This is a genomic window from Paenisporosarcina sp. P4_D4, from assembly GCF_056401835.1.
Genome location: NZ_JBFUIO010000018.1, coordinates 1 through 41,964, shown reverse-complemented (window position 1 = coordinate 41,964; position 41,964 = coordinate 1). Strand labels below are relative to the sequence as shown.

The window sequence follows — 41,964 nt, the reverse complement described above, 5'->3', positions numbered from 1 at the left end:
GTCTTAGAGAAAATGGATTTAAGGGGTGTACAGTATTCGATTGCTTAGGAGCTGGACAAAAGGTTTCTCAAGATACTTTCAATGGAATAGACTGGCGAGAAAATCCTGAAGTTGGCGAGAAAATGTTTCGTGTATTTCCAATTATGGAGCAACTGTACGAAATGATTGCGTATATTGCAGAATCATTATCCTACAAGGTTTCACATCCGTTAACAGTTAAATTGAATTTACAATTAGTTCAATTAGAGAGTTTAACGCGGCTTGATGCTGATGCATTATTATTATTAGATATAAATACTTATCGACTGCCTGTAAATGAATTACTTTTAGAATCTAGTAAGTATATTAGAAATGAATTAATATTAAAGTTTTTCGGTGCTAAGAATACGCGAAAACATGACTTTAGAGGAATCGATTGGATTGGGAAAAAGTTAAAAGGAAAAGATTTAAGAGCGACTGATTTGAGGGGAGCATATTTAATTGCAGCAGATATGCAAAATACGGATTTAAGAGGTGTCGATTTCATTGGTGCTGATTTACGGGATGCAGATTTAAGTGGTGCGAATCTTTCAACAAGTATGTTTCTAACGCAAATGCAAATTAACTCTGCTAAAGGTGACAAAGAAACAATTTTACCTTCATACTTGAAACGCCCATCTCATTGGACTGACTAGGCGTAGCAAACCAATAGACATGTTCTCAAATCCAAAAGAAGAACGGACAAGACAATTCCTGAACTTGCTTCAATAGATTGATCCCAACGAAAAAAGACATCCAATTAGACAATTAAATTGGATGTCTTTTTAATTGCATCATGAATGAGAGTTAGTATTGCATCTGCTAATTTTGCTCCATTAGATTATTTAATAAAGATAAGATGGGTTGTGGTTCCAACACACATCATCTCCTGAACTTAATGTTCATTTCGTGTGACAAACTATTATTCATGTTAAGAAAAGCGTATGTATTGTAGAGAATATGCGAATGCTTTAAGTTGAAATATTTGAATTTTTAAATCCTTTTTCTTTAAACTTACTCAAAGGAGGAGTATTCAACATGACCAAATTTCGAATAGAGCATGATTCCATTGGGGAAATTCAAGTACCCGTTGATAAAATGTGGGGTGCACAGACGCAACGCAGCAAAGAGAATTTTGCGATTGGCACCGAATTGATGCCCATTGAATTAATTCATGCATTTGCCGTATTGAAGAAAGCAGCTGCAAAAGTGAATTTTGATTTAGGCACCTTGAGTGAAGGGAAGATGCAAGCGATTTCTCGTGCAGCTTCAGAGATACGGGAAGGTAAGTGGGATGAACATTTTCCATTAGTCGTTTGGCAGACTGGGAGCGGTACACAATCGAATATGAATGTGAATGAAGTGATTGCCCATCGAGGGAATCAGTTGTTGAAAGAAACCGGGAGTGAAGAAATACTCCATCCAAATGATGATGTGAACAAATCGCAAAGCTCGAATGACACCTTCCCGACAGCTATGCATATTGCGGCAGTGGAAGTACTGCAGACCATGTTATTACCAGAACTAGCTCGTTTAAAACAAACCTTCGAAAAACAAGAAAATGAATTTAAAGATATTATTAAAATCGGCAGAACGCATTTGCAAGATGCCACACCATTAACCTTAGGTCAGGAAATCAGTGGGTGGAAACACATGGTCGTTAAAAGCGAAGAGATGATTCGTGAAAGCATTGTTCATGTGGGTGAGCTTGCCATAGGAGGGACAGCCGTCGGAACTGGCATCAATGCACATGCGGAATTCGGTGAACGTGTGGCGACTGAAGTGAGCGGGGAGACTGGTTTGAATTTTGTGTCGTCAGCGAATAAATTCCACGCCTTGACCAGTCATGATCAACTTGTGTATGCGCATGGCGCACTTAAGGCACTGGCTGCAGATTTAATGAAGATTGCGAATGACGTTCGCTGGTTAGCAAGTGGACCTCGTAGCGGAATCGGTGAAATTACCATTCCTGCTAACGAACCGGGAAGTTCGATTATGCCTGGTAAAGTGAACCCGACACAAAGTGAAGCGCTAACGATGGTTACTACACAAGTAATGGGTAATGATGCGACAATTGGTTTCGCAGCAAGCCAAGGTAACTTTGAGTTGAATGTTTTTAAACCCGTCATTTTCTATAACTTTATGCAATCCGTGAGATTGCTTAGTGACAGTGTGAGAAGCTTCCATGACCATTGCGTAGTTGGCATTCATCCAAATGTGGAACAGCTTTCCCATCATGTTAGCAATTCGTTGATGTTGGTCACTGCTCTTAATCCGCATATTGGCTATGAAAATGCAGCGAAAATTGCCAAGCAGGCACATGAATCTGGCAGTACGCTGAAAGAAGCCGCGCTTCAAAGTGGACTACTGACGGAAGAAGAGTTCGATCGAATTGTAGACCCTTCGAAAATGATTCGATAAGTAAGATAGAATCCCGTACATCAGCGAATTAGGAGTAGTTCTTGGTCTAGGATTCGCTTCAATGTTTGAGTCATTTAATCGATAAGAAACACAAAAAAGACTGAGCCCGAAGGGGGACAGTCTTTTCAGACTGTAGACAAACAAAAAAATGAGTGGATGTAACTGTATACTATTGAAAAAGAGCCTATGCGTGAAAATGTTGATTTCCATTGCGGCGGACGCGTTTCGCGGGCACGGCTTCAGCCTCCTCGTCACTACGTTCCTGCGGGGTCTTCAGCTCGTGCTGTTCCCGCTGAAAAGATTGGGACCAAAGGCAATTTGGTCCTAATCTTTGCGACGAGTAACCGCAGGAGCAGTTGTTTTCCGCCGCCTCCACTCCAATCAAAAGAAATTGCTTCTGTAAGCGTGTCTCTGCAAAATATTTAAGTTGGAAGGTGGTTGGCTATTTCTGAAGACTCCTGCGGAAAARCGAAACAAGCTAGACCCCACAGGCTCAGCTGTCATAGACAGCTGAGTCGAGGAGGCTAGCGTTTCGTCCGCGGAAAGCGAAAGAAATAGCCGACCACAATCTTTTTCGATAGAGTGCAAAAAATAAGATTTTTTTTTCGTCGTGGAAATATGTCGAGATAAGGTTTAGTTTGAAAATAAAGAGCTTTAGTTGGAAAAAGAGGGAGGTTAGTTGGACTAGTGAAATATCAGGTGATTTCTTGCATCTCTTTCACTTTTTAAGCTTATTAGCCTCTTCAGACACCATAAATGCGAGATCATCGTTCCCGAACATTTGAAGAATCTCAATAAGTGTGCCTGAATCAATGTCTAAATCTATTGGCTCGTTGTTTTCGATGATTGATTTCAAAGTTTCATTGGCACCTTGGGTAGGGTATGCTTTTTGATATAAAGATAAAGGGTCAATATCATAGTTTTGACACCATTGCACAAATAGTTGAATCATCACATGTTCGTCTTCTTGATATTTTTGGATGATGTAGTCGGTCATTGTTTTTTGGTCCATCATTTCAAATCTCCTTTAAGAAAGATAATACTAATCTTATTAATTGTGTCTACATCGTACCATGCGGTATTGGGGCAAGCACGTAAACAATGAATATAGCTAATTCAGGCATGAATTTTAAAGAGTTCAACTCAAAAGAAAGCGGTGATCAACTAATGGAACCAATCATAATAGATTCAATGGTATTCTCACCTAAAGTCTTGGAGCATCATGACTTGCCAAACATGTTGGAGCTACAGCAACTTGCAAAAAAACATATGGCTTCTACAGATACGCTACAACCATTATCTCGATCTGAATTTGAATTTATTTTGAACGGTAACGGGTTAATAGTTGGGTTGTTTGAAGGACAAAAACTGGTTGCATTCCGCGCGTTGCTGATGCCATTCATTGATGGAGATCACTTAGGGTTAGATGCGGGTCTATCATTGGGGGCATTAAGTCGAGTCATTTATTTGGAACTATCCATCGTTCACCCAGACTATCGCGGAAAAGGTCTTCAGCTTCAAATGGGGAAGATTGTAATGGGCACCATCGATCGCTTTCGGTACGATTATGTTTGTTCAACAGTTGCGCCGTTTAACATTCCTAGCCTAAAGGATAAATTTGTACTGGGTCTTCACATTGTGGCCTTGAGCCAAAAATATGGTGGCAAACTTCGATATGTGTTTATGAAAACGTTCAAAGATGAGCAAAACGATGTTAAGTCCTCTGAAGAGAGGCTGATTCCGATGTCAGACACCGCCACTCAGCAACGACTTTTAAACGAAGGGTTCATTGGTGTAAGTATAAGCACGGTGACTGAGGAATGGCACGTTCAGTACCTGAAGATTGCAGGAGATAAAGACCGAAATAATGTACACTGATTAAATCAATCTAACATACCTAGACGAATGGTCCTCGTTAATGAAACTGGAAATTCTTGATATACACCATTTACATAATTCTAGTATAATTAAGGAGATACAGTAGAGAAGGAATGATTACATGAAAAGTAAAATGAATCAGTTGTTTGAGGACCAAAGGAATGTGCATGTACTGTATTCATACAATGGAATGGATAATTACCATAAACAGATTATGAATTTTATACTAGATGGTATTGCGGCAGGAGATTACATAATTATTATTGAAAATGCCCGTCTTTACCCTATTATTCACAAAGAGCTGAGCAGACAGTTAACGAAAGAACAAATGGAGTTCATACACTTTGTAAACAGCTTCGATTTTTATTTTTCTAGTGGCAGTTATCATCCTCCTGCAATCACGGATTACTTTAATAAAACAGTACAGCCCTACGTGGACAATAATATCTCATTCCGTTCGTGGGCGCATGTGGAGTGGGCAACTATGGAAGAGCCCCTACATCTCATAGAAGATTTTGAGAAAATAGTAGACGAAGCTGTAAATCAGCTGTCGTTTCCATTAATCTGTGCGTACGAAGGAAAGAGAATGCCAGACTATATAAAAAAGATTTTGATGGAAACACATCCTTATGTTCTAATGGAAGATGATTTCATCATCTCGGAACAATACCAGGCATCGAATAAGAAATAAAACACGCTTAGGAATTGCCACTAAGCGTGTTTTTAATTTGTAGAGTTTTTACTTAAACCAGCCTTTTTCTTTAAAACGTGAAATGGCCTCAATTCGATTGGTTACGTCCAGTTTGTCTAAGATTACGGAAATATAGTTTCTGACCGTACCGGTTGTAATGTATAGCTGACTCGCAATCTCTTTTGTGTTTTTACCGTCAGCTATCAATTCGAGTACTTGATGTTCCCGATCCGTTAAAGGGTTTTCGTCGCCACTATACGCAAGGTCGATGAGCTCCGGTGCGTATACGCGGCGTCCTTCCATGATACTGCGAATAGAGTTGGCCAAATCTTCACTCGGGCTGTCTTTCAAGAGATATCCCATGACATTTGCTTTTCGAGCTCTTTCAAAATAACCTGATCGGGCAAATGTTGTAAGAATGATTACTTTACAATCGTGATCTTTCAGTTCTTCAGCAGCGTCCAAACCAGTTTTCGAAGGCATTTCAATATCCATAATGCATACGTCGGGATTCAATTGGTGGACTAAAGACAATACTTCTTCCCCATTATGCGCTTTACCGACAACCTCCATATCATCCTCCAAATCGAGTAATGAACCAAGAGCTCCTAGTAACATGCGTTGATCTTCAGCAATGACAATACGAATCATGAATTTTCCTCCTCAATTGATTGTAAGATGACGTGTGGGATCCGGATATTAAGGGTCGTCCCTTCGATGCTTAATATCTCAATGATTCCGTTGACAAATTCTAGACGTTCTTTCATTCCACGCAAGCCATTGCCATCTGTAAATTGTTTATCTCCTTCAAGCCCAATGCCATTATCTTGTACTTGAAGAAACAATTCAGTCTGTGATTGTTTAATTAACACGTGACAAAACGTGGCCTGACTGTGTTTGACAACATTGGTTACCGCTTCTTTTAAACACATACTTAAAACATTTTCAACGAGTAATGGAGTATCTTTTAGCACTGAATTCCCTTTAACTCGAAAGTCGATTTCTGCAGCTTTCAAGATTTGCTGGACACGTAAAAGTTCATCCACCAGCTTGCCTGATCGCATATTTGAAACTAGTTCTCGTACTTCTTTTAACGCTATACGAGCAGTGTGATTGATATCATGAAGCTCGTTTTTAGCCCGAACGGGGTCTTTTTCGATTACTTTACTGGCTAAATCGCTTTTCAGTCCGATTAAAGAAAGCTTTTGACCCAATGTATCGTGTAAATCACGTGCAATTCGTTGGCGTTCCTGCATGACAAGCAATTGCGAAATGCGTTTGTTGGCATCCTCCAGTTGGCCTTCGAGTTTTTCTTGTTTATTGCGATTGTACGAATTGAAAGGCAATAAAATCACACCGATGACGCCGATTAGAATGAACGGAAATTGAGATACAAGTAGGTCGTACTGTGTGAAGAACCCAATGCTGACAGACACCATCGTGGTTACAAGGTGAACGACGTACATCGTGATGAATCCAGCTTTGTTGCGAATGTTACCTATAAAAAATGCCAGGAACAATGAAAAATAAAGATAACCAAATAATATAATCAACGTTATGCTGATGGCAATTTGAAAAGCAATCCACACATACATACGCCATCCTTTTGACATGAACGATCGGCGATATGTTAAAAAGAACCCTAAAACTAACAGCAGTCCAAGGAAACTTTCTGATGGTGAGTACGATTTGAATATATAAAATAACGGCAAAATACAAAAAATAATCCATATGTAAATACTGACATAAGGGTTTTTAGGGAAAATCTGATACCAACTTTGCATAAGTGCCTCCATAAATTAGGTGCTTTTGTCTTGAGTTAATTATAACAGACAGAAAAACCATTCCCTATGCGGAATGGTTTTTCATCTTACTATTTCTCTTGAATGCTTGAACGTTTTGTTTGCATTTGCAAAGAAGTTTTCGTGTCGTTCAGTAAATGTTTAATTTCATTGAAGCTTACAAACGTTTTTTTCGTTTCGTCATATAGGCGGAAGTGAATCGATTGTAAACTTGTTTTCAATGTAATGGTCGTTGCTTTATGAAGAGGTGGTGTCGATTCATGTGCTTGCTCCAACAAATAGTTAGGTACTCGTGGGCTTAAATGATGCACATGGTGGTAACCGATGTTTCCTGTTAACCATTGAAGCACTTTAGGTAATTTGTAGAACGAACTGCCATCAACTGCAGCTTTTACATAATCCCATTGTTCTTCATCTTCGAAATAAGAATCTTCAAATTGATGCTGTACGTAGAACAACCAGATTCCAAAAGAACCGGCAACAATCAAGATCGTTCCTTGAATAATTGCGAACGCTTGGATGCCTACTAACCAAATCATAAAAGCATACAAGGCAACGATTGCAACGTTGATGAAGTATGTGTTGTTGCGCTCTTTCTTGCGTGCATCTTTACGATTGAAACGATTTGATACCAAGTATAAGAAGAACGGTCCTAAACCGAACATTACTATTGGATTGCGATATAGACGATAAGCAAAACGACGACCAGGTGTTGCTTCGATATATTCATCAACCGTCATAACCCAAACATCGCCAGTTCCGCGTTTATCCAAGTTACTGCTTGTTGCATGGTGAATCGAGTGATCGCGTTTCCATTTTTCATAAGCAAACAAAGTCAAAATACCTGTAATGGTTCCCAAGATAGAATTGGCTTTCTTGCTCTTGAAGAATGAACCATGTGTACAGTCATGAAAAATGATAAAGATTCGAACGATAAAGCCTGATGCAATCACTGCCAAAGCGATTGTTAAAAAAATTGAAACATCTAAGCTCAAATATGCTAAGTACCATAAAATGAAAAACGGGGGAATCGTATTAATAATTTGCATGATACTCGCTGACGTATCAGACTTTTCAAATGGCGCCACTTGCTTACGCAACTGCATTGTTTTTTCCTTACTCATAGCGTCCTCCTGGAAAAAATGTATTTTAATTTTTCGTTAAAAACTTGTTACCTTAAGAATAGGGATTAGGAGCAGATAATAAAAGACATAAACGTCAAGTGGAAGGCATGACATCTATCATATAGGTCAGGATGATTAGAAGAGTTGTTTTTATTACTTACTATTTTTCTCAGACTAGAAGAAAAAATTGATTAAATTATAACCCTTGTATGAAAATCTAGCCTTTAAAGATACTTATTTTTGGCAGCCTAGCACTCTTCATAAAAGCAGCGAAAGTATTTTGTGCAAACTGGAATGATCTAAAAGCGTCAGGAAACATAGAGAGCATTTTGGAATTACACTTCCGTGAGCTCAATGTGCCTTGCGTATTTTGGATTTTCTCGTTAGGTGGAGTTTCAATTTAATGGTTTAAACTGCTGTTCAATAGAAAAATAATTGAAAACGGTGTTATTATGTGACATAAGAAGCAGGTTTTCTGGAATTATTGTCGAAATCTATAACCTATGTAATTCAAAAGTTGTGTAAACTATAAAGTTAGAACCTTTAATGTCTCAAATCATACAAATGGGAGATTTATCTTTATGAAAAATCAGCTCACACTTATTGTTGCTGCGAAATGGCAGCAATATTGGAATGAACGTAATATTGATGGATTGCTAAAGTTAACTGATGAACACGTTGAAGTTGTGGATGATAAAGAGTCGAATTTTGGGTTGCAATCTTTGGTGAAAAGCATTATTCGAACGGGAATGACATTAAAAACCTTAAATAGTTATGTAAAAGAAGAAAAATTGGTTTTAAAACATCGAGGTATTTGGAAAAGTGATGATGGGTTGGTTATAAAAGAAGCGATGATTTATTCGTATATCATTATGAAAAACGGTAAGGTTGCTTACCTGAAGCAATTTGAGTGTCCTGAAGATGCAGAAGCTGAAAGTGGAATTTCTATTCCAATTGAAACCAAGTCTACCTTAAGCTCGTATAACACATAAAGCAAATGACTATATTAGAAATACACTACTAATAAAATTGAGGTGAATTCATGGAGAATTTAATAGGATTGATTGCAGTCGTCATGGTATTTTCAATTCCGCTCACAGCTATTATTTTGGGACATCTACGAGGAAATCAGAAGTTGAGAGCTAAAATGCTAAAAGATGAGTTGGAACTTGAAAAGTTGAAGGGTGAAAATTTTATCGCGGAAACGGAAAAAATGCGCCTTGAATTAGAAAAGCTGAAATTGGATTTTACGAAAACAGAAGATCCGGTGCTATTAGAGCTTCAAAAAGAAAAAGTTACTATTATTTAATTAAATCAAAAAGTCGCATGGTGAGAAGACTCTACCCGCGACTTTTTGGTTTTTAATATAGTTTCCCTTGTTTGTATAAGACAGTCGATAATCGCGTTACCGAGTGAATATAACAGTTTTGACGAAGCGGGAAGGGATCGCCAAAATATTGCGGAAGAATAATATCCAACGTGTTCTTCATTTTTTCGAGTAACTGGGAGTGGACTTGCTCTTCTGTATAGAACTGGGTTTCGCGACCTTGAAGCCATTCCAGGTAAGAAACAATTACACCACCTGCATTTGCTAAAATGTCAGGAATGATAACGACTCCTTTTGCGCTTAAATAATCATCTGCTTCTTTAGTGGTGGGAGCGTTTGCGCCTTCGACAATAATACGGGCTTTAATTTCTGTCATATTTTGATCTGTCAACTGATTTTCCAAAGCTGCCAGGAACAACACATCAACGTTCATGGTTAAAATATCTTCGCGTGATTGAATTTCAGCACTTACATTTATTTCTTTCAACTGTTCTGGAGTTGTTGGTAAATCCCCGTGATTGTTTGCGGAAAAGTTCACGAGTGCAGGTATATCCAACCCATCTGCATTGAATAGAGTTACATTCCGATCGCTTACCGCAACGACTTTGTTCTGGATATGCTCACATCGGAAGGCTTCCAAGGCGGATACCGATCCTACGTTACCGAATCCTTGAACAGCTACACTCAAAGGTCGATCCACATACTCCACTGCTGTCTTGGCAAAGGGATTGGAAGATGCAGTTAATGTTTCTTCGTTTGTTTTTACATAGTCGTTCAGTAAATAACGGAAAGTGAAGTAGACGCCTTTACCGGTTGCTTCACGGCGACCTAAAGAGCCTCCGTTGATTACACTTTTTCCTGTGAAACTACCGAGGTAGGGTTGGCCAGGATTGATTTTTTTGTATTCAGCCATCATCCAGTCCATTTCACGTTCGCCTGAGCCTACATCCGGTGCTGGAATGTCTTTGTCTGGACCTAAGACGTTATTGAAATAGCGTACATACTTAATGCAAATGCGTTGCAATTCCTGTTCAGAAAATGCTTTGGGATCAATAATGATTCCGCCTTTTCCTCCTCCAAAAGGAACATTATGTAGGGAGTTTTTTAATGTCATTAAAAACGCTAGATTCACGACTTCTTCTTCATTGACGGACTCATGAAAACGAATCCCACCCTTATAAGGTCCCAGTGCATCATTATGATGGACGCGATAGGAAGGAATGCGGATTACTTCCCCTGCTTCCAAGGGAATACGTAAAAATGATTTATGTATCTGGTTCGGTGTTGAAAGGATTGCGCTGAGAGAAGTGAACGCCGTTTTGCGCATGTCTCCTTTTAATTCAGGCAGAAATGATTCATTTTCCAATAATGCATTCAATGATTGCTGAACAATCGTTCTTGTTTGTTCTTCCATTTGTGAAGCACCTCCGAATTTATTCGTCTACTTCTATTGATACCCTTATGAAGTTTGTATAAAACGGTGAAGACCCATCAGCGAACTGATGGGTCTCTTTAATTGATTAAAGCATGAGCATCCAGTTTGCGGGCATACTTAAATTAAAAATTTGGTTTGTTGTTTATCTTATATTTACGCTAACCGCAAAGACACTCTGACAGCATTCATAAATAGATAAAAATAAAGAATTTCTCTTTCGTCTAGTGAAGTCGATTCAATTTTTCTTTTTGTACGCTTAACTGATCCTGAAGTAAACTAACCGGATCTGTTTGCCCTTGGTTTTTCAGCGCATTTTCGACCGCTCRATCAGCACGCTCAATCATTTCGTGGGCTTGGTGGATAAATTGCTCAGACGGGTTCGTTAAAGCTTGTCCTACCGCCATCGCAGCATTGTCTACGGAATTGTGTAATTGCCCAATGATTGTATCTTCTTTCCAGCTCATTTGTGTATGGTCTTCCATAGAAAGTCCTCCTTATTTTTAACCAATAAATATATCCATCCGTCTTACTATGGCAATAATTGCCCAAATTATTCATTAATAAGGAAGCATATAAAAGAACGAAAAAAACGATGTAGGATGAAAGTTCATCCTGCATCGTTTCAATTCACCACAATGTTGGCTTTATAACCATTAAAGCAAGCATAAGTACCAATAATATAATATAAATCCATGTTGCTTTCCGAAGTTTGGAAATTAAAGAAAAACGATCAGCTTCAACGTCATCAAATTTCTTGAGAGTGCTTGAAAATGCACGGGCAAGAAAGAAAATGGAAACCACCATAAGTGCAATTGTCATTACAATCCATGACGTATACCATGGCCAAGGTCCAATGATAATGAGTAAAACTCCGGAGCCGACGAGGACATGCCCGGCATGCTTTATGAGTCGAACAACTGAACGAAAAATGGAGATGAGTGATTGATCAAGCTGGCGATCACTTTCTTGCATTTTCCGTAGAACAACAAACAACACAAACAAGGGACCTACTGACAAAACTGCACTTAAAACATGGATGAAGACGATGTAAATGGAAAAATCATTCATAGGTTAAGCTTTTACCGGGGAAAATTCATGAACCCATACAGTCATTGTAGGTAACCAAGGCATGCCAGGGTGGTATGACAAAATCGATTGTTTGTAGTCTTCGACCGATTGAAAACCTTCTTGACGTGCGTGTTCTTCGTTTAAGTCACCAAGTGCTTGGATGTACACATTGTTGATGATGAAGGACTGTCCGTTTAATTCCATAATCTCACCAATATCGGCATAACGACCGTTACGACGTGTTGCTGTTTTTACACCTTGCAGTACTTTTTCAATATCAGATTCCATCGTAATTAGACGTTCGATTGAACATGTTTTTGGTGGTAAATTCGTTTGCTCAGGATTTGTCATTTTAGATTCCGCCTTTTTTCATAATTTGGTTTAAATTCTTTATTGGGTATCTTGTCCAGTAAGTAACCCTTTTCTCAGTGTACACGTTAAAAGGAGTTTGGACTACGAGTTACAGTAATTAAGGAGGTTTCGATATGATTGAAAACACAAATGAAACAGTGTTGGCCATACGCGCGGTGAATCAATTGCCTGAAGTAGACATTCATAGTTTAGTGGGTGTTGAACGGTCTAGAATTGATGCAGGAGTATTGTGCGTCCATTCAAAAGCGAAAGAAGGCTATGATTCCTTAATTTTTGATCCGACTGTTTTACCCACAGGCATCGAATGTTCTGGGGATGAAATCCTGCCATTCCGCAAAGATACCTATTCAGTTTCCTATGAAAAACGTAAAAAAGGCGAGCGAGGGAAAGTTATGCACGGATAAAAGGGTAGCTGTCCACACTTTGTGTATAGATTAGGATAATGAGGGGTTATCCACAAGTGGATAAAGAAGAACTTATCTGTTTCTGTTTCGGCATCGCTGCGCTAGCTTCGAAACTTGAAAGAGCTTTGCAACGCTGAGCTGCTTCGTCGGAATGACTTCTTTTTGTAAAGGCTATGTCAAAACAGCGGAGACTCCAGCGGAAAGGCAGCTGTTTTGCAAATATAACCAGCAAGATTTAATATAGCTTTTGTGAAAAATCAACGTAACAGTTAACAGAGCTTGTTTCGTTATTTTTACAAGGATTGTGGCATACACTATTAATTGCCTTCATAATTTAATCAACATAAAGGAGAATAGACCGTTATGAGCATTGCTGTGATATACGGGAGTACCCGACAGAATGGAAATACAGAGCATTTAACCAAATTTGCAATCGACGGAATTGAAGTTGAACAAATTTATTTGCGAGATTATAAAATTGAACCAATTGACGACCGCCGCCATTCGGAAAGTGGCTTTTCAGATGTGAATGATGATTACAACGGGTTAGTGGAGCGGATGATGAAACATGATACCTTCATATTTGCGACACCGATTTATTGGTACAGTATGACTGGGACCATGAAAAACTTTATTGATAGATGGTCTCATACTATGCGGGATGAGAAGTTCCCGGGTTTTAAAAATCAGCTTGGTACGAAAAAAGCTTATGTCATTGCTGTAGGTGGCGACACCCCTCACGTAAAAGGCCTTCCTCTAATTCAACAATTCAATTATATATTTCAGTTTATGGGAATGTCTTTCGAAGGGTATGTTCTCGGAAAAGCAAGTCGTCCCGGTGATATTTCAGAAGATTTTCGTGCAATCTCCGCGGCCACAGAGCTCAATCGGAAATTAAAAAAATAATACGGAATGTATACAAAGAGAGAGTGCTGTGTATCAATGGATTACTGGGATTTTAAATGTCCTATTAAGCCAAAAGATATATGGCACTTTTTAGGTTGGCTATCGGTCTTTATTACTAGTTTCTTGAATTTTCTATCTTCGTTGCGTACGAAACCTAATTTTTATTGTATGATAAGAGGATTAAAACCTTTTGAAATGGTCATAACATAGAAATACATAAGGATCGGAACGGGAGGAATCGAGTATGAGTGAGGCAGTCTTACTGCAACGGGAAGCGATGGATGTGTTAAAACAAACAAGTCGTACATTTTTCATTCCCATTAACTTTTTGGAACCTACGTTAAGAAAAACGGTGGCGTCTGCGTATTTATGTATGCGAGCGATTGATGAAATCGAAGATCATCCATCCATGAAGGCCGAAACCAAACGTCAATTACTAACGTCGATCAGCGAAATTATGAAAACAACATTTGACCCTGAAAAATACCGAGCACTTATACGTCCTTATCAAAACTTGCTTCCTATTGTGACGCAACGCCTCGGTGACTGGATTTTATTGTGTCCGCCAGATGTGGTGGAAAAGGTAAAAGAGTCGACTGCTGTTATGGCGGAAGGTATGGCCAAATGGGTGGACAAGGACTGGCGTATCAAAACCAAAGAAGATCTTGATGATTACACGTATTATGTAGCAGGACTTGTGGGATGCATGCTGTCCGATTTGTGGAAATGGCATGATAATACAGAAACCGACCGGGAAAAAGCAATTGCTTTTGGACGAGGGTTGCAAGCTGTAAACATTCTGCGTAATCAAGATGAAGACTGGGAACGTGGAGTACGTTTCTTACCTGATGGGTGGGAGCGTGAGGATTTATTTTTATATGCAAAGCAAAACTTGGCAATGGGAAGCGATTATGTGAAAGATATTAACAATCGTGGCATTACGATGTTTTGTAAAGTGCCGCTGGCTTTGGCGAACAGTACGTTAAAAGCGATGAAAATCGGCCGAGAAAAAATTTCTCGAAAAGAAGTCGAATCGATTGTTACTGAACTAGAAAGCCAACATTACATCAAGTGAAAAGTGCCAGAAACCAATGGTGGGAAGATTTTAATGTCCCTTGTACCTATTGGAATCTGGCACTTTGTTTAGTTATCTCGCTTGTGCTGATATACCGAGCTGAGTAAGACAAAGTTGTTTAGAATAGAAAAACGAGCGGTGCCTGGCCAAGGAGTTGGCTAGATACCGCTCGTATTTATTGTTGTGCTTTTAAATAGATGGCAGCGAATAGCTTGGCAGTCATCAACATGGCTTTTTCGTCAAAATCAAACTGTTCATGGTGGTGGGGAAATACGCACGATTCGACTTGTAATTTTGCACCCACAAAGAAATAGGCTCCCGGCACAACTTGTGTGTAGTAACTGAAATCTTCTACAGGCATGACTGGCATTGTTTCAATGACTGCATCTGCTCCGTAAAGTTCATAACCTGCCTGTCGGACTGTATCCATCGCTTCGGCATGGTTCCATAATGCGTCGTAGCCATTTTCAATGGTGACAATTGCTTTTGCGCCAAGGCCCATTGCCACATTTTCAGCGATTTCGCGCACTCGACGGCTGGCCAATTTGCGCAGCTCCGGATCGAATACCCGAATGGTCCCTTCGAGGACCGCTTCACTTGGAATGACATTGTCGGCATCGCCGGCATGAAATTTCCCTATCGAAACGACTAGTTCCTTTAAAGGATCTGTATTTCGACTGACGATGGTTTGCAAGGCCACCATGATATGGCTCGCTGCCAATATGGGATCGACGCCGTTATGCGGTTCAGCTCCATGTGTTCCGAATCCGCGTACCACTATTTTAATCGTATCTTCAGAGGCTTGAAGAAAACCATTCCGTACATATACATAACCGCTTTCCATTTTGCTTTGCAAGTGGGCACCGTAAACGAGGTCAACCCCTTCAAGACAACCGTCTTCAATCATGGCTCGCGCTCCGCCCGGGGATAATTCTTCTCCGAATTGATGGATGAGCACGATATTGCCTGGCAATTCCTCTTTCACTTCCATCATTGCTTTCGCAAATCCAAGCAAAGCTGAAGTGTGCCCATCATGTCCGCATGCATGCATCACTCCGGGTACGGTCGATTTATAAGGAACTTCTTTCATATCTTGAATGGGCAATGCATCAAAGTCCGCTCGGAAGGCAATGGTCTTTCCTGGCTTACCGCCTCTGATTGTACCGACGACACCTCGTCCTCCTACTCCGCGTTTCACTTCCACTCCCATTGATTCTAACTGAGCAGCGATGAATGCTGGAGTCTCTACTTCCTGGTGGGACAGTTCGGGATGCATATGTAAATGTCGACGAACAGCGACCATTTCATCAAAGGATTGTTCCAATTTATGTAGCAATAGTTTTTCCATTGTCATTCCTCCAAGCGTGTAATCTAGATTATAAATTATTGTAACAAATCGCCAGTTAATTTTGAATGTTTATGCAATCAAGTGAAAAGGTGATCTACGGACGAGACAGTTTGCTTTTAACTCACCAATCGATTGGTTAAAATAGTTTAGTGCGTTGAAAGTCAGGACAGTAGCTTTCGCGATTTCACCACACGTACATTGCTTGTCTAGAAGACAAATTACTTCTCATATGGGAAGTGGATTTTTATACACACGATGAATAGGAGGAAATCATATTGGCTACATCTCTACAAGGTAAGAACGCCATTATTACAGGTGCAGGCCGCGGCATTGGCCGTGCCATTGCCGTTGCTTTAGCTAAAGAGGGAGTGAATGTTGGACTCCTTGCTCGATCTGAAGAACATTTACTACAAGTAGTAAAAGAAGTGGAAGGAACAGGTGTGAAAGCAGTTCTCGCAACCGCTGACGTTTCTTCAAATGACGAAGTGACACGTGCAATTGAGTCATTGACGAATCAACTGGGTACAGTCGATATATTGATTAATAATGCAGGCATTGCGAAATTCGGTAAATTTATGGAGCTTGAAATTGCTGAATGGGAAAAGATCATTCAAGTAAATTTGATGGGTGTTTATTATGTGACTCGTGCTGTTTTGCCGGGAATGATTGAGCAACAAGCGGGAGACATTATCAATATTTCCTCTTCTGCAGGGCAAAAAGGCGCACCGATTACAAGTGCATATAGCGCTTCGAAGTTTGGGGTTCTTGGGATCACTGAATCACTCGCAATGGAAGTACGTAAGCACAATATCCGTGTCACCGCGTTGACGCCAAGTACAGTAGCTACAGATTTAGCAATCGACAATGAATTGACTGATGGCAATCCGGATAAAGTGATGCAACCAGAAGATATTGCAGAATTTATCGTTGCCCAATTAAAATTAAACAAGCGAATCTTTATAAAAGAGGCGGGACTGTGGTCAACCAATCCATAGAATCTCTAAAATGATGTCAGGGGATGGGCGAATTTCGCCATCCGTCTGGCATTTTTTATTGCAATTAACGTTTATAACTGAGACCACAATTTGATGATGATAGTTGGAAAAGTGAAATATGGGTATCCTTTTATTACAGAATCTGAGAAATCATTTTTGATTCAGATTTAATCTATGAAATCACTTTAGCCCAAAGTTGCCCGCCCATTAAATTTTTTCAAAACGTGTAGAATCTCCTGTTGATTGGGTATGGATAAAGGAATATCATATAATTTAGAATTTCTTTTATTGGAGAGTGAATGTATGAATCGGATTTTTACTATTCTTGTACTGGTCGGGGTACCATTAACATTTGTGGCATCATTATTACATTGGTCGAGTATTGCCATGTTTATTATTTGTTCGGTGACTGTTATCGCGATATCTAGCTTTATGGGACGAGCGACTGAAAGTTTGGCAGTGGTCAGTGGGCCTCGAATTGGTGGGTTACTGAATGCCACGTTTGGGAATGCGGTAGAGTTGATTATTTCTATCTTTGCCCTACAAGCTGGTTTAATTGGCGTCGTATTGGCGTCTTTGACTGGTTCGGTACTCGGGAACTTATTGTTAGTTGGAGGACTTTCCTTCTTCATGGGTGGACTGAAATTTAAACGCCAGAAATTTAGCATCCATGATGCCCGTCATAATTCTGGATTACTCGTTTTCGCAGTTATTGTGGCGTTCGTTATTCCGGAAATTTTTTCTATGTCCATGAATGAATCGAAAACGTTGCAGTTAAGCGTCGGGATTTCAATTATCATGATCGTTCTGTATTTAGCTGGACTGGTTTTCAAATTGGTCACACATCGAGGTGTATATGCACACACTGAGGGTGATGGAACAACTGAAGAACATGAAGAACCTGAATGGTCGAAGAAAAAAGCTTTGACCATCTTGCTGCTATCGACACTGGCTGTTGCTTATGTGTCTGAAAATCTAGTTCATACTTTTGAAGCGGTAGGAGAGCAATTTGGATGGTCCGAACTATTCATTGGGGTAATCATCGTTGCGATTGTTGGGAATGCAGCTGAGCACTCATCTGCTATCTTAATGGCCCTGAAAAACAAAATGGACGTTGCCGTGGAAATTGCCATTGGTTCTACGTTGCAAATTGCTATGTTCGTAGCTCCTGTGCTCGTCATTATTTCTTTATTTATGCCTACAGCAATGCCGCTAGTTTTTACCATGCCGGAGCTCGTTGCCATGGCTACGGCAGTTCTCTTAACGATCAGCGTTTCCAACGACGGGGAGTCTAATTGGTTTGAAGGACTCACATTGCTTGCCGCTTATCTTATTATGGGCATTGGTTTTTATTTATTATAATATCCAAATAACCGAACGAAAAAAGCTTTTGACTTTAATCAGTCAAAAGCTTTTTTTGTACCATCATTTCCACATGGGTATTAATTTCACAAATCGATTTGAATTGCTGACCCGTATTGCGGTTAATGGATTGAAGAATATCCACTTCCAGATAGGATGTTCGTTTTGCATTTTTCCCCATCCTCATTGTAGAATCAAAAAAACTAGCTGCAATAATCCTTTGATACCTATTTAAACTATTCGCATGAGATAAAGGAAGTGGAAAATCAGTTTTATGTCCAGGTTCAGATTGGTATATATCTGTTTTCATTCCATGGCTCCTCTATGCTAATTGATGGTACATTATTTTATATACCCATTTTTCAAGGTGATAAGTCATATGCATCAAAATCTGCAACATAAAAGGAGAATATTTAAAATGAAACATAAATTATTTTACCAAGATGCTTACTGCCAAAAAGGAAAATCAATTGTAGTGAGTCAGATGAAAGACGAATCCGATAGATGGTACGTCACGTTAGAAGAAACACTCTTTTATCCAACTGGTGGAGGACAGCCCCACGACACAGGTGCCATAAATGAAGTTGAAGTCATTGATGTGGAGGAAGTTGACGGTGAAATCCGACATTACATATCAGAACCATTGCTCGAAGTGGGGGACGCGGTTGAATTTGAAATTGATTGGAACCGTCGATTTGATTTCATGCAACAGCATACGGGACAACATATATTGACAGCTGCCTTTGTTGAATTGTTTGGCATACAAACGACCAGTTTTCATTTAGGGAAAGAACTGGTTACGATTGATTTGGATGTGAAGAATGTATCAGACGAGCAATTGCTGGAAGTGGAGAAACGTGCAAATCAAATCATATTAGATAACCGGCCAATCGAAACGAAGTGGGTCACAAAAGACGAATTGTCAGATTACCCACTTCGAAAGCAAGTAACAGTTGAAGAGGACATTCGTTTGGTGATTATTGCAGATTTCGATTACAACGGTTGCGGAGGAACGCATCCATCATCCACTGCTCAAATCGGTTCGCTAAAGATTCTTGATAAGGAAATGCAAAAAGGAAATGTACGAGTGCATTTTGTTTGTGGAGGAAGAGTGCTGAATCAACTTCACCGTAAACAAAAGACTTTGCAAGAAGTGACACACCTGTTGAGCGCATCTCAAGAAGGGTTGTCACAGACAGTAAAAGTACTACTCGAGAATGGGAAGAGGAATGAGAAACTGATCGATGAATCTCGTGAGCAATTACTGAGCTATGAAGTGAAGGAGTTACTTGCGGATAATGTCAGCAACGATTCCATTGAACGTATTTTTAAACAACGCCCAATTCAGGATTTGCAAAAACTGGCTCGTCTTCTTGTAGTTGAAGTACCTGCCTTTCGGGTCATCTTTATTGCGGAAAATGAAGGTTTGCTACAGGTCGTTCTTGCCCGCGGACTTGAGAACGATACAAATATGAAGCAATTGTCTGCACAGATTTTGCCGATTATCAACGGTAAGGGTGGCGGCTCAGAAAGCTTTGCTCAAGGTGGAGGGACGACCGAGCTTACTGGACAAGAATACTTGTCGCAAATTCATCAATACCTCATATAAGTGTTGCTCAAAAACCGGATCTAATAGGAGTGACACCACTTGAAACAGCTATTGCTCACTTAAAAGGTGAAGAAGTTGAAGAATCCATTCCAGTTGAATTGGAACTGGTAAAATTAAGCTTGCTGGTTAGTGCCAGGTGCCGACATGTGGAGAGGGGCAGTGAATTTCCCGTGACATATAAGGTACCTGGCTTCTTTTGTATGTGTTTCTCCAAGTTGACTTGCTGATGAGACGTGTTTGATTGATAAATGTGTTAGTTTGAGCGATAAAACTAGATTTTGAGTGATAAATCTCCAGTTTGATCGATAAATGGTCCAATCTGAGCGATAAATCTTTACAACTATGTAACTACCATCTCTGTGTCGAGTTAACTTGTTTAATGAGACGATTAATGCAAGGCAAACAATGAGACTAGTCATTGAAAAGTAGAATGTGCGTTCGGTAGATGCTATACTTTTTTTACATAAGGCTAAAAAGAAAGGTGGGGGTTTTGTGAAACCGGTTATTGTTGCAGAAAAGCCGAGTCAGGCGAAGGCATATGCAGATGCTTTCAAAGTGAATAAGCAGGAAGGCTTTTTTGATGTACAACCATGCGAGGCTTTCCCGCAAGGCGCCTATATTACATGGGGAATCGGGCATCTGGTCGAACTGCGCGATCCAAAGTCCCATAATCCTAAATGGACGAAGTGGTCTCTTCAGACATTACCTATTTTGCCTGATGAATTTCAATTTCAAATTGCTAAAGGCAAGGCAAAACAGTTTGGAATCATTAAGAAATTGATTTATGAGACTGATACGGTAATCAATGCATGTGATGTTGATCGTGAGGGGTCCAATATTTTTTATAGTATCTTTGATTACACGCGTGCCCGCAACAAGATAATTAAACGCTTATGGATTAATTCTCTTGAAGTGGATGAAGTACGTAAAGGATTTATGCAGTTGCAGGACAACCGCAAGGATTTGCTTATGTATGAAGAAGCGAAGGCGCGTCAAATGAGTGATTGGCTTGTTGGGATGAATGGTTCTCGTCTTTACACGTTGCTCATTCAACAAAAAGGAATTCGTGAAGTGTTTTCTATAGGGCGAGTCCAATCACCTACAGTTTACCTGATTTACCAACGCGCCCTTGAAATTGAACGATTTGTTTCTGAATCCTTTTTTGAATTGGAAGGAACGTTCAAAGCTGAACATGGTTCTTATAAAGGAAAAGCGAAAGGCAAAATGAAGCGCATTGAAGAAGCTCAACATTTATTAAACAAACATCGAATAGACGGCTTGCTTCCAGGCACTGTGAAGCAACTGAAAACGGAAGATAAAAAGATTCTTCCCCCTAAACTTCATGCATTGTCCACCATTCAGGCAACAGCCAATCGCAAATGGAAATATAGTCCTGCAAGAGTGCTATCGACGATGCAGAGTCTGTACGAAAAGAAACTTGTCAGCTATCCGAGAACAGATACTCAGCACATTACACCAAATGAATTTTCGTATCTTGTTAATCAAGTTGAAGCTTACCAACAGCTTATTCAGCATCCTTTCCAAGTTGCTTCAAGGAATCCAAGTAAACGGTATGTCGACAGTTCAAAAGTGCAGGAACACTATGCAATCGTTCCAACGAAAAAAATTCCGAGCGACAAACAATTGGCTGGTTTGTCTCGTGAGGAACGAAATTTGTATGAAGAAGTGTTAAGTACCACACTCGCGATGTTCCATTCAGATTACTTATACAAAGAAACAACGGTGACAACGGATGTAAATGGCCTGGACTTTTTCTCGAGCGGCAAAACGGAAATCGATAAAGGTTGGAAAGCATTGTTTTCGAATGAAAAAGAACCGTCTTCAGCAAAAGAGCCCAATTTACCGAGGCTGTCACTGCACGAACAAGTGAAAAGTAAAGTGGCAATTAAAGAAGGTCAAACTACACCACCAAAGCCATACACGGAAGGCCAGCTCATTGCTATGATGAAAACCTGTGGGAAGTTTGTGGAAGATGCTGTGGATACTGAAATTCTTAAAGAAGTGGAAGGGCTCGGAACGGAAGCAACGCGGAGCGGAATAATTGAAACGATTAAACGACATGGGTATATTGAAGTTAAGCGAAATATCGTTTCCATTACTGAAAAAGGACGTGTCCTTTGCGAAGCGATTGAAGGAAATTTACTTGCAAGTCCCGTCATGACCGCAAAATGGGAAGCCTATTTAAAGAAAATCGGAACGGGTAATGGCTCATCCGAATTGTTTTTAGGCAGTATAGCTAAATATTTGAATCAATTGATTCATGATGTGCCGACGCAGCTGAGCGATAAGACTTTTCACATGACGACGGAAACGTTTGTCAGTAGAAAAGAAGTTGCGACTTGCCCGACCTGTAAAAAAGGAACCATTATTTCAAGGAAGAATTTTTATGGTTGCTCTGGCTATAAAGAGGGCTGTAAACAAACGTTTCCGGCCATGTTCCTAAAGAAACGGTTGTCCGTCAAACACATTGAAGATTTATGTGTGAAAGGGAAAACAGACCTAATTAAAGGGTTTGTTTCAAAAACGGGCAAAAACTTCAATGCCAAGCTGACATTCACTAATGRTCAATTAAAACTGGATTTTAACTAGGAGGATGACACAATGAACGAAAAAAATTATCAATCGTTAATCGACGATCGTATATTTATTGGTGGGGTTAACGACGTACCACACGCGATTGAAGACGAAAAAATCGACGTGGTATACGATTTGCGTGCGGAAGTTGCGGCTTCATCAAGTGAAATCAGCAAACATCAGCCAATTGTGGATGATGGGGAATTCCAAGATGAATCGATTCGGACTGGTGTCAAACAAATTGTTCAGGATTACCAGGATGGCAAGAAAATCTTCTTCCATTGCAATACCGGTCCCGGTAGAGCAGGAACTATGGCTGTGGCTACGTTGATGGAACTCCGTTTAGCTGATTCAATTGAAGAAGCTGAAGCGAAAGTGAAAATGATTCGTTCTGAAGTGAACGTAAAACCTCAATTCAAAGAGGCTTTAACTCGTATTTATGGAAAATAAATAAAATTGTCATTCCAAAGCAACCTTGAGGAGGATCAAGGTTGCTTTTTTTTATCTATATGAAGAAAGCTGTGGATACTGAAGAACGAACGAAAGGGTACAAGGAAATTGGTTTTCGTCCGTTCAACTATACTTTTTGTCCACTCACCTACCGTATTTGTTCATTCGCCTGGAGAAAGACATCAGTTCCGATGAAAGAAAGCTGTTGATATTGAAAAAAACGAAAGGTTACATTTGCTCCTAGCATATCGCAGGAAAGAATAGGGTCAAAGGTAGTTTGACCCTATTCTTTGTGACGAGTAACCGCAGGAGCAACACTTTCGAAGCTTGAGACCAACAAGTATGTGGTTTTCATACTTGTTGGCTCATTCGGATAACACAGATGACACGATAAGCTACAACTTTGTTTTTTTGATGTAAATGAAGAAAATTAATTGGAATAGTATGAGCCACTTTTAAGCAAACTAAGCAGGAGAAATCAAATAATCTCATTTGATAACAGTTAAAACTAAAATTATTATTATTTGTTCAAGTAGCGGAGTAATATCATGAACAGCAACGATTAATGGGTGAGAAATGTTGTCGTGACATGCATTCTATAGTGGTTTAAAGCCAGGAAGAGGTGAAATTTCATCCATAAAGGTGTATACTTATTATAAGAGAACTTTTAGAAGAGGTGAAGAATGGATAATAATCAAATTCCAAGTGCTGTTAACAAGGACTTTTTGACAAATGAATTAGGGTTAGTACAACATTTAAATACAACCATTTTTAAGAAACGTGACTTTTTTGTATTGTCACCGTCTGTTCAAAATAAGTCTAATGGATTTGATTTAAGAGAAGTTAGTCTAAACAAATACAACCGTGTTGCCCATAATGGGTATTTGTTAATTCGCTACAAAGAACGTTTCTTGATTGCAAAGCTTGCCAATTTCAGAAAGAAAATGATGCGTGAAGAACTGAAAGCTACGAGTACTTCAAAAACGGCTCATTGGAAATTTATTGTAAAGGAAACACCGACATTGCATGTGGTCTGCCAGACTGACAGTGATGAGACATTTCCTTTACAAGAACCGTCAAGCAACCAATTGATTAAATTCTTCCAATAAATAAATGAAAGCATGCGTACACTTAGTGCGCATGCTTTTTTGTGTTTTAAATGATCTTCTATCTTATTTTTGTAATTGAACCGATTCCCGCGCTTAAAAGTTTGAATTATGGGTATAAGTGTATGACAAACATGAAAACGGGAGTTGTTAAGATGGGGCATCATCAAATTGAATTATCAAATCTGACATTGGCATACCAAGACAGTGGTGAGGGTGAAGCAATTGTCCTCCTGCATGGTTTTTGTGGAAGTCATGAATACTGGGACAAGGTGATTCCGGCATTATCCGAAATGAATCGAGTGATTGTGCCCGATTTACCGGGTCACGGAGACTCCACTTTTCCTAAAGGGAACTACGGAATGGAATACATGGCGGATACGTTAGTAGAACTACTGGATCAATTGGAGTTGGAGAAAGTAACATTGTTTGGTCATTCTTTGGGTGGTTACATAACATTGGCATTCGCAGAAAAATATGAAGAACGACTGAATGGTTTTTCGTTGATTCATTCTACTGCGCATCCAGATTCTGAGGAAGCGAAGAAAGGTCGCGATGCATCCATTGAGAAAGTGAAATCGGAAGGAATCCCTGCTTTGATTGAGGGGTTAATTCCTAAATTATTTGCGCCTGAAAACTTGGAGACGCATGCAGAAGATGTAGAAAAAGCAAAAGAAATTGGGAAGGAAACAACTGAAGAAGGCGCAATAGGAATGTTAACAGCAATGAAAAATCGACCAGACCGAAATCATGTCATCAAAAACAGCAAGTTGCCTGTGCTACTGATTGCTGGGGAGAGGGATCAAGTCATCCCTCCCGAAAAAACCTTCTCTGTTCATAAAGAAATCATTTCTCAAGCTTTGATTAAAGGTGCCGGACACATGAGCATGATGGAAAAACCGGATTTAGTACTATCCGAAATTCAAGATTTCTTAAAATCTTAAGTACCAAAAATGCAATTGACCATTGGTTTGGTCTTTTGCGTTTTTTGTTTTTATTTTCTAAAAATTATTATATTGACCACTTCTGTATTATCCGTTAAATTCAGTACTGTATGTAAATTTTATACAAGAGGGGACAGCAAAATGAGAACACCAAATGTAACATCAGAGAGAGAAACGATATACTTCGTATTGAGTATTATATTCAGTATATTTATTTATATCATTGCGGCCATTTCAATTATCGGAATCGGCATAGCGCTGGGCTTATTAGCCATCGTAATTTATGCAAATATGATTATGCTTGGATCAATCCGAGGGAATGGAATTCGTATTAACCAAAACCAATTCCCGGATGTTTACGAACGGGTAGTGGTTTTATCGCAAGAAATGGGCCTGAAACGTGTACCCGATGTATTTATTGTTCAGTCTGAAGGGGCATTAAACGCATTTGCAACACGCTTTTTAGGTCGTGATATGGTAGTTGTTTATTCAGAAGTTTTCGAACTTGCAAGACAGGGTGGAGCAGCTGAACTTGATTTCATCATTGCCCATGAACTTGCTCATATTAAACGACGCCATGTTTGGAAGAACCTGCTACTGCTTCCTGCAACTTTCATTCCTTTCTTATCACAAGCTTACAGTCGTTCATGTGAATATACATGTGACCGCGAAGCGGCTTTCTATACTCAAAATGGAATTGCTGCAAAACGGGCATTAACGATTCTTGGAGCTGGCAAGGATTTGTATCAAGAAGTAAACGAATCAGCCTATTTAGAGCAAATCAAGAGTGAGTCCAATGTTGCTGTGTGGTTAAGTGAAGTCTTATCTAGTCATCCTCGCTTACCAAAACGCATCCAATCTGTCGGACAGTTTATGCGTGTAGAGGGAACACCCTCATATGAACCGAAACAAGGGAAAATAGTGTTGGGTGCCAGTTTATTATTTGGTGGGATGTTTGGAGTCTATCTGCTGATTGTGTTCTTTTTCTCAGCAGGGGGATTGGTCTATTCAAGCTTCATTCCATCTCTTCTTTCAGAGGATACATTCGATTTGTCAGAGGAAGACTATTATCCTACCGAAGGAGAAACTCCTCTTATGACTGCGGCATACGATGGGGATATTGAAGAAGTAAATGCCTTAATTGATGAAGGTGCCGACCTGGAAGAAACAGATGCTGAGGGATATACTGCTCTCGCATACGCAGGTTTTTTACAGAATAACGATGTCGCACAAGTTCTCTTGGAGTCTGGAGCAGATCCGAATGCTCTAAATGACTATTCGACTGTTTTGATGGATGCTTTATACAACGAGAATTATGAACTTGCATTAATGCTCTATGAGTACGGAGCAGATCCCGAACTTGAAGATCCTTCAGGGGAATCAGCCTTTTCATATCTTGAAGTCGATAATGAAGAAGATTTTTATAGAGTAATTACACAATAGCTTTTAAATTAAAGGCTTTGGTAAACTATCCTGTTGTTTTTCGTCACTAGCCGCATTTACGCATGAGCCAACATTCTTTAATATAGCTAAATAAAAAAAGAGGACGCGACAAAGTCAAGGTTAATGACTTTATCGCGTCCTCTTCATTTTTGTACAGAAAAAAGTTCTAGAAACACTGGAAAGATGAGATTCTGTCTAAATCTGTTCCGTAATAAGTCCATCTACGGCCATTCCAACGCCAACCTGCAACGGATTGTCTGCCAACGAATGTTGGGAAAAACCAGAAAGAACGACCATTTCGTAGCCATATAAACGTAAACCGGAACAAACAGCCCCTAATCGCACCGGGATCTACTGCAAAAGCCGAAACTCCACCTCGAGCACCGGCAGCTTGCTGAGGAACGAAAGATGGTGGTGGACCAGACGGCGGGCCGCCTGAAGGTTGTTGGCCACCTCCTTGACCAGGGAATCCAGGACCTTGCCCGGGGAAACCACCTTGACCTGGAAATCCTCCTTGTCCAGGGAATCCTGGTGGAAATCCAGGACCACGTCCAGGGAAGTTTGGCGAGCCATCACCAGGTGGAAATGGGGGAAATTGATTAACCAAAATGAGTACCTCCTTTAAACTGTATTCGAGTTAGTATATGGCTTTGTCGAAGAAGGGTTTGGGTTCCATTCATACGCCAGTTGCAACAATACAAAAGTGCCAGGCAAAGGTTCTGAGAAAACCGGTGCCTGGCACTTCGTTACTTTTCTATAATACGTACATATATACACACAAAAAGTGACAAAGAGTTCCAAGTAAAATGAAGATGTGGAAAATTTCATGAAAACCGAGGTATTTGGATTTCATGAAACTGGGCTTGGCACCGTAAATGACACCTCCTATTGTGTACATGATTCCACCAACAACGAGCAACCAAAGTCCCTTCGCACTTAAAGTTGCCGTAAGTGGTGAGGCAAGAAAAACAATAATCCAACCCATTCCAATATAAAGAGCAGTGGAAAGCCATCGCGGACAGTTGAACCACACCATTTTAAACAGAATACCTGCGATCGCTAAACCAGTAACGACAGAAAATAAAACAAATCCATTCTTGCCGTTTAGAGCAATTAAGCAGAAAGGAGCGTACGATCCTGCAATCAACAAAAAAATCATGGAGTGATCAAGTCTTCTGAAAAAAGCAATGACATTGTCCTTCGCAATTACCATATGATAAGTGGCGGATGCTGTATACAATAAAACCATGCTGATGCCAAATATGATAACAGCGACAATATGAAGAACAGGCACATCACTTATAGATGCTTTGACAGTCATAGCAATTAACGCAATGACAGATAATACCGCACCTACTAAATGAGATAAACTATTAAAAGGTTCTCGAATATAAGCGTGCATTTAAATACCCCCAATTCAATATGTAGTTATTAATACTATGTTTAAAGATATAACTATATCACCATCTAGTCAATATTTACGCTTGGTCTTTTTTAAGTTACACTGAAACTACTAAATGCAAATGAAAACCGAGGGATACAAGATGGAAAACATACAAGAATTGTTGAGGAAACTTTCTTTAGATAAGAACATTTCACTTCAGGAAATGCCAGATATCGATTTATATATGGATCAAGTCATTCAATTATTTGATCACACTTTTAAAAGTACAAAGCGCAATGAAGAAGAAAAAGTTCTGACAAAAACTATGATCAACAACTATGCGAAAGCGAAGCTGTTCATTCCTATAAAAAATAAAAAATATTCGAAGAAGCACCTCATCTTGATCAGTTTGGTCTATCAATTAAAAGGTGCTCTATCAATCAATGACATTAAGTCAACGCTGGACGGTCTTAATTTCAAACTGACAAATGAAGACTTTGAGCTAGAAAAATTCTATAATAGCTATCTTGCTATTCAGAGTGGGAATGCCTCGGATTTCGAGTCCGAATTCCAAAAAAGAGCAATAGATGTTCACGAAGAAGTGGCCCAAATGAAAGACAGCGAAGCGGAAAAATTGGAGAAAATTCTTCTGATCACCTCACTGGTTAACATCAGCAACTCGTACCGTAGAGCAGCGGAGCTGTTAATTGATGAATTAAAAGAGGAATCACAAAAGGTCACGGGCGATTTAATACCAAAAAAATAAAGAACTTGAATATCATTAACATTCAATCTGTAACAGATAAGGAGTGACACATGTGTTAGAACAAGCAACAAAATACTTACAAACCTTTTTTGGATATGAGTCATTCCGAACCGGACAAGAACAAGTAATCACACAAGTACTGAATGGTGACAATTCAATATGCGTGATGCCGACTGGTGGCGGGAAATCTATCTGCTATCAAATACCAGCACTAGTTTTAGAAGGTACTACAATTGTTGTTTCTCCATTGATTTCATTAATGAAAGACCAGGTGGATACCTTACTGGAAGCGGGCATTCATGCGGCATATATCAATAGTTCATTGAGTCATGAAGAAGTGCGTGAAGTACTGAATGATGTGCAACGAGGAGCCGTAAAACTTTTATATATTGCCCCAGAAAGATTGGACTCCCAGTCCTTTTTGAATGAACTTCGGGACATTCCAGTACCATTGATAGCTGTTGACGAAGCACATTGTATTTCACAATGGGGACATGRTTTCCGTCCAAGTTACCGATTAATCAGCCGAATGACTGAGCTTTTCCCGAATAAACCTACAGTCCTTGCATTAACTGCCACTGCCACACCACAAGTGCGCGAAGACATTTGCCGAATTCTGAATATCACGGAAGAAAACACTGTAATGACCGGTTTTGAACGATCGAATTTAACATTCTCTGTTATTCGTGGGCAAGACCGTGAAAAATTTGTCAAAGATTATTTAATGAAAAATGAAAACGAATCAGGGATTATTTATGCAGCTACTCGAAAAACAGTCAATCATATTCACGACATGCTGCAAAAACGAGGAATTAGCGTGGCAAAATATCACGGCGGTATGTACGATGAGGACCGCACCTATGAGCAGGAACGTTTCCTTAAAGATGAAGTTCAGGTGATGGTGGCGACAAATGCCTTTGGAATGGGTATTGACAAATCAAATATACGCTATGTTATCCATTACCAACTGCCGAAAAATATGGAGAGTTATTACCAGGAGGCAGGACGTGCAGGTCGTGATGGATTGCCGAGTGCGTGTGTTGTACTCTATGCCTCACAAGATGTTCAGACCCAACGATTCCTGATTGATCAAGCACAAGACCCAAGTCGTATACCCGGCGAACTCATCAAGTTGCAGGGAATGGTTGACTACTGTCATACAGAAAATTGTCTGCAGCAATTCATCATTCACTATTTTGGTGACACCGATGCAGGCGTTTGCGGACATTGTAGCAATTGCACCGACCAACGGGAAAGTCAGGATGTTACACAAGATGTCCAAATGGTCCTTTCATGCGTCATTCGAATGGGACAGAAATTCGGAAAAATGCTGACAGCCCAAGTACTGACGGGATCCAGAAACAAAAAGGTAATTGAATTTGGATTTGAGAGACTGACAACGTACGGTATATTAAAGCATTACAGTGCGAAAGATGTAGCGAACTTGATGGAGTTCATGATTTCACAGGACTTACTCGCAGTCGAACATGGATCATTTCCAACAATATATGTTACCGAGAAAAGTAAAGAAGTACTGAAAGGGAATCAAAAAGTTCTTCGCAAAGGGGCGATTGTTACCCAACAAGTTACTGACAATGATCCGTTATTTGAAGAACTACGCATCGTGAGAAAGCGATTGGCTGACGAATCAAATGTTCCGCCATTTGTCATCTTCTCGGATAAAACATTGAAAGACATGTGTGCCAAACGTCCGAAAAACGAGGAAGAGTTTCTTGAAGTCAGTGGTGTAGGTGCCAATAAACTTGAGAAATATGGAGTAGCATTTTTAAATGCCATCAATCAATGAGAACTAGGATTTCAGATCATTTCAGATTTTTCGTCCACTTCTTTTTCATAACTGCACTAGCTTTTATGGGAATCCTCTTTGTTGATATGGACAATCTTCAGCGATATGTTCATTTCGATGACATGAAGATGGCAAGCGCCATTATTCGTAGCATCATTAGTTGGATTCATTTGTGGATGGCTTTCCGGTTATTTAAAAGGTTCAAGGACACTCCGACGTGGTTGAAAATAGTACTGGCAGTGCCGTCTTTTTTACTTGCAACATTTTGTGCTGGATTTCTCGTCAGTCTATTTGTCGAGGTTGAGGGATAATACACAAAAAAGGGCTTTTTCCTTCGTCATCATTCATGACGGAGGAAAAGCCCTTTAATTATTGTCGACTTCAGTTACTCTTCTTTTGAAACTTCAAGCTTCTCATTTCCCATGAAATAAACAGCAACGATTGCAATGGCAATCGGGATGAGTGACCAAAGGAAAGTAGCCGAGATGGAATTCGACATGGCATTGATAATGACATCCAAAATGTTTGATGGAATCATCTGTCGTTGTTCGGGTTGGAATACGGTCTGCAAATTGTCAATTGTCTGCGATGCATCTTGACCAGAACCCCCAAGCTTGTCTTGTATTTCATTAGTCATCAATTTTGTTTGCAATGACCCGAATATGGTAATACCCAGCGCCAAACCCAATGACCGGAAAAATGAATTGGTCGAGTTGGCAGAACCGCGATGGCGATAATCCATCTTATGCATACTCGCCGAAGGCAGTAATGAAAATGAAAACCCTACGCCCATCCCAACCAATACCATATACAAAGTAAGTAAAATACGGCTTGTTTCAGGAGAAATTGTCGACATGAATGCCATTCCAATTGCGTAGAAAACTACGGATATAGCCATTATTTTCTGATAGGAAATTTTGGTTTGTGCAATCCCTGCGAATGCACTTCCAGCAACAGATCCAAGTAACATCGGCATCAGAATAATACCGGCATTCGTCGCGGAACCCCCATACACGGCTTGAACAAAAATAGGTATGAAAATCGTCAATCCGACAAATGTAGCACCAAAAATAAATGCGAGTACTTGTGAAGAAGCGAACAGACGGTTTTTGAACATCCAAAACGAAATGATTGGTTCGGATGCTTTCGTTTCTGCCCATAAGAAGACAATCAAAAACACAATGAAAATCCCGAATAATGTGTAGCTTTGCCATGAACTCCAGGCAAATTCTTTGCCGGCGAGCTCTAGTCCAAACATTAGGCTGACAACAGCTGTTATCAAGGTGATGGCGCCAAGCCAATCAATCTTAAGTTTCGTATTTTGCTTCGTTTCTTTGTAGAATTTCAGAATCAGAAATAGAGATACAATTCCGATTGGCACATTCACATAAAACACCCAGTGCCAGCTGATTGTGTCGGTAATAAAGGCTCCAAGTAACGGACCGAGTACACTGGAAGCACCGAATACACCTCCCAATAATCCTGTCATTTTTCCACGTTTTTCAGGAGGGAAGATATCAAAGACAATTGTAAAAGCAATCGGCATCAATGCGCCTCCGCCGATCCCTTGAATAGCTCTGTATACAGCCAACTGAGGGACAGATTGTGCGATTCCACATAAAGCAGAACCAATCAGGAAAATTGCCAGTCCAAAGACGAAGAACCGTTTGCGTCCATACATATCGGATAATTTCCCGAAAATCGGCATCCCTGCCAAGACGGCTACAGCATATGCTGATGTAATCCATACGTAGCTCTCGACTCCACCTAAGTCTGCCAATATCGACCCAAGTGCAGTGGCAACAATCGTATTGTCCATCGCAGCCATCAAAATCGCTAAAAGCAAGCCTGATACGACCAGGCGTAAATTTCTTTGTTCTATCATGTTAATTGCTCCTCTTATGTAAAAAATATGAAAAATCTGTGATGGAAAAAGTATAACAATAGTGTCACTAAAAAAGAAACTTTCACTAATAAAAGATTATTAATGGAATAAATGGGTGAAACCGATTAAATTACGTTTTATGCCGATTAAATATTAGATGAAGCCGATTATATCGTGATTCATGCCGAACAAAAAATAATCAATGCCGATTAACCCGTTCGCTCAATAAAATTAATATTGCATTTTATTTCCAATTTCACTATAATCATTTCAATCATATATGAAACGGCGATGACGAGGAAAAGTAGTGGGACGATGTTATATAGAGAGCTTCTGTTGGTGGAAATGAAGCAAACTAGTCTTACGAAAATGATCTCTGAGCTTTGCACTGAAAATCTGATGATGAGTAGGCTGCAACAAGAATTGACACTTGTTACAAATGTCTGAGTATACCGGCATGATTTTTTGCTGCGTACTTATGAAGGCAAATGGCGTGAGCTCTTTGTAAACTAAGGTGGTACCACGGGGGATTTTTCAACCTCGTCCTTATCGATAAGATAAGGGCGGGGTTTTTTGTATGCAATCAAAGGGGGAGTCACAATGAATGTTTTTATTGGGGGAGCATGGCCATATGCCAACGGGTCGTTGCATCTAGGTCATGTTGCGGCTTTATTGCCAGGAGATATTTTGGCAAGGTATTACCGTCAAAAAGGGGAACATGTCTTATATGTATCAGGCAGTGATTGTAACGGTACACCGATTTCCATTCGGGCTAAACAGGAAGGGCTATCCATTGAGGAGATCGCCAATCGTTTTCATCAGGAATTTGAAGAAAGCTTTTTAAAACTGGGCTTTAGTTATGATAGGTATTCAAGAACGGATCATCCACAGCATCATGAAGTCGTTCAGCAAATATTCCTGAAGCTACTTGAAAATGGCTATATTGATAAACGGGAGATCGAACAAACTTACTGCGATGTCGACAGACAGTTTTTACCCGATCGTTATGTAGAAGGAATTTGTCCAAACTGCGGGCAACCATCACGCGGGGATCAATGTGATCATTGCTCAGCCATTCTTGACCCTTTGGATTTACTTGAGCGGAAGTGCAAAATCTGTGGCAATGAACCGACCACCAAGACAACGGAACACTTCTATTTTTCTTTAAGTTCATTTCAGAATGAGCTGGAGAACAGAGTGGCAATTGCGAAGCAAAACAAGCAATGGCGTGAGAATGCCATCCATCTAACCGAACGCTATTTGAAAGAAGGCTTGCATGACCGTGCTGTCTCGAGAGATTTGTTGAATGGAGTAAGCGTTCCTGTAAAAGGTTATGAGGAGAAGAAAATCTATGTCTGGATTGAGGCGGTTTCGGGTTACTATTCCTCCAGTCAGCGCTGGGCAAACGAAACAAATCAAAGTGATGAAGCATTTTGGGATAAAGAAACCATTTCCTATTATGTTCATGGGAAAGATAATATTCCGTTTCATTCGCTCATTTGGCCATCCATTCTATCGGGGATTGGAAAAGGTGTTCACCCAACCCACATTATCTCGAACGAGTATTTAACATTGGAAAAGAAAAAATTGTCGACGAGCAAGAATTGGGCCGTATGGGTACCTGAAATACTGGAAAGCTACAATCCCGATTCTATCCGTTATTTTTTGACGGCGAATGCACCAGAAAACAGAGATGCTGACTTTTCGTGGCGAGAGTTTATTTTAAGTCATAATTCCGAGCTTCTTGGTGCTTATGGTAATTTAGTGAATCGTACATTGAAATTTATCGACAAGTCTTTCGAAGGTCATATTTCAGGGGAAATAGATACGATCATCAAGGCAAAGGTGTCGTCGAAATACGATGAAGTCGGGCTACTCATTGAAAACGGACGTTTTAAACAAGCGATTGAAGTCATCTTTGAAACAATCCGCTTTGGAAACAAATACTTCGACGCCCAGCAACCGTGGAAAACCATTCATGAAAAACGGGAAGCCTGTCAAAACGTTCTGCTTACTTGTGTGCATATCATTTCTAACTGCACTCAACTGTTAGCGCCATTTCTGCCGTTTTCCAGTGAAAAAGTTAATGAAATGTTACAATTGGCTCCATTTTCATGGCTGCCAATTGAAAAAGTAGCTTGTCAAGTTTTCCAAGTAAGTCCTTTATTTGAACGAATTGATGTGAATCTGATCGAAGAAGAGTTAGAGAAGCTTAGATTAATCGCGAAATGAGTAAAAGAGATGGTGAATTCCACAATGGAATCACCATCTCTTTTAAATTGTACAATAATCCCACTGTAAATCATTTAAAGAGCAATTTGATTACATAGAGAGCTAGAATTCTTCAAGAGTATCAGTGTATTTTCATGAAAACTTACTATTGTTAATAACCGTATCCAGGGTATCCATATCCTGGGTAATAAGGATAGTAAGGATAATAAGGATAAAATGGATAATACGGATAAAACGGATAGTACGGATAAAACGGATACCTTGGGAATCTTCGGGGTCTTGGGAAACTCGGGAAACTTTGTCGTGAACGTTCATCTCTTCCGAATGGCATAACCATTTAACTACACTCCTCATTATAAAAATCTCTCTAATTTATGCAAGTTTGAAATGAATGTTTAGGTAATGGAACTCTCAAATTTGATTGTTCAAGTAATTCATTGACTTTTAATATGGAATTAATTGTCTCATCCAGATGAGACAATTTGTGTATGATGATTTTTATGGATTTTGTGATATTATTTTGATCATAGACAAAAAGCCAAACATATTCGGAAGTTTTCCGTTAAGGTTTGGCTTTTTGTTGTATCTTATCGACTTGTTTCTCTATTTGGGACTTTAATTATGCGATAAACAATTGAACTTCAATACCGGATGGATCTATCGCACTTACATAATCACTTTGTACTGAAACGGTTGCACCAATTTCTTTTAATTGTGCAACAACTTTTTGTCTTGCTTCTTCACTTGGATAAACGATTGAAAAACTTTTCATTCCAAGTGTTTGTTCCGTGCGTTTAATCGAACTAGGGTGTCCCCATGTATTAAGAGCAATATGATGATGGTAGCCGTTTGAAGATATGAACAATGCTTGTGTTCCATAACGACACACAACATCGAATTCTAATCCTTTTACATAAAACGTTTCTGCTTCATCGAGATCTGCGACACGGAGGTGAACGTGACCCATAACGGTACCTTCAGGCATGCCATTGAATGGTGTCTGCTCTGCACTTGCCACAAGACTCTGAATATCAAGTGGATCGATGGTCATTTCAACCATGTCACGTTGCCATTTCCACATATCAGGGCTACGGTCGTAATAGAGCTCAATGCCGTTTCCATCTATATCATTCAAGTAAAGCGCTTCGCTCACCATGTGATCGGACGCTCCGCTAAACGGATAACCGGTGCTGCGAATATGATTGAAAACGATTCCTAGGTCTTTCTTGGAAGGCAGTAGCAAGGCCATATGGTACAGTCCTGCAGCGTTTGCGGGGTGGTTGCTGACTTCTATAGGTTGTTCAATTGTTAAGATAGCATCTTGTCCGTTAGTGGTAAAACTGACAATTGATTTTGTTTGATCCAAAATACGAAGTCCCACTATGTTTTCGTAAAAAATGGTAGAGCGAGATAAGTCTGCTACTTGTAAATGGACATGCTTTGTATAAGTGGTTGGATGTTGATGGAATGTCATAATCATTCTCCTTTTTGGTTACATTTCAAAAGTTGGTTACTTTATGTAAGTTAGTTTAAGGGAGTTAGCGGCATATGTCAACACTTACATATTTTCGAATAAACTTTCCTTCAGTAGTCAAGACTTACATCAAATAGAAATGCCTCCAATGTAAAGGGAAGTGATCGGATGAAAATATGGAAACGTGCACGGAAAGTGGTTGAAAATAGCAAGATGAAATCACCGTCCCCCGCACCATCTGGGAAGAATCCACTGATCGTCCCGTTGGCAGCTATCAAAAAAGATCTGACAGATATTGATGATGCCGTTTTCAAAGACTTTCATACAAAAGAAGGTCTTGTCACTGTAGTCTATTTGAGTTCACTGATCAATCCATTGGTTTTACATAAAGCAATTATCCTCCCATTAGCATTGAAGTAAAGTTAAAAACTGAAACCTGCGAACTGCAGGTTTTTTTCTTTACTCTTTTTATTTAAAATTATATACTAGAATAGTAAAGTAGTTACCTAGGTAAATAATTAGAAAAGAGATGACGATGAAGAATTTAGTGTTTCACGAAATGCATCAGAAGGCACGATTGTCAAATAAGGAAGTAAACGAAGCGTTAAAAGATTATGGATTATATAGCGCCCAGTGGTCCATTCTGTTTTGCCTGAATCGATTCGGTATCATGACTCAGACTGAAATTTGGCAGTATTTAAATGTCGAAGCTCCAACTGTAACGAGAACTTTGGTGAAGTTGGAACAACGGAACTTCATCATCCGTAAGGAAGGCAAAGACAAAAGGGAGAGAATTGTCGAGTTGACAGATGAAGCAAAGTCTTTGATTCCAAAAATTGAAGGAAAAATTGCGGAAGTTGAAGGTAGATTGTTGCAGTCATTGTCAGACGATGAAGTAAATGAACTGACCCGACTGTTAAAGAAATTAGGTAAGGATTATGAATAAACAATCAAATAAATCATCCATTTGGACAAAAAGCTTCATCAACATTGCCGTCAGTAACTTTTTCATATTTGTGGTGTTTTATGCATTGTTAACGTTAATGCCCATGTATGCTCTCGATCTGCCAGGAGGAACCGTTTCCCAAGCAGGGCTTGTCACGACCATCTTCCTGTTGTCTGTCATTCTCGTCCGGCCTTTTTCTGGACTGATCCTCGAGAAGTTCGGTAGAAAACGCATGTTGGGATTAAGTATGCTTGCATTTGCAGTTTCTACCTTTTCCTATATATTGACGGAAGACATCAATTCGCTACTTATTTTACGATTTATACACGGCGTTTCATTCAGCATAGCCACAACAGTGACGTTGTCGATTGCAGCGGATATTGTTCCTCCTGAGCGAAGAGGAGAAGGACTTGGCTACTTTGGCATGTCGATGAACTTGGCAGTTGTCGTTGGTCCGTTTATTGCCTTGACCCTTCAACCGCTTATTTCGTATCATTCCATATTTTTGATATTTGGTGTGATTATGATTGTTGGTTGGCTTTGTGGGGTTTTTGTTAAAGATACCGTTCAAGAAGTTCAGCCTAGTGCTAAACGTAAACTAAGTTGGTCTGATTTATTTGAACGCAAGGCACTTGCAATTTCGTCTGTAGGGATATTCGTTTCGTTTGCATATGCGAGTATCATGTCATTCATCTCGTTATATGCACAGTCAATCGGGTTAATTGAAACAGCCAGTTACTTCTTTCTAGTCTTTGCAGCAGCAATGCTCATTTCACGACCTATCACAGGAAGACTGTTTGATACAATGGGACCGAATATCGTCATCATTCCCTCGATACTGATTTTTGCAGCAGGCTTGTTTGTCCTCAGTTTGGCTTCGTCTGCCTGGCTGTTACTACTGGCAGGTGCGTTGATCGGTTTGGGTTACGGTACGTTATTGCCGAGTTTCCAAACGCTTGCCATTCAGGCATCGCCGAACCGAAGAAGTGCTTATGCAACTGCCACATTCTTTACGCTTTTTGATACAGGCATTGCAGTAGGGTCCTTTGTGCTTGGCATTGCCGTAGCGTATATGGGATATGCAAACTTGTATATGGCACTTGGTGGTTTCGTCGTACTTATTGTCTTTTACTATAAGTGGATTATGAAAGAAAAGTAATCCAACACCATTTTCGAATATCCACGAAATTATCCACATTTTCTTTGGTTACTCTGTTAAATAATGTTGTTGGTGGGGAAACTGCGTAGGACCTTTGCTCCTGCGGTTACTCGTCGCAAAGATAAGGACCAAATACCTTTGGTCCATATCTTTGAAACCTTCAGCGAATTATTTCGTATGTATAAGAGAAGTCTAGATTGTCGGGAGGAATACACTTGTTTAAAAAATTAGCAGCAGATGCACTTGGTTTATCTGATATTGGAATTGTCGTACCGAAAGCGGATTTTGATAAAACGGAGTCTGATGATTTTCTTATGCATGAATCGGGTGAAGAAATCTTCTTCCTGATTAAGACAAAAGCAGACGAGTACTGTTTTACAAACAAAGCGCTGATTCATGTGGATGGAGCAAATGCCATCAGCAAGAAACGCACACTCAAACGTTATGATTATGCGTACCATCCGATTACAAATGTTACCTTGGAAACAGCAGGAACAATTGATTTGGACGTGGAAATTAAATTTACCATCGGCAGCATCCCTATGACAGTGGATATCCATAAACGCTTTTTGGCGGAAATTAAAGATTTGTATAAAGTGTTGTTTGCGATTTCCGTTGAAGTAAAAGAAAACGAGAAAAAGTACGCCATTGCAGAAAACAGTTTGTCTTACGCATCCCAGTCGATGGGGCGCATTGGAAATGATGAAGTAACGCCTGCTCAATCGTTTGAAGAAATCACCCGTTTCGCACATGACTGGATGCAGGAAAATCGCTCCAAATACGCAAAAAAAGATTTTACAGATACATTTGAGCTGTTTATCAATCAATAAATCTTTAACAATACAAACCGTCCATCTCTCGGCTGAGAAAGGGCGGTTTTTGTTTGTGTGAATAAAGGAAATCAATTAATTGTAGCGAATTGATTCTAAAAGAAAGGGTGTGGAAGTAAATATGTGTGGACGTTACAGTTTGTTTGCTGAATTTCGAATCATTGAAGAACGTTTTGGTGAAGCCACTTTTGATGAAGAAGATTATGAAGAAAGCTACAATATTGCACCTTCCCAAATGGTCCTTTCCGTGATAAATGATGGTAAGAAAAACCGTTTGGGCTTTTTAAAGTGGGGGCTCGTTCCACCATGGGCAAATGACCCGAAAATCGCTTTTAAAATGATTAATGCCAGAGCGGAAACTGTACATGAAAAACCAAGTTTTCGTGAAGCTTTCAAGAAGAGAAGATGCCTAATTGTAGCAGACTCATTTTATGAATGGAAACGTACGGAAGAACGCAAAATTCCGATGCGCATTAAAATGAAAAACGATGATCTCTTTGCGATGGCAGGACTATGGGAGTCTTGGAAAGACGCAAAAGGCAACCTTGTTCACACATGCACCATTCTTACAACCGAAGCGAATGAATTGATGTCATCCTTTCATGATCGGATGCCAGTCATTCTTAAACAAGAAGATGAACAAAAGTGGTTAAATCCAAATTTGAATCATGTGGATGAGTTGAGACCGTTTTTAATTCCATTGGAAAATGGCTTGCTCGAAGCATATGAAGTGTCTGACAAAGTGAACTCTCCCAAAAATAATGCACCAGAGTTGATTGAAAAAGTAACGGGTTAAAAAGGAGATGTGGTAAAGGATGCCGATTTTACATGTTGCCAATGTAAGCAAGACTTACGGGAAGCATCAAATCCTGTCGAACGTGAATTTCTCTGCGGATACGGGTCAAATCCTTGGCCTTATTGGACCTTCAGGTTCTGGCAAAACAACATTAATAAAACTCATCATGGGAATGGAGTTACCATCAACTGGAACGGTAGAAGTGCTTTCAAAAAAAGTTCCGAATCTGGACCTGCTCCAGAAAATTGGATACATGGCACAATCGGATGCGCTTTATCAAGATTTGACTGGCTTAGAAAATTTGTCATTTTTTGCGTCCATGTTTTTGATGAATAAGAACGAACAAAAAGACCGGATTGCTTATGTGACACGCATTGTTCAACTCGAAAATTCCATTCAGAAGAAAGTTTTAACTTATTCTGGTGGCATGAAACGTCGACTCTCCCTAGCAATCGCACTTATTCAAAACCCTGAGATTTTGATACTTGATGAGCCTACAGTAGGTATTGATCCAGAGCTAAGAAAATCCATTTGGCAGGAACTTGACCGGTTGAAGAATGATGAACAAAAGACGATTGTTGTAACGACTCATGTCATGGATGAAGCAGAGAAGTGTGACGAGCTCACCATGATAAGAGAAGGGAAAGTCATTACAACAGGATCACCACAAGCATTGAAAGAGGCTTATCAAGTCGGTAATTTGGAAGATGTCTTTTTAAAAGCGGGAGGGGTATCAGATGCGCATCAGGGCCCTCGTTAACCGAATTGTATTACAGCTAGTTCGTGATAAACGGACACTGGCTCTCCTATTTATGGCACCCTTACTGATTTTAACGCTTATGCATTTTTTGTTTACTAGCAATGATGTACCTTCCAGGCTAGGTGTGGAAGGTGTATCCAGCGAAATGATAGAGCAATGGAAGAGTAATGAGTTAGAGTTGATTTCTTTTCCAAAGACAAATGATATTAAGAAAACAATTATAGATAATGAATTGGATGGGTACCTTGTTTTTAATGGGGAAACAATGACATTGACAGTTGAAAATACAGATCCTTCCCGTTCGAAAATGTTGAGAGCAAAAATTCAACAAGCTTTGTTCGGCAATTTAGCTGGAACGTCAGAAATAGAAACGAAATATGTATATGGAAGTGAAAACACTTCTTTCTTTGACGTATTAAGCCCTATTTTAGTTGGGTTTTTTGTGTTTTTCTTCGTGTTTTTAATTTCGGGAATAGGTCTGCTACGCGAAAGAATGACAGGAACACTCGAACGGTTATTATCTACCCCGATTCAAAGATGGGAAATTGTCTTTGGCTATTTGATAGGGTATGGATTATTTGCCATCATACAAACGATCATCGTCGTTACGTATGCCGTAAATGTTTTGGACATGGTTTTGGTCGGTTCAATTTGGCATGTACTTGTGATAAATGGGTTAATTGCGCTCGTTGCACTAAGTTTGGGGATTCTACTTTCATCATTTGCATCTTCTGAATTCCAAATGATTCAATTTATCCCTCTAGTGATTGTTCCTCAAGTGTTTTTCACGGGAATTATTCCTGTCGATGGAATGCCTGAATGGCTGCAAGGTTTATCTAAAGTGATGCCGATTTCGTATGGTGCAGACGCGTTAAAGAGTATAATGTATAAAGGGTATGGTTTAAGTGACGTGAAATTGGACGTATTGGTACTTCTTGGTTTTGCAATTGTATTTATACTGCTTAATATTGTGGCTCTTAAAAAGTACCGTAAAAATTAGAGGTGAATTGCGTGAAAATAGTAGAAACAGAAAGACTCATACTTCGTCATTTAAATGAAGATGATGCGGAGTTTATAGTAGAACTCATGAATGAACCAGACTGGATAAAATATATCGGTGATAGAGGTATTCGCACGGCAGAAGGTGCGAAGGAATACATCGTGGAGGGACCGATGACCATGTATAAAGAGCATGGAATTGGTTTGTACTTAATTGAAATGAAAGAAAATGAAACACCAATCGGGATTTGTGGACTCCTTCATCGTGATTTCTTGAGAGATGTGGATCTTGGATTTGCGGTACTCTCAAAATATTGGGGTAAAGGCTACGCATACGAAGCGGCAGAAGCTACCTTAACTTATGGTGCAGAAGATTTAGGGTATCGCCGAATCGTTGGATTTACATCACTCGATAATGAAAAATCTTCAAACCTTCTACAAAAGCTGGGAATGAAAGATGAAGGCACGATAAAATACGCGTCTACTTCAGAAGATGTCCGGTTATTTGCAAAAGAATATCAATAATACTGATGGCTTTAATAAACGGTATGGT

General features: G+C 39.7%; 43 protein-coding genes and 1 other annotated feature. Of the genes, 29 read left to right on the top strand and 14 right to left on the bottom strand.

Annotated elements, in window-relative coordinates; all coding sequences use genetic code 11:
* Together AC1DSL_RS07035 and fumC are read left to right on the top strand one after the other, a co-directional pair.
* Positions 1-674 (top strand): pentapeptide repeat-containing protein (locus AC1DSL_RS07035; RefSeq protein ID WP_477531694.1); only part of this gene is annotated, 674 nt, incomplete at its 5' end.
* 382 nt (positions 675-1,056) lie between these two features.
* The gene (fumC, locus tag AC1DSL_RS07030) at positions 1,057-2,439 is read left to right on the top strand and encodes a class II fumarate hydratase (RefSeq protein WP_477531693.1); all 1,383 of its coding nucleotides are present in this window, start codon (positions 1,057-1,059) and stop codon (positions 2,437-2,439) included.
* 718 nt (positions 2,440-3,157) lie between these two features.
* Here the strand turns inward: fumC and AC1DSL_RS07025 are convergent.
* Positions 3,158-3,451: a hypothetical protein gene (locus tag AC1DSL_RS07025; protein ID WP_477531697.1), complete on the bottom strand. Its 294-nt coding sequence runs from the start codon at positions 3,449-3,451 to the stop codon at positions 3,158-3,160.
* 89 nt (positions 3,452-3,540) lie between these two features.
* Here AC1DSL_RS07025 and AC1DSL_RS07020 point away from each other — a divergent pair, with 89 nt between their 5' ends.
* Both AC1DSL_RS07020 and AC1DSL_RS07015 read left to right on the top strand, forming a co-directional pair.
* Complete coding sequence (locus tag AC1DSL_RS07020) at positions 3,541-4,317, top strand: GNAT family N-acetyltransferase (protein ID WP_477531692.1); 777 nt, start codon at positions 3,541-3,543, stop codon at positions 4,315-4,317.
* A gap of 121 nt (positions 4,318-4,438) precedes the next feature.
* On the top strand, positions 4,439-5,008 hold the full coding sequence (locus AC1DSL_RS07015; RefSeq protein WP_477531691.1) for an MEDS domain-containing protein: 570 nt from the start codon (positions 4,439-4,441) through the stop codon (positions 5,006-5,008).
* A gap of 48 nt (positions 5,009-5,056) precedes the next feature.
* Here AC1DSL_RS07015 and AC1DSL_RS07010 read toward each other — a convergent pair whose 3' ends face one another.
* The 3 genes from AC1DSL_RS07010 to desA all read right to left on the bottom strand — a co-directional run bounded on the left by AC1DSL_RS07010 (position 5,057) and on the right by desA (position 7,934).
* Positions 5,057-5,659 (bottom strand): response regulator, encoded by a 603-nt coding sequence (locus AC1DSL_RS07010; protein WP_477531690.1) that lies wholly within the window; start codon positions 5,657-5,659, stop codon positions 5,057-5,059.
* A complete protein-coding gene (locus AC1DSL_RS07005) occupies positions 5,656-6,792 on the bottom strand; it encodes a sensor histidine kinase (protein WP_477531689.1) in 1,137 nt (378 codons plus the stop codon). The genes AC1DSL_RS07010 and AC1DSL_RS07005 overlap by 4 nt, the downstream gene beginning before the upstream one ends.
* Before the next feature lie 89 nt (positions 6,793-6,881).
* The gene (desA, locus tag AC1DSL_RS07000) at positions 6,882-7,934 is read right to left on the bottom strand and encodes a Delta(5) desaturase DesA (protein WP_477531688.1); all 1,053 of its coding nucleotides are present in this window, start codon (positions 7,932-7,934) and stop codon (positions 6,882-6,884) included.
* Between the two features lie 581 nt (positions 7,935-8,515).
* On the opposite strand from desA, the gene AC1DSL_RS06995 reads away from it, so the two are divergent.
* Both AC1DSL_RS06995 and AC1DSL_RS06990 read left to right on the top strand, forming a co-directional pair.
* Positions 8,516-8,926, top strand: a complete 411-nt coding sequence (locus AC1DSL_RS06995; RefSeq protein WP_477531687.1) for a hypothetical protein — start codon at positions 8,516-8,518, stop codon at positions 8,924-8,926.
* Positions 8,927-8,976: 50 nt separating this feature from the next.
* The gene (locus AC1DSL_RS06990) at positions 8,977-9,243 is read left to right on the top strand and encodes a hypothetical protein (protein ID WP_016428520.1); all 267 of its coding nucleotides are present in this window, start codon (positions 8,977-8,979) and stop codon (positions 9,241-9,243) included.
* Between the two features lie 52 nt (positions 9,244-9,295).
* Here AC1DSL_RS06990 and AC1DSL_RS06985 read toward each other — a convergent pair whose 3' ends face one another.
* From AC1DSL_RS06985 to AC1DSL_RS06970, 4 genes are all read right to left on the bottom strand, one after another.
* Positions 9,296-10,675, bottom strand: coding sequence for a Glu/Leu/Phe/Val family dehydrogenase (locus AC1DSL_RS06985; protein WP_477531686.1), 1,380 nt, complete (start codon positions 10,673-10,675; stop codon positions 9,296-9,298).
* Between the two features lie 242 nt (positions 10,676-10,917).
* Positions 10,918-11,178, bottom strand: a complete 261-nt coding sequence (locus AC1DSL_RS06980) for a hypothetical protein (protein ID WP_477531685.1) — start codon at positions 11,176-11,178, stop codon at positions 10,918-10,920.
* Between the two features lie 145 nt (positions 11,179-11,323).
* Positions 11,324-11,764: a DUF2269 family protein gene (locus AC1DSL_RS06975; RefSeq protein ID WP_477531684.1), complete on the bottom strand. Its 441-nt coding sequence runs from the start codon at positions 11,762-11,764 to the stop codon at positions 11,324-11,326.
* 3 nt (positions 11,765-11,767) lie between these two features.
* Positions 11,768-12,115 carry an ASCH domain-containing protein gene (locus AC1DSL_RS06970; RefSeq protein WP_016428516.1) on the bottom strand — a complete coding sequence of 116 codons (348 nt, stop codon included), beginning with the start codon at positions 12,113-12,115 and terminating at the stop codon, positions 11,768-11,770.
* Between the two features lie 134 nt (positions 12,116-12,249).
* Between AC1DSL_RS06970 and AC1DSL_RS06965 the strand changes: the two genes are divergently transcribed.
* The 3 genes from AC1DSL_RS06965 (at position 12,250) to AC1DSL_RS06955 (ending at position 14,521) form a co-directional block, all read left to right on the top strand.
* Entirely contained in the window at positions 12,250-12,540 is a 291-nt protein-coding gene (locus AC1DSL_RS06965; protein ID WP_477531683.1) for a hypothetical protein, read from the top strand.
* A 363-nt stretch (positions 12,541-12,903) separates the two neighbouring features.
* The gene (locus AC1DSL_RS06960; protein ID WP_477531682.1) at positions 12,904-13,446 is read left to right on the top strand and encodes a flavodoxin family protein; all 543 of its coding nucleotides are present in this window, start codon (positions 12,904-12,906) and stop codon (positions 13,444-13,446) included.
* 244 nt (positions 13,447-13,690) lie between these two features.
* On the top strand, positions 13,691-14,521 hold the full coding sequence (locus AC1DSL_RS06955; RefSeq protein ID WP_016428513.1) for a squalene/phytoene synthase family protein: 831 nt from the start codon (positions 13,691-13,693) through the stop codon (positions 14,519-14,521).
* Positions 14,522-14,696: 175 nt separating this feature from the next.
* Here the strand turns inward: AC1DSL_RS06955 and AC1DSL_RS06950 are convergent, their stop codons facing one another.
* The gene (locus AC1DSL_RS06950; protein WP_477531681.1) at positions 14,697-15,869 is read right to left on the bottom strand and encodes a M20 metallopeptidase family protein; all 1,173 of its coding nucleotides are present in this window, start codon (positions 15,867-15,869) and stop codon (positions 14,697-14,699) included.
* Between the two features lie 275 nt (positions 15,870-16,144).
* On the opposite strand from AC1DSL_RS06950, the gene AC1DSL_RS06945 reads away from it, so the two are divergent.
* Positions 16,145-16,864, top strand: coding sequence for a 3-ketoacyl-ACP reductase (locus AC1DSL_RS06945; RefSeq protein WP_477531680.1), 720 nt, complete (start codon positions 16,145-16,147; stop codon positions 16,862-16,864).
* 303 nt (positions 16,865-17,167) lie between these two features.
* Positions 17,168-18,226 (top strand): calcium/proton exchanger, encoded by a 1,059-nt coding sequence (gene cax, locus AC1DSL_RS06940; protein ID WP_016428510.1) that lies wholly within the window; start codon positions 17,168-17,170, stop codon positions 18,224-18,226.
* A 34-nt stretch (positions 18,227-18,260) separates the two neighbouring features.
* Here the strand turns inward: cax and AC1DSL_RS06935 are convergent, their stop codons facing one another.
* Entirely contained in the window at positions 18,261-18,536 is a 276-nt protein-coding gene (locus AC1DSL_RS06935; protein WP_477531679.1) for a hypothetical protein, read from the bottom strand.
* Positions 18,537-18,605: 69 nt separating this feature from the next.
* Between AC1DSL_RS06935 and AC1DSL_RS06930 the strand changes: the two genes are divergently transcribed.
* From AC1DSL_RS06930 to AC1DSL_RS06900, 7 genes are all read left to right on the top strand, one after another.
* The gene (locus AC1DSL_RS06930; RefSeq protein WP_477531678.1) at positions 18,606-19,835 is read left to right on the top strand and encodes an alanyl-tRNA editing protein; all 1,230 of its coding nucleotides are present in this window, start codon (positions 18,606-18,608) and stop codon (positions 19,833-19,835) included.
* A 492-nt stretch (positions 19,836-20,327) separates the two neighbouring features.
* Complete coding sequence (locus tag AC1DSL_RS06925) at positions 20,328-22,445, top strand: type IA DNA topoisomerase (protein ID WP_477531677.1); 2,118 nt, start codon at positions 20,328-20,330, stop codon at positions 22,443-22,445.
* Positions 22,446-22,457: 12 nt separating this feature from the next.
* Positions 22,458-22,880: a protein-tyrosine phosphatase family protein gene (locus tag AC1DSL_RS06920; RefSeq protein ID WP_477531676.1), complete on the top strand. Its 423-nt coding sequence runs from the start codon at positions 22,458-22,460 to the stop codon at positions 22,878-22,880.
* Positions 22,881-22,921: 41 nt separating this feature from the next.
* A complete protein-coding gene (locus AC1DSL_RS06915; RefSeq protein WP_477531675.1) occupies positions 22,922-23,089 on the top strand; it encodes a hypothetical protein in 168 nt (55 codons plus the stop codon).
* 474 nt (positions 23,090-23,563) lie between these two features.
* On the top strand, positions 23,564-23,989 hold the full coding sequence (locus AC1DSL_RS06910; protein ID WP_016428505.1) for a hypothetical protein: 426 nt from the start codon (positions 23,564-23,566) through the stop codon (positions 23,987-23,989).
* A gap of 152 nt (positions 23,990-24,141) precedes the next feature.
* On the top strand, positions 24,142-24,930 hold the full coding sequence (locus AC1DSL_RS06905; RefSeq protein ID WP_477531696.1) for an alpha/beta fold hydrolase: 789 nt from the start codon (positions 24,142-24,144) through the stop codon (positions 24,928-24,930).
* A gap of 141 nt (positions 24,931-25,071) precedes the next feature.
* Positions 25,072-26,373, top strand: coding sequence for a M48 family metallopeptidase (locus tag AC1DSL_RS06900; RefSeq protein ID WP_477531674.1), 1,302 nt, complete (start codon positions 25,072-25,074; stop codon positions 26,371-26,373).
* 166 nt (positions 26,374-26,539) lie between these two features.
* Here AC1DSL_RS06900 and AC1DSL_RS06895 read toward each other — a convergent pair whose 3' ends face one another.
* Both AC1DSL_RS06895 and trhA read right to left on the bottom strand, forming a co-directional pair.
* Positions 26,540-26,980 carry a hypothetical protein gene (locus AC1DSL_RS06895; protein ID WP_016428502.1) on the bottom strand — a complete coding sequence of 147 codons (441 nt, stop codon included), beginning with the start codon at positions 26,978-26,980 and terminating at the stop codon, positions 26,540-26,542.
* Positions 26,981-27,127: 147 nt separating this feature from the next.
* On the bottom strand, positions 27,128-27,775 hold the full coding sequence (gene trhA / locus AC1DSL_RS06890; protein ID WP_016428501.1) for a PAQR family membrane homeostasis protein TrhA: 648 nt from the start codon (positions 27,773-27,775) through the stop codon (positions 27,128-27,130).
* Between the two features lie 142 nt (positions 27,776-27,917).
* Between trhA and AC1DSL_RS06885 the strand changes: the two genes are divergently transcribed.
* Positions 27,918-28,523 (top strand): DUF1836 domain-containing protein, encoded by a 606-nt coding sequence (locus AC1DSL_RS06885; RefSeq protein ID WP_477531673.1) that lies wholly within the window; start codon positions 27,918-27,920, stop codon positions 28,521-28,523.
* 52 nt (positions 28,524-28,575) lie between these two features.
* On the top strand, positions 28,576-30,330 hold the full coding sequence (recQ, locus tag AC1DSL_RS06880) for a DNA helicase RecQ (RefSeq protein ID WP_477531672.1): 1,755 nt from the start codon (positions 28,576-28,578) through the stop codon (positions 30,328-30,330).
* A 385-nt stretch (positions 30,331-30,715) separates the two neighbouring features.
* Here the strand turns inward: recQ and AC1DSL_RS06875 are convergent, their stop codons facing one another.
* Entirely contained in the window at positions 30,716-32,215 is a 1,500-nt protein-coding gene (locus tag AC1DSL_RS06875; protein WP_477531671.1) for an MDR family MFS transporter, read from the bottom strand.
* Positions 32,216-32,497: 282 nt separating this feature from the next.
* Positions 32,498-32,766: a binding site (T-box leader), on the top strand.
* Positions 32,767-32,815: 49 nt separating this feature from the next.
* On the opposite strand from AC1DSL_RS06875, the gene metG reads away from it, so the two are divergent.
* Positions 32,816-34,447, top strand: coding sequence for a methionine--tRNA ligase (metG, locus tag AC1DSL_RS06870; protein ID WP_477531670.1), 1,632 nt, complete (start codon positions 32,816-32,818; stop codon positions 34,445-34,447).
* Between the two features lie 619 nt (positions 34,448-35,066).
* Here metG and AC1DSL_RS06865 read toward each other — a convergent pair.
* Positions 35,067-35,921, bottom strand: coding sequence for a VOC family protein (locus AC1DSL_RS06865; RefSeq protein WP_477531669.1), 855 nt, complete (start codon positions 35,919-35,921; stop codon positions 35,067-35,069).
* Between the two features lie 168 nt (positions 35,922-36,089).
* On the opposite strand from AC1DSL_RS06865, the gene AC1DSL_RS06860 reads away from it, so the two are divergent.
* The 8 genes from AC1DSL_RS06860 to AC1DSL_RS06825 all read left to right on the top strand — a co-directional run bounded on the left by AC1DSL_RS06860 (position 36,090) and on the right by AC1DSL_RS06825 (position 41,936).
* On the top strand, positions 36,090-36,341 hold the full coding sequence (locus AC1DSL_RS06860; protein WP_477531668.1) for a hypothetical protein: 252 nt from the start codon (positions 36,090-36,092) through the stop codon (positions 36,339-36,341).
* A 115-nt stretch (positions 36,342-36,456) separates the two neighbouring features.
* Positions 36,457-36,867: a MarR family winged helix-turn-helix transcriptional regulator gene (locus AC1DSL_RS06855; protein ID WP_477531667.1), complete on the top strand. Its 411-nt coding sequence runs from the start codon at positions 36,457-36,459 to the stop codon at positions 36,865-36,867.
* Positions 36,860-38,026, top strand: coding sequence for an MFS transporter (locus tag AC1DSL_RS06850; protein ID WP_477531666.1), 1,167 nt, complete (start codon positions 36,860-36,862; stop codon positions 38,024-38,026). Before AC1DSL_RS06855 ends, AC1DSL_RS06850 begins: the two co-directional genes overlap by 8 nt.
* Positions 38,027-38,241: 215 nt before the next feature.
* The gene (locus AC1DSL_RS06845) at positions 38,242-38,856 is read left to right on the top strand and encodes a PH domain-containing protein (protein ID WP_477531665.1); all 615 of its coding nucleotides are present in this window, start codon (positions 38,242-38,244) and stop codon (positions 38,854-38,856) included.
* Between the two features lie 121 nt (positions 38,857-38,977).
* Positions 38,978-39,652: an SOS response-associated peptidase gene (locus tag AC1DSL_RS06840; RefSeq protein ID WP_477531695.1), complete on the top strand. Its 675-nt coding sequence runs from the start codon at positions 38,978-38,980 to the stop codon at positions 39,650-39,652.
* A 19-nt stretch (positions 39,653-39,671) separates the two neighbouring features.
* The gene (locus AC1DSL_RS06835; protein ID WP_477531664.1) at positions 39,672-40,412 is read left to right on the top strand and encodes an ABC transporter ATP-binding protein; all 741 of its coding nucleotides are present in this window, start codon (positions 39,672-39,674) and stop codon (positions 40,410-40,412) included.
* Positions 40,390-41,412, top strand: a complete 1,023-nt coding sequence (locus tag AC1DSL_RS06830; protein WP_477531663.1) for an ABC transporter permease — start codon at positions 40,390-40,392, stop codon at positions 41,410-41,412. The genes AC1DSL_RS06835 and AC1DSL_RS06830 overlap by 23 nt, the downstream gene beginning before the upstream one ends.
* A gap of 11 nt (positions 41,413-41,423) precedes the next feature.
* Entirely contained in the window at positions 41,424-41,936 is a 513-nt protein-coding gene (locus tag AC1DSL_RS06825; protein ID WP_477531662.1) for a GNAT family N-acetyltransferase, read from the top strand.
* Positions 41,937-41,964 lie beyond the last annotated feature (28 nt).

What these genes read in the sequence shown, in the direction of transcription:
- AC1DSL_RS06920 (WP_477531676.1), top strand. Translation starts at nt 22,458, where the DNA reads ATGAACGAAAAAAATTATCAATCGTTAATCGACGATCGTATATTTATT.
- AC1DSL_RS06830 (WP_477531663.1), top strand. Translation starts at nt 40,390, where the DNA reads ATGCGCATCAGGGCCCTCGTTAACCGAATTGTATTACAGCTAGTTCGT.
- fumC (WP_477531693.1), top strand. Translation starts at nt 1,057, where the DNA reads ATGACCAAATTTCGAATAGAGCATGATTCCATTGGGGAAATTCAAGTA.
- AC1DSL_RS06960 (WP_477531682.1), top strand. Translation starts at nt 12,904, where the DNA reads ATGAGCATTGCTGTGATATACGGGAGTACCCGACAGAATGGAAATACA.
- AC1DSL_RS06835 (WP_477531664.1), top strand. Translation starts at nt 39,672, where the DNA reads ATGCCGATTTTACATGTTGCCAATGTAAGCAAGACTTACGGGAAGCAT.
- AC1DSL_RS06875 (WP_477531671.1), bottom strand. Translation starts at nt 32,215, where the DNA reads ATGATAGAACAAAGAAATTTACGCCTGGTCGTATCAGGCTTGCTTTTA.
- AC1DSL_RS06885 (WP_477531673.1), top strand. Translation starts at nt 27,918, where the DNA reads ATGGAAAACATACAAGAATTGTTGAGGAAACTTTCTTTAGATAAGAAC.
- AC1DSL_RS07015 (WP_477531691.1), top strand. Translation starts at nt 4,439, where the DNA reads ATGAAAAGTAAAATGAATCAGTTGTTTGAGGACCAAAGGAATGTGCAT.
- metG (WP_477531670.1), top strand. Translation starts at nt 32,816, where the DNA reads ATGAATGTTTTTATTGGGGGAGCATGGCCATATGCCAACGGGTCGTTG.
- AC1DSL_RS06900 (WP_477531674.1), top strand. Translation starts at nt 25,072, where the DNA reads ATGAGAACACCAAATGTAACATCAGAGAGAGAAACGATATACTTCGTA.
- AC1DSL_RS06855 (WP_477531667.1), top strand. Translation starts at nt 36,457, where the DNA reads ATGAAGAATTTAGTGTTTCACGAAATGCATCAGAAGGCACGATTGTCA.
- AC1DSL_RS06930 (WP_477531678.1), top strand. Translation starts at nt 18,606, where the DNA reads ATGCATCAAAATCTGCAACATAAAAGGAGAATATTTAAAATGAAACAT.
- desA (WP_477531688.1), bottom strand. Translation starts at nt 7,934, where the DNA reads ATGAGTAAGGAAAAAACAATGCAGTTGCGTAAGCAAGTGGCGCCATTT.
- AC1DSL_RS06865 (WP_477531669.1), bottom strand. Translation starts at nt 35,921, where the DNA reads ATGACATTCCATCAACATCCAACCACTTATACAAAGCATGTCCATTTA.
- AC1DSL_RS06990 (WP_016428520.1), top strand. Translation starts at nt 8,977, where the DNA reads ATGGAGAATTTAATAGGATTGATTGCAGTCGTCATGGTATTTTCAATT.
- AC1DSL_RS07025 (WP_477531697.1), bottom strand. Translation starts at nt 3,451, where the DNA reads ATGGACCAAAAAACAATGACCGACTACATCATCCAAAAATATCAAGAA.
- AC1DSL_RS06935 (WP_477531679.1), bottom strand. Translation starts at nt 18,536, where the DNA reads ATGAAAACAGATATATACCAATCTGAACCTGGACATAAAACTGATTTT.
- AC1DSL_RS07010 (WP_477531690.1), bottom strand. Translation starts at nt 5,659, where the DNA reads ATGATTCGTATTGTCATTGCTGAAGATCAACGCATGTTACTAGGAGCT.
- AC1DSL_RS06985 (WP_477531686.1), bottom strand. Translation starts at nt 10,675, where the DNA reads ATGGAAGAACAAACAAGAACGATTGTTCAGCAATCATTGAATGCATTA.
- AC1DSL_RS06970 (WP_016428516.1), bottom strand. Translation starts at nt 12,115, where the DNA reads ATGACAAATCCTGAGCAAACGAATTTACCACCAAAAACATGTTCAATC.
- AC1DSL_RS06860 (WP_477531668.1), top strand. Translation starts at nt 36,090, where the DNA reads ATGAAAATATGGAAACGTGCACGGAAAGTGGTTGAAAATAGCAAGATG.
- AC1DSL_RS06950 (WP_477531681.1), bottom strand. Translation starts at nt 15,869, where the DNA reads ATGGAAAAACTATTGCTACATAAATTGGAACAATCCTTTGATGAAATG.
- cax (WP_016428510.1), top strand. Translation starts at nt 17,168, where the DNA reads ATGAATCGGATTTTTACTATTCTTGTACTGGTCGGGGTACCATTAACA.
- AC1DSL_RS06965 (WP_477531683.1), top strand. Translation starts at nt 12,250, where the DNA reads ATGATTGAAAACACAAATGAAACAGTGTTGGCCATACGCGCGGTGAAT.
- trhA (WP_016428501.1), bottom strand. Translation starts at nt 27,775, where the DNA reads ATGCACGCTTATATTCGAGAACCTTTTAATAGTTTATCTCATTTAGTA.
- AC1DSL_RS06840 (WP_477531695.1), top strand. Translation starts at nt 38,978, where the DNA reads ATGTGTGGACGTTACAGTTTGTTTGCTGAATTTCGAATCATTGAAGAA.
- AC1DSL_RS06850 (WP_477531666.1), top strand. Translation starts at nt 36,860, where the DNA reads ATGAATAAACAATCAAATAAATCATCCATTTGGACAAAAAGCTTCATC.
- AC1DSL_RS06955 (WP_016428513.1), top strand. Translation starts at nt 13,691, where the DNA reads ATGAGTGAGGCAGTCTTACTGCAACGGGAAGCGATGGATGTGTTAAAA.
- AC1DSL_RS07020 (WP_477531692.1), top strand. Translation starts at nt 3,541, where the DNA reads ATGAATATAGCTAATTCAGGCATGAATTTTAAAGAGTTCAACTCAAAA.
- AC1DSL_RS06910 (WP_016428505.1), top strand. Translation starts at nt 23,564, where the DNA reads ATGGATAATAATCAAATTCCAAGTGCTGTTAACAAGGACTTTTTGACA.
- AC1DSL_RS06905 (WP_477531696.1), top strand. Translation starts at nt 24,142, where the DNA reads ATGGGGCATCATCAAATTGAATTATCAAATCTGACATTGGCATACCAA.
- AC1DSL_RS06975 (WP_477531684.1), bottom strand. Translation starts at nt 11,764, where the DNA reads ATGAATGATTTTTCCATTTACATCGTCTTCATCCATGTTTTAAGTGCA.
- AC1DSL_RS07005 (WP_477531689.1), bottom strand. Translation starts at nt 6,792, where the DNA reads ATGCAAAGTTGGTATCAGATTTTCCCTAAAAACCCTTATGTCAGTATT.
- AC1DSL_RS06995 (WP_477531687.1), top strand. Translation starts at nt 8,516, where the DNA reads ATGAAAAATCAGCTCACACTTATTGTTGCTGCGAAATGGCAGCAATAT.